Source organism: Streptococcus penaeicida (assembly GCF_002887775.1).
GTDB lineage: Bacteria > Bacillota > Bacilli > Lactobacillales > Streptococcaceae > Streptococcus > Streptococcus penaeicida.
The window spans coordinates 115,344-161,911 of sequence record NZ_LOCM01000024.1 but is presented as its reverse complement, the minus strand read 5'-3'; the positions used below and the strand labels follow the sequence as shown (position 1 = coordinate 161,911).

The 46,568-nt window shown below is 37.1% G+C and carries 45 protein-coding genes, 1 tRNA gene and 6 pseudogenes; 47 read left to right on the top strand and 5 right to left on the bottom strand.

What is annotated here, in order from left to right; translation table 11 throughout:
• Positions 1–29 precede the first annotated feature (29 nt).
• The 20 genes and pseudogenes from AT575_RS06950 (at position 30) to AT575_RS06855 (ending at position 15,383) form a co-directional block, all read left to right on the top strand.
• Positions 30–103, top strand: a tRNA-Arg gene (locus AT575_RS06950).
• 72 nt (positions 104–175) lie between these two features.
• The gene (locus AT575_RS06945) at positions 176–688 is read left to right on the top strand and encodes a sigma-70 RNA polymerase sigma factor region 4 domain-containing protein (RefSeq protein ID WP_245871504.1); all 513 of its coding nucleotides are present in this window, start codon (positions 176–178) and stop codon (positions 686–688) included.
• 81 nt (positions 689–769) lie between these two features.
• Positions 770–1,297: a YqeG family HAD IIIA-type phosphatase gene (locus AT575_RS06940; RefSeq protein WP_102777723.1), complete on the top strand. Its 528-nt coding sequence runs from the start codon at positions 770–772 to the stop codon at positions 1,295–1,297.
• Positions 1,297–2,415: a ribosome biogenesis GTPase YqeH gene (gene yqeH, locus AT575_RS06935; RefSeq protein WP_102777722.1), complete on the top strand. Its 1,119-nt coding sequence runs from the start codon at positions 1,297–1,299 to the stop codon at positions 2,413–2,415. The genes AT575_RS06940 and yqeH overlap by 1 nt, the downstream gene beginning before the upstream one ends.
• Positions 2,416–2,435: 20 nt before the next feature.
• Positions 2,436–2,744 (top strand): ribosome assembly RNA-binding protein YhbY, encoded by a 309-nt coding sequence (gene yhbY, locus AT575_RS06930; RefSeq protein WP_102777721.1) that lies wholly within the window; start codon positions 2,436–2,438, stop codon positions 2,742–2,744.
• Positions 2,745–2,812: 68 nt separating this feature from the next.
• Complete coding sequence (locus tag AT575_RS06925) at positions 2,813–3,445, top strand: nicotinate-nucleotide adenylyltransferase (protein ID WP_102777720.1); 633 nt, start codon at positions 2,813–2,815, stop codon at positions 3,443–3,445.
• Positions 3,442–4,035 (top strand): bis(5'-nucleosyl)-tetraphosphatase (symmetrical) YqeK, encoded by a 594-nt coding sequence (gene yqeK, locus AT575_RS06920; protein ID WP_102777719.1) that lies wholly within the window; start codon positions 3,442–3,444, stop codon positions 4,033–4,035. The genes AT575_RS06925 and yqeK overlap by 4 nt, the downstream gene beginning before the upstream one ends.
• Entirely contained in the window at positions 4,036–4,542 is a 507-nt protein-coding gene (locus AT575_RS06915) for a cysteine hydrolase family protein (protein WP_102777718.1), read from the top strand.
• Between the two features lie 17 nt (positions 4,543–4,559).
• Positions 4,560–4,913, top strand: a complete 354-nt coding sequence (gene rsfS, locus AT575_RS06910) for a ribosome silencing factor (protein ID WP_102777717.1) — start codon at positions 4,560–4,562, stop codon at positions 4,911–4,913.
• 57 nt (positions 4,914–4,970) lie between these two features.
• Positions 4,971–5,711: a class I SAM-dependent DNA methyltransferase gene (locus tag AT575_RS06905; RefSeq protein WP_102777716.1), complete on the top strand. Its 741-nt coding sequence runs from the start codon at positions 4,971–4,973 to the stop codon at positions 5,709–5,711.
• A gap of 22 nt (positions 5,712–5,733) precedes the next feature.
• Positions 5,734–6,360, top strand: coding sequence for a DJ-1/PfpI family protein (locus tag AT575_RS06900; protein WP_102777715.1), 627 nt, complete (start codon positions 5,734–5,736; stop codon positions 6,358–6,360).
• 13 nt (positions 6,361–6,373) lie between these two features.
• Entirely contained in the window at positions 6,374–7,534 is a 1,161-nt protein-coding gene (locus AT575_RS06895) for a nucleotidyltransferase (protein ID WP_102777714.1), read from the top strand.
• A 34-nt stretch (positions 7,535–7,568) separates the two neighbouring features.
• A complete protein-coding gene (locus tag AT575_RS06890) occupies positions 7,569–8,285 on the top strand; it encodes a MerR family transcriptional regulator (protein ID WP_102777713.1) in 717 nt (238 codons plus the stop codon).
• A 117-nt stretch (positions 8,286–8,402) separates the two neighbouring features.
• On the top strand, positions 8,403–9,239 hold the full coding sequence (locus tag AT575_RS06885) for an SDR family oxidoreductase (protein ID WP_102777712.1): 837 nt from the start codon (positions 8,403–8,405) through the stop codon (positions 9,237–9,239).
• A 141-nt stretch (positions 9,240–9,380) separates the two neighbouring features.
• Positions 9,381–10,096 (top strand): annotated as a pseudogene (locus AT575_RS06880) (YebC/PmpR family DNA-binding transcriptional regulator).
• A gap of 134 nt (positions 10,097–10,230) precedes the next feature.
• Positions 10,231–11,058, top strand: a complete 828-nt coding sequence (locus AT575_RS06875) for an amino acid ABC transporter substrate-binding protein (protein WP_102777710.1) — start codon at positions 10,231–10,233, stop codon at positions 11,056–11,058.
• Positions 11,059–11,321: 263 nt separating this feature from the next.
• On the top strand, positions 11,322–12,167 hold the full coding sequence (locus AT575_RS06870) for a MetQ/NlpA family ABC transporter substrate-binding protein (RefSeq protein ID WP_102777709.1): 846 nt from the start codon (positions 11,322–11,324) through the stop codon (positions 12,165–12,167).
• A 95-nt stretch (positions 12,168–12,262) separates the two neighbouring features.
• Positions 12,263–13,633, top strand: a complete 1,371-nt coding sequence (locus AT575_RS06865; protein ID WP_102777708.1) for a M20/M25/M40 family metallo-hydrolase — start codon at positions 12,263–12,265, stop codon at positions 13,631–13,633.
• Positions 13,626–14,690, top strand: a complete 1,065-nt coding sequence (locus AT575_RS06860) for a methionine ABC transporter ATP-binding protein (protein ID WP_102777707.1) — start codon at positions 13,626–13,628, stop codon at positions 14,688–14,690. Before AT575_RS06865 ends, AT575_RS06860 begins: the two co-directional genes overlap by 8 nt.
• The gene (locus AT575_RS06855; protein ID WP_102777706.1) at positions 14,691–15,383 is read left to right on the top strand and encodes a methionine ABC transporter permease; all 693 of its coding nucleotides are present in this window, start codon (positions 14,691–14,693) and stop codon (positions 15,381–15,383) included.
• A gap of 538 nt (positions 15,384–15,921) precedes the next feature.
• On the opposite strand, the gene ktrA is transcribed toward AT575_RS06855, so the two are convergent.
• The 3 genes from ktrA to rsmG form a co-directional block, all read right to left on the bottom strand.
• Positions 15,922–16,593 (bottom strand): potassium uptake transporter gating subunit KtrA, encoded by a 672-nt coding sequence (ktrA, locus tag AT575_RS06850; protein ID WP_102777705.1) that lies wholly within the window; start codon positions 16,591–16,593, stop codon positions 15,922–15,924.
• 10 nt (positions 16,594–16,603) lie between these two features.
• Positions 16,604–17,980 carry a potassium uptake transporter channel subunit KtrB gene (ktrB, locus tag AT575_RS06845; protein ID WP_102777704.1) on the bottom strand — a complete coding sequence of 459 codons (1,377 nt, stop codon included), beginning with the start codon at positions 17,978–17,980 and terminating at the stop codon, positions 16,604–16,606.
• An 84-nt stretch (positions 17,981–18,064) separates the two neighbouring features.
• Complete coding sequence (gene rsmG / locus AT575_RS06840) at positions 18,065–18,778, bottom strand: 16S rRNA (guanine(527)-N(7))-methyltransferase RsmG (protein ID WP_102777703.1); 714 nt, start codon at positions 18,776–18,778, stop codon at positions 18,065–18,067.
• Positions 18,779–18,923: 145 nt separating this feature from the next.
• On the opposite strand from rsmG, the gene AT575_RS06835 reads away from it, so the two are divergent.
• From AT575_RS06835 to greA, 15 genes and pseudogenes are all read left to right on the top strand, one after another.
• Positions 18,924–19,481, top strand: coding sequence for a LemA family protein (locus AT575_RS06835; RefSeq protein WP_102777702.1), 558 nt, complete (start codon positions 18,924–18,926; stop codon positions 19,479–19,481).
• 33 nt (positions 19,482–19,514) lie between these two features.
• A pseudogene (gene htpX, locus AT575_RS06830) lies at positions 19,515–20,410 on the top strand (zinc metalloprotease HtpX).
• Between the two features lie 199 nt (positions 20,411–20,609).
• On the top strand, positions 20,610–21,143 hold the full coding sequence (locus AT575_RS06825; protein WP_102777701.1) for a YceD family protein: 534 nt from the start codon (positions 20,610–20,612) through the stop codon (positions 21,141–21,143).
• A gap of 226 nt (positions 21,144–21,369) precedes the next feature.
• The gene (gene covR, locus AT575_RS06820) at positions 21,370–22,056 is read left to right on the top strand and encodes a two-component system response regulator CovR/CsrR (protein WP_102777700.1); all 687 of its coding nucleotides are present in this window, start codon (positions 21,370–21,372) and stop codon (positions 22,054–22,056) included.
• Between the two features lie 8 nt (positions 22,057–22,064).
• On the top strand, positions 22,065–23,543 hold the full coding sequence (locus tag AT575_RS06815; RefSeq protein WP_102777699.1) for a HAMP domain-containing sensor histidine kinase: 1,479 nt from the start codon (positions 22,065–22,067) through the stop codon (positions 23,541–23,543).
• A 192-nt stretch (positions 23,544–23,735) separates the two neighbouring features.
• Entirely contained in the window at positions 23,736–24,227 is a 492-nt protein-coding gene (gene nrdR / locus AT575_RS06810; RefSeq protein ID WP_071793628.1) for a transcriptional regulator NrdR, read from the top strand.
• Complete coding sequence (locus tag AT575_RS06805; RefSeq protein WP_102777698.1) at positions 24,214–25,401, top strand: replication initiation and membrane attachment family protein; 1,188 nt, start codon at positions 24,214–24,216, stop codon at positions 25,399–25,401. The genes nrdR and AT575_RS06805 overlap by 14 nt, the downstream gene beginning before the upstream one ends.
• The gene (gene dnaI / locus AT575_RS06800) at positions 25,402–26,304 is read left to right on the top strand and encodes a primosomal protein DnaI (RefSeq protein WP_102777697.1); all 903 of its coding nucleotides are present in this window, start codon (positions 25,402–25,404) and stop codon (positions 26,302–26,304) included. It begins immediately after the preceding gene.
• Between the two features lie 45 nt (positions 26,305–26,349).
• Positions 26,350–27,660 carry a ribosome biogenesis GTPase Der gene (gene der, locus AT575_RS06795; protein WP_071793625.1) on the top strand — a complete coding sequence of 437 codons (1,311 nt, stop codon included), beginning with the start codon at positions 26,350–26,352 and terminating at the stop codon, positions 27,658–27,660.
• Positions 27,661–27,905: 245 nt separating this feature from the next.
• Positions 27,906–31,000, top strand: a pseudogene (locus AT575_RS06790) (pilus expression-regulating Snf2 family helicase).
• A gap of 389 nt (positions 31,001–31,389) precedes the next feature.
• A pseudogene (gene zapJ / locus AT575_RS06785) lies at positions 31,390–32,030 on the top strand (divisome accessory protein ZapJ).
• Between the two features lie 46 nt (positions 32,031–32,076).
• A complete protein-coding gene (gene murC, locus AT575_RS06780) occupies positions 32,077–33,411 on the top strand; it encodes a UDP-N-acetylmuramate--L-alanine ligase (RefSeq protein ID WP_102777696.1) in 1,335 nt (444 codons plus the stop codon).
• Positions 33,412–33,453: 42 nt separating this feature from the next.
• Positions 33,454–33,936 (top strand): GNAT family N-acetyltransferase, encoded by a 483-nt coding sequence (locus AT575_RS06775; RefSeq protein WP_165778655.1) that lies wholly within the window; start codon positions 33,454–33,456, stop codon positions 33,934–33,936.
• Positions 33,937–34,056: 120 nt separating this feature from the next.
• Positions 34,057–35,889 (top strand): endolytic transglycosylase MltG, encoded by a 1,833-nt coding sequence (gene mltG, locus AT575_RS06770; RefSeq protein ID WP_245871503.1) that lies wholly within the window; start codon positions 34,057–34,059, stop codon positions 35,887–35,889.
• 71 nt (positions 35,890–35,960) lie between these two features.
• Positions 35,961–36,443 (top strand): transcription elongation factor GreA, encoded by a 483-nt coding sequence (gene greA, locus AT575_RS06765; RefSeq protein WP_003083977.1) that lies wholly within the window; start codon positions 35,961–35,963, stop codon positions 36,441–36,443.
• A gap of 133 nt (positions 36,444–36,576) precedes the next feature.
• Here the strand turns inward: greA and yidC are convergent, their stop codons facing one another.
• Together yidC and AT575_RS06755 are read right to left on the bottom strand one after the other, a co-directional pair.
• Entirely contained in the window at positions 36,577–37,506 is a 930-nt protein-coding gene (yidC, locus tag AT575_RS06760; protein WP_102777694.1) for a membrane protein insertase YidC, read from the bottom strand.
• A gap of 82 nt (positions 37,507–37,588) precedes the next feature.
• Positions 37,589–37,867, bottom strand: a complete 279-nt coding sequence (locus AT575_RS06755) for an acylphosphatase (RefSeq protein WP_102777693.1) — start codon at positions 37,865–37,867, stop codon at positions 37,589–37,591.
• 103 nt (positions 37,868–37,970) lie between these two features.
• Here AT575_RS06755 and AT575_RS06750 point away from each other — a divergent pair, with 103 nt between their 5' ends.
• From AT575_RS06750 to scpB, 12 genes and pseudogenes are all read left to right on the top strand, one after another.
• Positions 37,971–38,708 (top strand): TrmH family RNA methyltransferase, encoded by a 738-nt coding sequence (locus AT575_RS06750; RefSeq protein WP_102777692.1) that lies wholly within the window; start codon positions 37,971–37,973, stop codon positions 38,706–38,708.
• A 36-nt stretch (positions 38,709–38,744) separates the two neighbouring features.
• Entirely contained in the window at positions 38,745–39,245 is a 501-nt protein-coding gene (locus AT575_RS06745; RefSeq protein WP_102777691.1) for an HD domain-containing protein, read from the top strand.
• 20 nt (positions 39,246–39,265) lie between these two features.
• Positions 39,266–39,954: pseudogene (locus tag AT575_RS06740) on the top strand (Bax inhibitor-1/YccA family protein).
• A 106-nt stretch (positions 39,955–40,060) separates the two neighbouring features.
• Positions 40,061–41,298 (top strand): annotated as a pseudogene (locus tag AT575_RS06735) (diaminopimelate decarboxylase).
• Positions 41,299–41,391: 93 nt separating this feature from the next.
• Entirely contained in the window at positions 41,392–41,631 is a 240-nt protein-coding gene (locus AT575_RS06730; RefSeq protein ID WP_102777690.1) for a YneF family protein, read from the top strand.
• A gap of 173 nt (positions 41,632–41,804) precedes the next feature.
• Positions 41,805–42,599: a glutamate racemase gene (gene racE / locus AT575_RS06725; RefSeq protein ID WP_102777689.1), complete on the top strand. Its 795-nt coding sequence runs from the start codon at positions 41,805–41,807 to the stop codon at positions 42,597–42,599.
• The gene (locus AT575_RS06720; RefSeq protein ID WP_102777688.1) at positions 42,596–43,588 is read left to right on the top strand and encodes a nucleoside-triphosphate diphosphatase; all 993 of its coding nucleotides are present in this window, start codon (positions 42,596–42,598) and stop codon (positions 43,586–43,588) included. Before racE ends, AT575_RS06720 begins: the two co-directional genes overlap by 4 nt.
• Entirely contained in the window at positions 43,570–44,091 is a 522-nt protein-coding gene (locus AT575_RS06715) for a metallophosphoesterase (RefSeq protein ID WP_102777687.1), read from the top strand. The genes AT575_RS06720 and AT575_RS06715 overlap by 19 nt, the downstream gene beginning before the upstream one ends.
• Positions 44,088–44,555 (top strand): cyclic-di-AMP-binding protein CbpB, encoded by a 468-nt coding sequence (gene cbpB / locus AT575_RS06710; RefSeq protein ID WP_102777686.1) that lies wholly within the window; start codon positions 44,088–44,090, stop codon positions 44,553–44,555. Before AT575_RS06715 ends, cbpB begins: the two co-directional genes overlap by 4 nt.
• Positions 44,548–45,294: a site-specific tyrosine recombinase XerD gene (xerD, locus tag AT575_RS06705; protein ID WP_102777685.1), complete on the top strand. Its 747-nt coding sequence runs from the start codon at positions 44,548–44,550 to the stop codon at positions 45,292–45,294. Before cbpB ends, xerD begins: the two co-directional genes overlap by 8 nt.
• Positions 45,294–45,998 carry a segregation/condensation protein A gene (locus tag AT575_RS06700; RefSeq protein ID WP_102777684.1) on the top strand — a complete coding sequence of 235 codons (705 nt, stop codon included), beginning with the start codon at positions 45,294–45,296 and terminating at the stop codon, positions 45,996–45,998. The genes xerD and AT575_RS06700 overlap by 1 nt, the downstream gene beginning before the upstream one ends.
• A complete protein-coding gene (gene scpB / locus AT575_RS06695; RefSeq protein WP_102777683.1) occupies positions 45,998–46,549 on the top strand; it encodes an SMC-Scp complex subunit ScpB in 552 nt (183 codons plus the stop codon). The genes AT575_RS06700 and scpB overlap by 1 nt, the downstream gene beginning before the upstream one ends.
• Positions 46,550–46,568: the final 19 nt, after the last annotated feature.

Below are 46,568 nucleotides of genomic sequence, written 5' to 3'. Positions count from 1 at the left end.
GGTGTATACTGATTTTAGAAATATAAAGAGCACCCTTAGCTCAACTGGATAGAGTACCTGACTACGAATCAGGCGGTTAGAGGTTCGACTCCTCTAGGGTGCATCTTAATTCATAGAACATGACATCGATGTCATGTTCTTTTTTTCCGTCTTTTTTTACAATGGAGCTACTATTGTGAAAGAAGGTGGTCTTATTAATCCAATTACTCAAAGTGAATTAAATCAGGCCTTTAATCTAGTTAAACCAATTGTTTATAAGTTAAGGCGGACGTATTATATTCAATTATGGGAGTTAGATGATTGGTTACAAGAAGGACGATTAGTATTATATCGCTTATTAGAAATGTATCCTGATTTGATTCTCATCCAAAATAGCCTTAAATTGAAAATATTTTTTAAAACAAAATTTTCTTCCTACATTAAAGATAGAATAAGACATCAGGAATCTTACAAGTGCCGTTTTAATCGCTTACCTTACGAGGAGGTTTCTGATATTTCACACAGAATTCCAGATAATGGACTTGTTATTGATGACATTGTTTGTTACCGAGCTGTACTAGAAGAATTAAAAGTTCACTTAGATAAGGATGACTTAAATAAATTAGATAAAGTGATAAGTGGACAACAATTTTCAGGAAAAAAGGCATTTCTTAGACAGCTCAAACCCTATTTTATTGATTTTCAATAGTTCATAATTATCCTCTTTGTCTGCATTACTTTTGTTTGGCAATATGGTATAATAAAGGGTAATTAAGAATTTGGAGAAAAAATGAGCATTGACGATTATAGGCCCACTTTCATTGTGGAAGCCGTTTATGATTTAAGAGCAGATGATTTATTAAGAAGTGGTATTTCAGCAGTCCTAGTTGACTTAGATAATACCCTTATTGCCTGGAACAACCCTGATGGGACTCCTGAAGTAAGAGCCTGGTTGGATGAAATGACCATGGCAGACATCACTGTAGTCGTTGTTTCTAACAATAATTATAAGAGAGTTGAGAGAGCAGTATCGCGTTTCGGGGTAGATTTTGTTAGTAGAGCAATGAAGCCTTTTTCGCGTGGAATTGACATTGCAATGAAACGCTATGGTTTTTCAAATGATGAAGTGATTATGGTTGGTGATCAATTGATGACAGATATAAGAGCAAGTCATCGGGCCGGTATTCAATCTGTTTTAGTTAAACCACTTGTTTCGACGGATGCTTGGAATACAAAAGTAAATCGTTTTAGAGAAAAACGTGTATTGAAAAAATTAGAAAATAAATATGGTAAATTTGTTTACCAAAAAGGAATTTAATGGAAGAATTATTTTGTATCGGATGTGGAATCAAAATCCAAACTGAAAATAAAGAGGAAGCTGGTTTTACACCAAATGCAGCTTTAAAAAAAGGCCTAGAAACTGGTGAATTATATTGTCAACGTTGTTTCCGTTTACGACATTACAATGAAATTACAGATGTTCATTTGACCGACGATGATTTTTTGAAGCTCTTACACGAAGTTGGTGACAGTGATGCCTTAGTCGTAAATGTGGTAGATATTTTTGACTTTAATGGTTCTGTTATTCCAGGTTTATCACGCTTTGTTTCTGGAAATGATGTCCTATTAGTCGGAAATAAGAAAGATATCTTACCAAAATCAACAAAAGACAAGAAAGTTAGCCAATGGTTATTAGAAAGAGCTCATGAAGAAGGCTTAAGACCAGTTGACGTTGTTCTCACTAGTGCACAGAATAAGTATGCCATTAAGGACTTAATTGACTCTATTAATAAATTGAGAAAAGGTCGCGACGTTTACGTTGTTGGTGTTACTAATGTTGGGAAGTCAACGCTAATTAATGCCATTATCCAAGAAATCACTGGTGATAAAAATGTCATTACGACGTCACGCTTCCCAGGTACAACATTGGATAAAATTGAGATACCTCTCGACGATGGGACCTTTATTTTTGATACTCCAGGTATTATCCACCGTCATCAAATGGCACACTATCTTAAGGCTAAAGACCTTAAATACATTAGTCCCAAAAAAGAAATTAAACCTAAAACTTATCAGTTGAATCCAGAACAATCCTTATTCTTAGGTGGATTGGGTCGTTTTGATTTTATTTCAGGTGACCGTCAGGGTGTTACAGCTTATTTTGACAACAATCTTACTATTCACCGAACTAAACTGGAAGGCGCTAGCGATTTTTATAAAAAACATAAGGGAACACTATTGACCCCGCCTGACCAAGAAGATGCGGAAACTTTCCCTGATTTAGTTTCTTATGAGTTTAATATTGACAGTAAGATGGATTTGGTCTTTTCTGGTTTAGGCTGGATTAGAGTCAACGGAAGCAAAGAGAATGTTCTGAAGATTGCTGGCTGGGCTCCAAAAGGTGTTGCTGTGCTAGTAAGAAAAGCAATTATTTAGAAAAATAAAAGGAAAATATCATGTTAACAAGTAAACAAAGAGCTTTTTTGAAAGCTGAAGCTCATAGCCTAAAGCCAATTGTTCAAATTGGTAAAAATGGCCTAAATAATCAAATTAAGACAAGCATTCGTCAAGCACTTGATGCAAGAGAATTAATTAAAGTAACCTTATTGCAAAATACAGATGAAGATATTCATGATGTTGCTGAAACATTGGAAGATGAAATCGGTTGTGATACTGTATTAAAAATTGGACGTATTTTAATTCTTTATAAAGTATCTGCCAAAAAAGAAAACCGGAAGTTATCACCAAAAGTTAAAGAGATTTAAATTAGCTATAAAAAATGTTGTTTTAAAGGCTTTAGGTGATTAAGATAGATTAGTATGTTGGAGAAATAATGGCTTTAGAACTTGTAACCCCCTTTACAAAAGTTGAATTAGAAGTAGAAGAAAAAGATTCAAATCGAAAACAAGTTGGTATCTTGGGAGGAAATTTCAACCCTATTCATAATGCCCATCTAGTAGTTGCTGATCAAGTGCGTCAACAATTAGGTCTTGATCAAGTCCTTTTGATGCCAGAATTTAAGCCACCTCATGTTGATACAAAGGAAACCATTGACGAAAAGCATCGCTTGAAAATGGTGGAATTGGCAATAGAGAATGTCCAAGGCCTAGCAATCGAAACCATTGAATTAGAACGTAAAGGCATTTCTTATACTTATGACACCATGGCCTTGTTGCAAGAACAAAATCCTGAAGTTGATTACTATTTCATCATCGGTGCAGATATGGTCAACTATTTGCCGAAATGGCATCGTATTGATGAACTTGTCGAAATGGTACAGTTTGTAGGTGTTCAAAGACCTAAGTATAAGGCTGGAACCTCTTATCCAGTGATTTGGGTTGACGTCCCTCTAATGGACATTTCTTCTAGCATGATTCGTGACTTCATTAAAAAAGATCGAAAACCTAATTATTTAATGCCACAGTCAGTCTTAGATTATATTGAAAAAGAAGGACTTTATAAATGAGTTACCAAGATTATCTTCCCTATTCCCGTGAGGAGCTTTTGGGGAAAATAGCCGAGCAGATAAGCAAGAAACGCTTTAAGCACGTACTAGGTGTTGAAAAGGCAGCAGTGACATTAGCTGAAAAGAATCAGTATGATCCTGAGAAAGCAGGATTAGCTGCGCTTCTCCATGATTATGCCAAAGAATGCTCAGACCAAGTTTTTATTGACCTCATCACTAAATATGATTTGGACAAAGACTTATTAAATTGGAATAATAATGTTTGGCATGGTATGGTTGGAATATATAAAATTCAAGAAGATTTACAGGTTTCCGATCCAGATATCCTAAGAGCCATTTCTATTCATACCGTTGGTGCCAAAGAAATGTCTTTGCTTGACAAAATTCTCTATGTAGCCGATTATATAGAGGAGGGGAGAGATTTTCCTTTAGTTGCTCAAGCTAGACAGATTGCTAACGAAAATTTAGATAAGGCAGTAGCCTTTGAAACCGTTAATACTGTTGCTTACTTGGCTTCGAAAGGTCAAGCCATCTATCCTCAAACACTGGAAACTTACAATGCATTTTGCCATTATTTGAAAGAAGGTTAGATGAAAGAAGCACTAATTATTATTGATGTTCAAGAACAATTAATTGCTGAAAAAACCTATCAATATGAGACTTTTTTGAATCAAATAGGTCAAGTTATTGACTGGGCTAGACAATCAGAACGAGAGATTATTTTTGTCCGCCACCAGGATGATTTTCTAATACCAGATACTAAGGATTGGCAGATTGCTAAACCTATAGAACCTATGCAGGATGAGCTTGTTTTTGATAAAACCTTTAACTCTGCTTTTAAGGGGACTGATCTAGAGAATTACCTCAATAATAAAGGAATCAAGAATGTCATCCTAGTAGGAATGCAAACGGAATACTGTATCGATGCTACCGTAAAAGTTGCTTTTGAAAAGGGCTTTAAGGTCACAATTCCTAGTGTACTTCACACAACAACTGATAATTCATGGATGACTGCACAAGAGACCATTGCATTTTACCAAGCTATGTGGCATGGTCGCTATGGACAAGTCATTTCACTCCAAGAACTAATGAAATAAGGAAAGAACAATTTTATATGAAAAAAGAAGAACTGTTAAACATCGTTGTCAAAGCCGCTGATGAAAAACGGGCCGAAGATATTTTAGCACTTGATTTAGAAGGCTTAACAAGTCTAACTGATTACTTTGTCATCACTAGTGCAACCAATAGTCGTCAATTAGAAGCTATTGCGGAAAATATTCGTGAGAAAGTGAAAGAAGTTGGCGGTGATGCCAGTCATATTGAAGGCGATAGCACAACGGGGTGGGTTCTTTTAGACCTTAACGATGTTGTTGTTCACATCTTCTCTGAAGAACAACGTTACCACTATAATTTAGAGAAATTATGGCATGATGCACCTGTTGTGGATGTATCAAGTCAATTGGTTTAAGATAAAAAACAAACAGTCTGTTGTGGGCTGTTTTTTAAAAATTGAGGATAGATTAACATGACAACTTATGAGACCTTTGCATCCGTTTATGATGCCATAATGGACGATTCTTTATACGATCTCTGGACCGACTTCTCGCTCCGCCATTTACCAAAAGAAAATGAAAAAAAGAAATTATTAGAACTAGCCTGTGGTACGGGGATCCAATCCTTACGTTTTGCGGATGCTGGCTTTGAGGTGACTGGCCTTGATTTGAGTCAAGAAATGCTCAACATTGCTCAAAAACGGGCCCAGGAAGCCCAAAAGGATGTTAGTTTCTTGAAAGGTAATATGTTGGATTTGTCTCAAGCGGGCAAGTATGATTTTGTCACTTGCTACTCGGATTCCATTTGTTATATGCAGGACGAAGTCGAAGTTGGGGATGTGTTCAAGGAAGTTTATGATTGCTTGAATCCGGATGGCGTCTTTATTTTTGATGTCCATTCAACATACCAAACAGATGAGGTTTTTCCTGGCTATTCTTACCACGAGAATGCAGATGATTTTGCCATGGTCTGGGACAGCTATGAAGACGAGGCACCGCACTCAGTAGTCCACGAATTGACCTTCTTTCTGAAAGAATCAGATGGTTCATTCTCCAGACATGATGAAATTCATGAAGAGCGAACCTACGACATCTTAACCTATGATATCCTCTTAGAACAAGCAGGCTTCAAATCCTTCAGAGTCTATGCTGATTTTGAAGATAAAGAACCAAGTGACAAAAGTCAGCGCTGGTTCTTTGTGGCAAAGAAATAAAAAAATTAACTGAGGAGTTTTGATGAAGATTGCATTATTAATTTATCCAGAATTTTCCTTATATGAAATAACACCTTTAACTGCAAAATTGACACTTCAATACCAGCAAAAAGTTGATATTATTGCTAGTCAAAAAATACTCTATCAAAGTGAGGATGGTTTCCAAGTTATGCCTCATTATTCAACTGATGAGATTGACTTAACAACATATGAACTAATTCTTCTAACAGGTACAATGGATCCATTTTCTGCAGTAAATGATCTTAATTTAATCAAGAAGCTTTCAAAAATAAGTTTGGAAAATACAGTTGTAGCCTCTATTTCATCCTCTCCGTTACTACTTGCAAAAGCAGGGTTGCTAGATACTTATAAATTTACAGCTGGAATCTATCGTAACTATTTTAATAGTTTTACTTGGTTGAAAGAAAGTAACTATTTACCTAGACTTTGTACTATTGATAGAAATCTGATAACTGCAATAGGTAGTTCTAAGGCTGTTCCTTTATTTACTGATTCAGTCTTAGCTAAATTACATTTCATAAATGAATTTCCTGAACTACCAAGTGAGGAAGCTTCATTCACATTAGATCAAAGAGAATATGAGTCAATGATAGAAGAAGTATTAGACTTATATCCAAACATTCGTTAACCAAGGAGGTTTTATGGCTGTTACAGGCATTGTAGCTGAATTTAATCCTTTCCATTATGGCCATAAGTACCTGCTTGAGCAGGCAGAAGGCCTGAAAATTGTGGCCATGTCGGGCAATTTCGTCCAGCGTGGTGAACCGGCAATTGTTGATAAGTGGACTCGGGCCCAGATGGCACTTGAAAATGGTGCAGATATTGTGGTCGAGCTCCCTTTTCAAGTAGCTGTTCAGTCGGCTGATTATTTTGCTCAGGGGGCTGTCGATATACTTGCTAAAATGGGTGTAGATACTTTGGCTTTCGGCACAGAAGAAGAGCTGGATTATAGTGAGATTGCTCGGGTTTATGAGGAAAAAGCTGAGCAGATGACGGCTTTTCTTGAGACGCTAGATGATTCCCTCTCTTACCCTCAGAAAACCCAACTAATGTGGGAAAAGTTTACTGGGATTGATTTTTCAGGTAATACCCCAAATCACATACTGGCTTTGGCCTACGCAAAGGCTAGCGCGGGCAAGAATCTGCGACTACAGCCCATCAGAAGGCAGGGCGCCGCATATCATTCCCAAGAGAAAAATCAGCTTATGGCTTCCGCAACGGCCATCCGCAAACACATTTCAGACCCAGAATTTTTAGAGCAGGCAACCCCCAGCGCGGAGTTGATTCTAGTCTCACCGCACTTGTCTTGGGACAACTTTTACCCCCTTTTAAGGTATCAGCTACTAACTCATCCCGACTTGACCCAGATTCCGCAGGTTAACCAGGAAATGGCCAGTCGCATCAGCTCGGCAATTGCGAGCGCAGCGAGCTTGGAAGACCTAGTGGAGCAAGTGGCTACAAAACGCTACACTAAAGCCCGTGTTCGCCGGCTCTTGACCTATATCTTGGTTAATGCTCAAGAAGCACCTTTGTCGCAAGGGATTCATCTTTTAGGTTTTACGGAAAAGGGCCAAGCTCATTTAAAAGGGTTGAAAAAATCAGTCCATTTAATCAGTAAAATTGGTGCCGAACCTTGGGATAAACCAACACAGCAGGCTGATTTGGTCTATCGACTAGGCCATTCTGACCTGCCAGAACAAACTTCGGGCGAAGCCCCATTAGGATTTCAAAAAATGAACTTGGTTGATCCAAGTTTTTTTATTTTCTGCTTGACCCTCACCTTAGGTAATAGTTTATACTAGACTTATGCTAGCAATGATGAGAAAGGAGGACAGTATGAAGACTGTTAAAGAAGTTAGTCAATTAACAGGGATTACCATTCGAACCCTGCATCACTATGATAAAATTGGCTTATTAAAACCGTCAGTCATTAAGGAAAATGGCTATCGTTATTATGATGATGACAATTTACGAAGATTACAAGAAATTTTACTTTTCAGAGAATTAGAATTTCCTCTTAAGGCCATTGACCAAATCCTCAACCACAGGTCTTATGACCGTAAGCAGGCACTTAGGGACCACATAACATTACTGGAATTGAAAGAGGCAAAGCTAAAAGCATTATTAGCTTTTGCTAGAGATTTAGAAAAAGGAGCAGTTACAATGTCATTTGAAGCATTTAAAGAAAAAGAATATGAAACATATCAAGCCGAAGTAAAGGAGCGTTGGGGCACAACCCAGGCTTATGCAGAATTTGAAGCAAAAAAAGGGAAATTAGATTATCAGGAGGTCAGTCAAGAGATGTCAGCCATTTTCGCCCAATTTGGTGTCTTGAAAGATTTGGCTCCAGACCACGAAAAGGTGCAAGCTCAGGTTAAAACATTGCAAGATTATATCACAAATCATTTTTATACATGCACAAATGAGATACTAGCTGGCCTAGCTCAAATGTATGTGGCCGACAAACGCTTTAAGGAAAATATTGACCAAATGGGTGGCCCTGGAACAGCCGATTTTGCGTCAGATGCCATTGCTATTTATTGTCAAAAATAAAAGTTAGTCAAAAGCCATTTTTCAAAATTTTTTTCGAATACTAAAGTAAGGGCTAAAACTAAAATATAAATGCATTCTTGATTCCATGATATAATATTTTGGAATAAGGAGATTGCTATGACAAAAATTGCGATTACTGGAGTTACTGGAAAGCTTGGTGGCTATTTAGCTGGTCAATTGGCCAAGTTGGATATTGAAAGCCGTCATTTGGCTAGAAGACCAGAAAAGGCACAAACATATGCTAATGCTGAGCTTGTTCAGTCTTTCTATGATGAGTCAGATAAAACAATCAAGTCTCTGACTGGGATTGAGGTATTATTTATGATTTCGGCTCGTGAGAGTTTGTCACGACTTGATGAGCATAAAGCCCTCTTGCGTGCTGCTCAAAAAGCAGGTGTCAAGCATATTATTTACACTTCATTCATGAATGCAAGGCCTGATGCAATCTTTACCTTGGCCCGTGATCATGCTTGGACGGAGTCTTATATCAAAGAATTGGGCTTTACCTACACCTTTTTGAGGGATAATTTTTATCAGGATATGTTTTTGGAAATAGCTGAGCAGGCTAGCTTTTTAAGAGGTCCAGCAGGGCAAGGAAAAGTCTCTGCCGTACTCCGTTCAGATGTGGCAGCTGTTGCTTTAAGAATCCTCCAAGAACCCGCAAAATGGGAAAATCAGACCTTGAACTTAACGGGACCGCAAGCCCTATCATTAGAGAAAATGGCTACCTTATTGTCCCAGTATTTGGGTAAAGAAGTCACTTATTATGATGAAGGGCTAGAAGAAGCTTATGAGTGGCGTAAACAGTGGCCAGTTGAAGACTGGCAGTATGATGCCTGGGTCTCAACTTACACAGCCATTGCCAATGATGAATTGTCATTAGTCTCTAATGACATTGAAAAGGTTTTGGGGAGACCGGCAACTTCTTTGCAAGACTTCTTGAAAAATCGCTGATGAATTTTTTAGCCACTGGCTTCTTATTTTCCATTTTACCAATTGCCCTCAAAGTGCTATAATAATAGAGTTAATGAGACAGCTCTGCTATTTTCAAAAAAGAGAGCTTTAAAAAAATACACTTATAACGAGGAGAATCCAATGGGACGTAAATGGCCAATATTGTTGCCAAAAAAACTGCTAAAGACGGAGCTACTTCAAAAGTTTATGCTAAGTTTGGGGTAGAAATCTATGTTGCTGCTAAGCAAGGAGATCCAGATCCAGAATCAAACTCTGCGCTTAAATTCGTTATCGATCGTGCGAAACAAGCGCAAGTGCCAAAACACGTTATTGATAAAGCCATTGATAAAGCAAAAGGTAACACAGATGAGACCTTCGTTGAAGGTCGTTATGAAGGCTTCGGTCCTAATGGTTCAATGATTATTGTTGATACTTTGACATCAAATGTAAACAGAACGGCTGCTAATGTTCGTACTGCCTACGGTAAAAATGGTGGGAACATGGGTGCTTCAGGTTCAGTTGCTTATATGTTTGATAAAAAAGGGGTCATTGTTTTTGCTGGTGATGACGCAGATGCTATTTTCGAATTGCTCTTAGAAGCTGATGTCGAAGTGGATGATGTTGAAGCAGAAGAAGGAACAGTTACGGTTTATACCGCGCCAACTGATTTACATAAAGGGATTCAAGCCCTTCGTGATTCAGGCATTTCAGAATTCCAAGTGACCGAATTAGAAATGATTCCACAAAGTGAAGTGACACTTGAAGGTGAAGACTTAGAAAAATTTGAAAAATTAGTAGATGCACTAGAATCTGACGACGATGTGCAAAAAGTTTACCACAACGTTGCTGATTTCTAGGCAATACTATTGAAAGAGCCACAAGGCTCTTTTTATGATACCATTTGCTTATCACAGTGATTAAGAATGGGTATTAGTCGCCTTGGTTATTTGGTGGTAGAATAGGACAATAAGATTGAATAAGGAGTTTTAGAATGACAATTAAAAAAACAAGTGCTCTTCTTGCAGTGACTTTGGTGGCAGGTGGGCTTTTAGCAGCTTGTGGCAATGACAAAGCTGTTAGCAAGAATGATAAAGAAAGCATTACTTTTGCGACCGTTGGAACCACAGCTCCGTTCTCATACGAAAAAGATGGAAACTTGACAGGTTATGATGTAGAAGTGGCAAAAGCTGTTTTCAAAGGCTCTGATAAGTATAAAGTTAATTTTAAAAAGACAGAATGGTCTTCCATTTTCACTGGCTTAGATTCTAGCAAGTACCAAATGGCTGGAAATAATATTTCCTTTACTCAAGAGAGAGCTAATAAATACCTCTTCTCATACCCAAGTGGTACAACACCATCTGTTTTGGTAGTACCTAAAGACAGCGACATTAAATCATATGCTGATATTAAAAACCACTCAACTCAAGTGGTACAAGGGACAACTACAGCAGCCCAATTAGAAGATTTCAATAAGAAAAATGCTAATGCAAAAGTTGAACTTAAATACACTAACGAAAATATCACGCAAATGCTAAGCAATTTGAGTGAAGGCAAGGCAGACTTCAAAATCTTTGATGCCCCAACAGTCAATGCTATCATCAAAAATCAAGGATTGGATAATCTTAAAACCATTCCATTGGAAAGCAAAGAGCAACCTTTCATCTACTTTATTTTTGGTCAAGACCAAGAAGACTTACAAAAATTTGTTAACAAACGTCTGAAAGAATTGGAAAAAGACGGCACTTTGAGCAAGTTAGCTAAGGATCATTTGGGTGGCGACTACGCGCCAAAAGCTGAGCAGCTAAAGTTACCAAAATAAAAACTTTCAACCCCCTCACTCAACCCTCCTCCTAAAAATGCAAACAACTCTGGAAAAAACTCTAGAGTTGTTTTTTATTTTGAAAACAAGTCTTTCTTGGCCTAAGGCTTCAAAGAGAATGGCCAATGAATACAACAAATAAGATGGAAGAATTAGTTCAGATATAGTTTAAAACTATATATATAACTAATTTTTATCAATTTGAAAACTATAACGAGATAAGCTAGAATAATAACATAACAAATTGAAAAGAGGAATCTTAGATGACATATAAAAAAATACTTAGTTTGGTTGGTATAACCTTAGCTTCAACATTATTAGTTGCTTGTGGAAACGGTCAAAAGGATAACAAAACCTTAACCGTTGGTGTAATGACCAAAACAGAATCTGATGAAGCACGTTGGGATAAGGTTGAAGAAAAATTAAAGGAAGATGGAATAACACTCAAATATAAGGAATTTACAGATTACTCTCAACCTAATAAAGCAGTTGCCAACGGAGAAGTTGATGTCAATGCTTTTCAACATTATAATTTTTTAAATAACTGGAATAAAGAAAATAAAGAAGATTTAGTTGCCATTGCGGACACCTACATCAGTCCGATTCATTTGTTTTCTGGCACAAACCAAAAAGGAAAAGCCAAATACACTTCTGTAAAAGACCTACCTAAAGGGGCACAAATTGCAGTTCCAAATGATGCAACAAACGAGAGTCGAGCACTTTATGTTTTACAAGCAGCTGGCCTGATTAAACTGAATGTCTCTGGTGATAAACTAGCAACGATTGCCAATATTACAGAAAATAAAAAAGATCTTGATATCAAAGAATTAGATGCCAGTCAAACGGCTCGTTCCTTAACATCGGCGGACGCGGCTATTGTTAATAATAGTTTTGCAGTTCCAGCAAAAATTGATTTTAAAACATCACTTTACAAAGAAAAAATTGATAAAAATTCAAAACAATGGATTAATGTCATCGCAGGACAGAAAGATTGGAAGAAATCTGAAAAAGCTGAAACTATCAAAAAATTAGTCAAAGCTTACCACACGGACGACTTGAAAAAAGTCGTTGATAAAACTTCTAAAGGGATTGATGTTCCTGTTTGGTAAAAATTTTAGTGAAGAGGCTGGGAGCGTTGCCCTAGCCTTTCTCCTGTTATAAAGCTACATGGAATAAACTATCCAAACGAAAGGATTGCTGATTTATGACTCTTAAAAAAAATCACTATGATCAAAAGTTATGGCATGATTCAACCATTAATAACTATTTTGAGGAATTGAGAACCATTATTGGAATGAAATCAATTTTTGCTCAACAGGTCGGACTGGAAACTATGGCTGACCATTTAGCTCAGCTCTTTGAAAAAGCAGGGGCTGAAGTTATTGTGGACAAATCTTATCAAGCACCTTTTGTTTTAGCTCAATTTAAAAGCCCAAAGCCAAATGCTAAAACTTTAATTTTTTATAATCACTATGATACTGTACCAGCTGATAGTGACCAAGTGTGGACATCAGACCCCTTTACATTGACCATTAGAGATGGTATCATGTATGGTCGAGGAGTTGATGACGATAAGGGACACATTATAGCTAGACTAACGGCAGTAAGTCGTTACCTTCAAAGTCATGATGATTTACCCATAAACATTACCTTTATCATGGAAGGGGCAGAAGAATCAGCTTCTCTTGATTTGGATAAGTATTTGACCAAATACCAGGCAAAGTTAAGTCAAGCTGATCTCCTTATCTGGGAGCAAGGAATCCGAAATGAAAGAGGCCAATTAGAATTAACGGGTGGAAATAAGGGGATTCTGACCTTTGATATGTCTGTTAACAGTGCAGCAAGTGATTTGCATTCTAAGTTTGGAGGGGTGGTGGATTCTGCCACTTGGTACTTAATTGAAGCTATAAGCAGCCTGCGGGATTCGGAGGGTAACCTCTTGGTGCAAGCTGTTTTGGAGGATATTAAAGAACCTAGCCAGCGTGAAATTGACTTGGTTGGTCAATATGCCACCGAAGATGCGGAAGGGCTTAAAGCCTTGCATGGTTTGACTCTACCCTTACTTGAAGCAGACAGGGAAGCTTTTTTGCAAAGATATTATTTCAAACCAGCTGTAACTATTCAGGGTATGTCATCAGGCTATCTGGGATCAGGTGTTAAAACTATTATTCCTTCTCAAGCTTGGGCGAAAATGGAAGTTAGGTTGGTTCCAGGTTTAGACCCAAATAAAGTCTTTGAGGCTATTGGAGACCACTTAAGGGATAAAGGCTTTGAACAAGTGGAATTGACTTATACTTTAGGTGAGAAGAGTTATCGTAGTGACCTATCAGCTCCTGAAATAGGCAGATTAATTAAAATCATTGAGGATAATTACCCGGGAGGGGTATGTTTGTTACCGACTTCTGCTGGGACAGGCCCTATGCATACTGTTTTTGAAGCACTTGAGGTACCGATGGTATCACTGGGACTGGGAAATGCTAATAGTTCGGATCATTCTGGTGATGAGAATGTTCTGATTGCTGACTACTTAAATCACATCACATTAATTGAGGAGTTTATTAAAAGCTATGAGTAAAGCAATGATACAATTGGATCATATTGACATCACTTTTCAACAGGGAAAGCGACAGATTGAGGCTGTTAAGGACGTGACTGTCCATATCAATCAAGGCGATATTTATGGAATTGTCGGCTATTCTGGAGCTGGCAAATCGACACTAGTGCGCGTGATTAACTTACTTCAAGCACCCACAGCAGGTCAGATTCATGTTGATGGAAACTTGACTTACAAAGATGGGAAAGTTGTTCTCTCTAGCCAGGATTTGCGGAATATGAGGCGTCAGATTGGGATGATTTTCCAACATTTCAATCTTATGGCCCAAAAAACAGCCAAAGAAAACGTGGCCTTTGCATTGCGTCATTCCGGCTTAAGCAAGTCAGAAATTGAAGAAAAAGTAGCTCGTCTCCTCGACTTAGTTGGTTTAAGTGACCGAGCTGATAATTACCCATCCCAATTATCAGGTGGACAAAAACAGAGAGTGGCCATTGCGCGTGCTCTGGCAAACGACCCTAAAATTTTGATTTCCGATGAAGCAACATCAGCTCTAGATCCCAAAACTACTAAGCAGATTTTAGCCTTGTTACAAGATTTAAACCGAAAATTAGGTTTAACCATTGTCATGATTACCCATGAAATGCAAATTGTTAAAGATATTTGTAATCGTGTCGCAGTGATGCAAAACGGATCATTGATTGAAGAAGGTTCCGTGTTAGATATCTTTTCAGATCCTAAAGAGACCTTAACGCAAGAATTTATCCGTACAGCAACGGGCATAGATGAGGCTTTGGAAAAAATTAACCAACAAGAAATTGTTAAAGACTTGCCCAAAGGGGCTTTGTTAGTTCAATTGAAATATGCTGGTCATACCACTGACGAGCCAATATTAAATCAAATTTATAAAGATTATGAAGTAACTGCTAACATACTCTATGGTAATATTGAAATTCTAGATCAGGTTCCAGTTGGTGAAATGGTTCTGGTTCTTGAAGGGGACGAGACGAATCTAGTTTTGGCAGAAAAAGCACTAGCTAAAGCAGGTGTTGATTTAACTGTATTGAAGAGAGGAGCATAAATGTCTAGTTTGATTCAAACTTATTTACCAAATGTCTATCAATTAGGATGGTCTGGTGATGCAGGTTGGGGCTTGGCCATTTGGAATACCATCTATATGACCATTGTCCCTTTTATTGTTGGGGGCAGTATCGGTCTTTTCTTAGGCTTACTTTTGGTTTTGATGGGGCCAGGGGGGGTCATTGAAAACAAAGCTGTTTCTTGGGTTTTAGATAAAATCACTTCGATTTTCCGGGCTATCCCATTTATTATCTTAATTGCTATTTTAGCTAGTTTTACCTATTTGGTTATGGGGACTATCTTAGGAGCAAATGCTGCATTAGTTCCATTAACTTTTGCGACATTCCCTTTCTTTGCTCGTCAGGTACAAGTTGTTTTTTCAGAGCTTGACAAAGGGGTTATTGAAGCTGCTCAGGCATCAGGAGCAACCTTTTGGGATATCGTTCGTGTCTATTTAAGTGAAGGGTTGCCAGATTTAATTCGCGTTTCAACAGTAACTTTGATTTCTCTTATTGGCGAGACAGCAATGGCTGGTGCAATCGGAGCTGGTGGACTAGGAAACGTAGCTATTTCTTATGGTTACAATCGTTTCAATAATGATGTGACCTGGGTAGCTACTCTTATCATTTTATTACTGATTTTTGGTATTCAATTCACCGGTGATCGATTAACGCGCCGCTTTAGTCACAAATAAACTAAAAAGCTAGGACGAAGTCCTAGCTTTTAGAGTAAGGGTAAGGTATATAGTTTTCACTTTTTTGATGCTTTTCTATGGTGGTTTCGGACGGCAGCGACTCACTTCGTGATTCCATGCCTAAATCTGGAGCCTAAGGTCTCCAAATTTCCGAGTGGCTAAATATGAGAAATGCCACTTTCACCACTATAGAAAAGCATTTTTTTTGCTTGTAATACCACCATTTTTGTCTTTAGAATCCTTATTTAAGAGCTTTATGAAAAGAGTAATTCAAATAAAGTGCTTTAAATAAAGGAAATTTAACAATGGTTAATAACAAAAAACAAAAAATATCCATAATCAATATAGCATTTATGTACTTGATAGTCTTACCATAATGGATTATTATTTCTAGTCACTAAGATTATTGTCATTTCGTTCACTCATAACACAATTAATATCACCTACTCAGCAAAAGCTAGGACGAAGTCCTAGCTTTTTGAATATTCTCCTAAGAATGACTAAGAGGATTAGTTTTTCTGAGAATATTATTTTACTTTTATTTCAGATAGCCTAAGTAGTCGAATTTTTCAAAGGTATGGTCATTGGCGATGGCGACGATAATAGTGTCAGCTTCTAAGGGTTCCGTTGGGTTGAGATTTGGGTCTAAGTCACTTTCCTTAGCATGTCTGGTACCAATAATGTTGAGTTCGTATTTTTGGCGGACATCCAATTCTGTTAAGGACTTGCCAATCCAACTTTGAGGAATTTGAAAATTAATCATGGAAATGCCATGCTCTAGATAAATAATACTTTCAATATGGTGTTTTAAGATATTTGAGGCAACTTGTTTACCAGAATCACGTTCAGGCGTGATAACATTTGTGGCTCCAATTCCATATAAAACTTCCTCATGAATTTTATTTTTTGCCTTAGCAATAATAGCAGGCACCTTCATTTTTTTACAATGCATAATGGCTAGGACTGATGATTCCAAGTTATTACCTGTAGCTATAACTACTGTATCACACTGGTCAATTCCTACTGATAATAGAAAATCATTGTCAGTCATATCGCCAACGGCAGCCTTAGTGACAAGATTACCGATTTCATTAACATTGGCTTCGCTGGTATCAATTGCGATGACGTCTTGGTCAAATTGACTTAATTGTCTAGCTACTGTTCGTCCAAAAATTCCTAAGCCTAAGACACCGACAGTTTTACGTTTCATTTCTGTTCTCCTATCCTACTAAGATATCAGTTGTTGCATAGCGAATGGTTTTTTCTTTCCGTTGAATTAAACTCAATAAGAAAGTGATGGGGCCTACCCGACCGATAAACATTAAGAGCATGATGATAACTCGGCCTGCTGTTGATAATTTTGGTGTTAAATCCATGCTGACCCCAACAGTATCAATAGCGGATACAGCTTCAAATAAAAGGGCAACAGGGTCTAAATTAGGCTCGACGCCTAAGAGCAGAATATAACCAGTAATCAAGACCGAGAAGAAGAAAATAAGGACTGACATGGTCTGCTTAATTGTCTTGCTAGCGATGATTCGATTATGAAAAGTGACTTCAGACTGGCCAGAAAGTTCTGCTTTTAATAAGAGTAAAGTAATAGCCACTGTTGTGACTTTAATACCACCAGCTGTTCCTCCAGGTCCTCCACCGATAATCATCTGGCTCATGTATAAAAAGTTTGTTGGTGCTAGCGTATCTAGATAAGAAAGACTAGCAAAACCAGCAGTTCTCATGGTAACGGTCTGGAAGAAGCTAATCATTAGTTGTTGGAAAAAGGTATAGTTAGCAATAGTTTTAGGATTGTCTTTTTCTAAGTACCAAGTGATGAGGGTTCCTGCAAGTAAAATTATAGCAGTTGTTTGCAGGACCAACTTGGTCTGATTAGAGAGTTTGCGATAGAAAAGGCCGTGTCGTTTAGGTTTTTCGATGAAAAAGCGCTTAAGATTATCAACCAAATCATGCCAGACGGCAAAACCGATCCCTCCGAAAATGATTAAGAAAGCAACGATAAAATTTATTAAGGGATTTAAGACAAAATCTTGGAGACTTGAACTGTTAAAATTATCAAAACCTGCATTACAGAAGGCAGAAACAGCAAGAAACAGGCTATTGAAGAGCCCATGTTTGAGTCCAAATCGTGGAACAAAATCTATGGCAATAATCAAAAAAGCAATTCCCTCAATGATAAAAGTAATCTTATAAGCAAAGAAGAGAAAATCTTTGAGGTTTTTACTATCGCTTCGGTTGAGGGCAGATTGGAGCAGGGTATGGCCAGATAAATCCATTTTACGTTGTAAAGCATAAGTACTGAAGGCAATTAAGGAAACCAAACCTAAACCACCGATTTGCATTAAACAGATGGTCACTAATTGTCCTAAGCCATTGTAGGCTTCAGAGACTGGTATAACTGAAAGCCCAGTTACACAAACCATGGAAACAGTATTAAAAAGATGGTCCAGGTAATAGGTTTCTGGGCCATTTGGGTAATGCATAATGGGCAGTGACAAGAGTAAGCTGCCTATTATGATAACAGATGCAAAACTTAGGGACAATTTTTGGGTTACCGTCCAAGTTCTGATAGTTGGTAGTCTCATAATTCCTCCTTAAGGTATCATATCCATCATATCAAATTTTAAGAAAATAAGCTAAATCGCCACAGCGATTTAACTTTTTTGACATTATAAGGGATTTTTTGCAGGGGTTCCTGCTTTACGAGGGTATTTATTTGGGGTTTCTTTTTTCTTTTCGACAATGGTCATATAGCGTGAGTCACCATTTGGTAATTGGTAGTGGTGATTTTCAATGACTTGAGCAAATAATAAGCGAAGAGCTTTCTGAGCATCCTCTATCTCTTGGTCAGCAGCTTGAGCTTTTAAGGCGATTAATTGTCCTCCAACTTGCAAGAAAGGAATGGTTAATTCTGACAGGACTTGCATCCGTGCGACAGCGCGAGCTGTCACTAGGTCAAATTGAGAGCGGAAGCTCTTGTCTTGGCCAAAGTCCTCTGCTCGGCCATGATAAAAAGCAACCCCACTAAGATCAAGTTCTTCTGCTAAGTGGTTTAAAAAGGTGATGCGCTTATTTAGGGAATCAATAATGGTCACTTGTAGTTGGGGGAAGATGATTTTCATGGGAATTGACGGGAAACCAGCTCCGGCCCCAATATCAAGGAGTTGAACAGCTTCGTTTTTGATGTATCCTTGAAGAACAGGCGCGATAGAATCATAGAAGTGTTTTAGATAGACATCGTCTCTTTCTGTAATAGCTGTTAAGTTGATTTTTTGGTTCCATTCAACAAGAGTCTTGAAATAAGTTTCGAATTGGTCTTTTTGTTTTTGGTTAAGTGGGAATCCGGCTTCTTCTAAAGCCAGGTAGAATTCTTCTGGAGTCATGCTTTTCCTCAATATCTGATTTTTTACTATTTTAACATAAATAGAGAAAGAACTAAATGAAAAATAGCTGCTGGAAAAAGCTTGACAGTTGCTATTGCGCTGAAAATTGCTATAATTGAGTCAATAGATAAAAAGGAGAATTGCTATGTCACTTGCACTTATCATTATTGTTATTCTTGTCCTCTTAGCTATTTGGCTAATGGCTAGTTATAATAGCTTAGTCAAAAGCCGTATGCAAACTAAAGAAGCTTGGAGTCAAATTGACGTTCAATTAAAAAGACGTAATGACTTAATTCCAAACTTAATTGAAACGGTTAAAGGTTATGCTGCCTACGAAGAAAAAACTTTCGAAAAAATCACTGAATTGCGTTCACAAGTTGCTCATGCTTCAACACCAGCAGCAACCATGGAAGCGTCTAATGAATTGACTAAACAAGTTGCCAGCTTGATTGCTGTTGCAGAAAACTATCCTGATTTAAAAGCCAATACTAATTTCTTGAAATTACAGGATGAATTGACTAATACTGAAAATAAAATTTCTTATTCTCGTCAATTGTTTAATACAACAACATCAAATTATAATGTTAAATTAGAATCATTCCCTAGCAACATTGTTGGTAAATTATTTGGTTTCAAACCAAGTGAATTTTTACAAACACCAGAAGAAGAAAAAGCTGTTCCAAAAGTGGACTTTAATTTCTAATTTTTTCAATAGCGTTATAGAAAAGGGGAGAAAATGCTTTATCAACAAATTTCTCAAAATAAGCGTCGAACCATTGTTCTGATCCTTGCCTTTTTCATCTTACTTACCTTATTGGTGGTGCTGCGGGTTATATTCTAGTTGAATCTTATCAGTTAGGTATGGTTTTAGCCTTAATTATTGGTGGCATATATGCCCTAAGCATGATTTTCCAATCGACAGCAGTTGTCATGAGTATGAATAATGCTAGAGAAATTAGCGTCGAACAGGCCCCTGATTTTTTCCATATTGTTGAAGATATGGCAATGGTTGCACAGATACCCATGCCAAAGGTTTATATCATAGACGATCCTGCTCTCAATGCTTTTGCCACAGGGTCAAGCCCTAAAAATGCAGCGGTAGCAGCGACCTCAGGTCTTTTACAAGTCATGAATCGGGAAGAATTAGAAGGTGTTATCGGTCACGAAGTTAGTCATATTCGTAATTATGACATTCGAATTTCGACCATTGCCGTTGCTCTAGCAAGTGCCATAACGCTAATTTCGAGTATCGGTAGTCGCATGATGTGGTATAGTGGTGGTAGTCGTAGTCGAGATGATAATCGAGATAGTAGTGGTTTAGGGATAGTACTCTTAATTTTCTCACTACTGTCACTGGTATTAGCCCCTCTTGTAGCAACATTGGTACAACTTGCCATATCTCGTCAAAGAGAATATTTAGCTGATGCAAGTTCAGTCGAGCTAACGCGTAATCCAGAGGGAATGATAAAGGCCTTAGAAAAGTTACAAAATTCTCAGCCAATGACTCACAAAGTTGACGATGCAAGTGCAGCCTTATATATTAATGAGCCACGAAAAAAAGAAAACATCTCATCTTTATTTAGTACCCACCCACCAATTGCAGATCGGATTGAACGTCTGCGCCATATGTAAGAGTTTAAGAAATTCTTAAGCTCTTCTTTTTATAATAAGATAGTATTAAGTTTTCTGTTTATCTTATTAAATAAATTCAATGAAAAATCTGTCAATAATTTTAAAGAATGAAAAAGAAGAAGCGTAATTTTCACAAAAAATATTTGACAAATTCTTAAAATAATAGTAAAAATAAATTAGAGTTTTATTAGGAGAAAAAATGATTAACATTACAGAAATCAAAAAAAGACAAGAGGCGCTTTCATTTAATCAAATTCTTGACATTAAAGAACAGCTTCTTGAACGGGATCCATCAATTATAGATGTCAAAGATGTACAGGTGAAAGGTCATATCCAGTATGATCAAGGTCTTTATTTACTAAACTACCAGCTTACTTACACCTTAACATTACCATCGAGCCGCTCAATGCAAGCTGTTGAACTTAATGAAGAGCAAGCTATTGAAGAAATTTTTATTGAAAAAAATGACGTTCAAGTCAAGGCAGATTTAGTAGAAGATAATCTTGTTTTAGTCTTGGAAGAAGATGCTATTAGTTTGGAAGAAAGTGCTATTGACAATATTTTACTAGCAATTCCTTTACAGGTTCTGACGCCGGAAGAACAAGCATCAGATAACTTGCCTTCTGGAAACGATTGGGAAGTCCTAACAGAGGAGCAGTACCAAGCCTTGAAGGCTGAAACTAAGAAAGAAAATAACCCTTTTGCTAGTTTAGATGGACTGTTTAATGAATAAAACTGACTATTTAAGAAAATTGTAATTTTTGATTGAAAAATTTGCGACACTCTGATATACTCTATACAGTATCTGATTAGTTATGAAATAAGATGTATTACCAACCTGATGTTAATCAAGAATAGATGTCCTAGAGACTAATAGATAACAATATAAACTCTAATAAAAACGGAAATACTTTTGATAGCGGACTTAGCTTAAAATCAAAAGGAAAAGGAAAAAAATTATGTCAAAGAAAATTCTTATTGTTGAAGATGAAAAAAATCTTGCACGATTTGTTTCATTAGAACTTCAACATGAAGGTTATGAAGTAACTGTTGAAGTAAATGGTCGTGAAGGCTTGGAAACTGCGCTTGAAAAAGATTTTGATTTAATCCTACTTGACCTTATGCTTCCAGAAATGGATGGTTTCGAAGTAACTCGTCGTTTACAAACTGAGAAAACAACTTACATCATGATGATGACTGCTCGCGATTCAATTATGGATGTTGTTGCAGGTCTTGACCGTGGTGCTGATGATTATATCGTAAAACCATTTGCAATTGAAGAATTATTAGCTCGTATTCGGGCAATCTTCCGTCGTCAAGATATTGAAACTGAGAAAAAAGCGCCTAGTCAAGGCATTTACCGTGATTTAGTATTAAATCCACAAAACCGCTCAGTGAATCGTGGTGATGATGAAATCTCACTAACAAAACGTGAATATGATTTGTTAAACATTTTAATGACAAACATGAACCGTGTTATGACGCGCGAAGAATTACTTTCAAATGTTTGGAAATATGATGAAGCTGTTGAAACAAACGTTGTAGATGTTTATATTCGTTATCTTCGTGGCAAAATTGACATGCCTGGACGGGAATCATACATTCAAACTGTTCGTGGAATGGGTTATGTCATCCGCGAAAAATAAAATGACTTATGAAAAAACAGAAATTATTAAAATATAAAAGATCTTTACCAAAACGCCTGTCTAGTTTATTCTTTGTATTATTTTTCTGCATTTTTTCAGCCTTTACTTTGTTAGCTTATTATTCAACTGATTATTTTTTAATCAAAAAAGAAAATCAAGCTATCAACCATACAATTGATTTAGTTAGAGTTCGTCTGTCAGAGGTGAACTCTAATTTTACATTTCATAATCTACTGGATACCCTTTATCAAAATGATAAAGAACAAATTAGAGTTGATTCAAGTAAAGGGGATAATTTCATCCGGAGTAAACGCGATTTGACCAATATCCTTGATGTCAAACAGGATATCTATATCTATAATAATAAGGGTAAGATGATTTTCACAACAGATGAAACCAATTTTACTTATGAGTTATATGGACCGTTAAATAAGGTCTTTAAGGATGAAGTGGAAGGTCAATACCGAGGAATTTCGATTACAAAAAAAGTTTATGCCAATCACGGGCATAAATTTTTAGGATATGTTTCAATCTATCAGGATCTAGAAGACTACTATGTTATCAGAGCCCGTCTCCTTTTATGGTTGATTTTTGTTGAGTTCTTTGGAACCTGTCTAGCTTATGGCATTATCTATTTTTCAACCCGCAGATTTTTAGGGCCATTGAAGGATTTGCACGAAGTCATGCGCAATATTTCAGAGAATCCCAACAACTTGGCTCTGAGGTCGTCAATAACCTCCGGTGATGAAATTGAAGAACTGTCAGAAATCTTTGATACCATGCTAGATAAGGTTGAGAATTATACCAATCTCCAGTCGCGATTTATTAGTGATGTCAGCCATGAGCTCAGAACTCCTGTTGCTATCATAAAGGGTCATATTGGTCTCCTTCAAAGATGGGGGAAAAATGACCAAGAGATTCTTGAGGAAAGCCTTTCAGCGGCAGGTCATGAAGCTGATCGGATGGCTATTATGATAAATGATATGCTAGATATGATTCGTGTTCAAGGATCTTTTGAGGGTCACCAAAATGATCGCACTGTTTTGGAAAATTCTATAGAAACAGTTATTGGAAATTTCAGAGTCTTAAAAGAAGACTTTGTCTTTAATTGGACACCTCGTGCTAGCCAAACAAGTGCACGAATTTATAAGAATCACTTTGAGCAAGCTTTGATGATATTGATTGATAATGCTATCAAGTATTCTCGCAGGGAAAAAGAAATTACCATTGACTTAGAAACGACTAGTCAAAATGCTATTCTAAAAGTCAGCGATAAGGGTGAAGGTATTTCAGAAGAGGATATTAAACATATCTTTGAACGCTTTTATAGGACTGATAAATCACGAAATCGGACTAGTACTCAAGCTGGTTTAGGAATTGGGTTATCAATTTTAGAACAAATCGTTGAGGGCTATCATTTGGAGATGAGAGTCGAAAGTGTTTTAAATGAAGGTTCAACCTTTATTATTTCAATCCCAATTGATTAATAAAAATCGGAGCTATCCTTTAGATTTTATTTTTGTCATAGAGTGCTTTAAAAAGTCAGTTGAAAATTGCTGGCTTTTTTCTGATTTTTGGCAAATTGGTCCCCTAATTGAGGGGAGTCCTAGCTTTTGTTATCTTTGTTTTTATGGTAAAATAGAGTACTAGATTATTTCCGTAGAATTGGGGTGTTTTTCGTGCGTTGTCCAAAATGTAACTATAATAAATCAAGTGTTGTTGATAGTCGTCAAGCAGAAGATGGGAACACAATCAGACGTCGTAGAGAATGTGAGAAATGTCATACACGGTTTACAACTTTTGAGCGCTTAGAAGAACTCCCTTTATTGGTTATCAAAAAAGACGGTACGAGGGAGCAATTTTCACGAGATAAAATTCTCAATGGGGTTGTTCAGAGTGCTCAGAAAAGACCTGTTTCAAGTACTGATATTGAGAATTTGATTTCTCGGATTGAACAAAAGGTTCGTGCTGATTATGAAAACGAGGTCTCAAGTACGGCTATTGGTAACTTGGTCATGGAAGAACTGGCTGAACTAGATGAGATTACTTATGTTCGTTTTGCCAGCGTCTACAAGAGCTTTAAAGATGTTGACGAGATTGAAGAGCTCTTACAACAAATTACAACCCGTGTACGAGGAAAGAAAAGTAGCGTGACTAATGAAACCAAATGATACTTTTTATTACCTAAAACATAATAAAATAGCTTTCAATGCTAACAGTCTCATTAAAGTCTATCAACCTATTATCGGAAATGATGCCTTAGCACTTTACAATTATTTGATTCAATTTTCTGATGAAGGTCGTCGAGAACATAAATTTACTGAAATTCTCAATCATCTTCAATTTGGAATGAATCGTTTTGAAGAAGCCTTGGCACTTTTGACAGCTATGGATTTACTTGTTTTTTATAAAAAGCTAGATCATTATTTGCTAAAATTAAATGCCGCACTTGAGGTTGATGAATTTATCAGTAATCCTATCTTGCGCCGCCTACTTGAGCAAAAAATTGGTGAACTTGCTGTTTCGGAAATGGATATCAAAATTCCTAAAGATGCGCAGGATATTTCTAAGAAATTTTCTGATTTATTTGGTAAATTCCAATCACAAACGCCAAAAACCGTTAAGACGACAAAATCTAAGGTATCCTTTGATTTGGACAGCTTTAAACAATTGATGACTCGTGATGGGCTTCAGTTTGCTAATGAACAGGAAGATGTGGTTAAACTTTTTAGCATTTCTGAAGAGTATAAGATGACCTGGTTTGATACCTATCAACTAGCCAAAGCAACAGCTATCAACTACAAAATTTCACCCACACGGATCGTCACCCAGAAGAAACAAGAGTTGGCAGCACCGCAAGCGACTAGCGACTTTAGCCAAGCGGAATTAGCGGTTATCCGGGAGGCAAAAGCTGACAATGCGCAGCTATTCTTAGAAAAAATAAAAAAGGTGAGACGGGCAACTGTCACTAAGGATGAACGAAACTTACTTGTGACTTTAGCTGAAATGGGCTTTTTGGACGAAGTGATTAACATCATGGTGCTTTACACCTTCAACAAGACTAAATCGGCCAATCTTCAGAAAAATTATGTGATGAAAATGGCTAATGATTTTTCTTATCAGGGCGTGGCCAATGCTGAAGAGGCAACCATGAAAATGCGCTCCTTTGAAGAGCGAAAAGCACAGACGACGCGTCCAAAGGGCAAGCCTGCTAAGAGTAATGTTCCAGAGTGGAGCAATCCTGATTATCAAGAATCCACAAGTGCTGAGGAACAAGAGGAACTTGATCGCTTTAAAGAGCAAGCTTTGAAACGTTTAGAAAATTTAAGAAAAGGTGGTGATTAGATGGAAAAAATTGGAAAGACCATGGAAAGATTGGGGTCTGAGAATCGTGTTGATTCGAATCAATTGGTGCAAAAGATTTTAGCAGATCCGGAAATTGCTGCCTTTATCACCCAGGAAGGCATGACTGAAGAACAAATTAAGCTCAGTTTGTCTAAGTTTAATCAATTCTTACTGGAACGCCATAGATACCAAACAGGTGATGTCACTTATATTGCAAAGGGCTATGCCCCCATCTTAGTCATGAATGAAGGCTATGCCGATGTTTCCTACCAAGAAACAAAGGAATTAATTGAGGCTAAGAAAAAAGCTGCCATTTCGGAAAGAATTAATTTAGTTAATCTGCCAAAATCTTACCGAAATATTCAAATGTCGGACTTTGATATCAATAATGCCAGCCGGATGAAAGCTTTGTCAGAGATTTTAGATTTTGTTGAGCAATATCCTAATCCTGGTCAAAAAGGTCTCTATATTTATGGAGATATGGGGATTGGTAAATCTTATTTTATGGCTGCTATGGCGAGAGAGTTATCTGAACAAAAGAGAGTGTCAACAACCTTACTTCATTTTCCAACTTTCACCATTGATGTTAAAAATGCTATTTCTTCTGGATCTGTTAAGGAAGAGATTGATGCTGTCAAAAATGTGCCTGTTTTAATATTGGATGATATTGGGGCAGAGCAAGCTACTTCATGGGTTCGTGATGAAGTGTTACAAGTTATTCTCCAATACCGAATGTTAGAAGAATTACCGACTTTCTTTACTTCAAATTACAGCCTGGCTGATTTGGAAAGAAAATGGGCTACTATCAAGGGGAATGATGAAAGTTGGCAGGCTAAACGAGTTATGGAACGTGTGCGCTACTTGGCGCGTGAATTCCATCTCGAAGGGGCCAACCGCCGTTAATAATTAAATGAGTTTTGTCTAACGAGACAATAAAAAAGGAGAATCATGGCTTTACCTACAGTTGCCATTGTTGGACGCCCGAATGTGGGCAAGTCCACATTATTTAACCGAATTGCAGGAGAACGTATTTCCATCGTTGAAGATGTGGAAGGCGTCACACGTGATCGTATATACACAACCGGAGAATGGTTGAATCGAAAATTCTCATTGATTGATACTGGTGGTATCGATGATGTAGATGCTCCATTTATGGAACAAATTAAGCACCAAGCCCAGATTGCAATGGATGAAGCAGATGTTATTGTCTTTGTCGTTTCTGGTAAAGAAGGGGTAACGGATGCGGATGAGTATGTTGCTAAAATGCTCTATCGTACCCACAAACCAGTTATTTTAGCCATTAATAAAGTGGATAATCCAGAAATGCGTAATGATATTTACGATTTCTATTCACTAGGTCTTGGCGATCCTTTCCCACTATCCTCAGTCCATGGTATTGGTACCGGTGATGTTCTTGATGCTATTGTTGAGAATTTACCAGTAGAGGAAGCTGAAGAAAATGAAAACATTATCCGTTTCAGCTTGATTGGTCGACCAAACGTAGGGAAATCAAGTTTAATTAATGCTATCCTGGGTGAAGACCGCGTTATAGCAAGTCCAGTCGCTGGGACAACTCGTGATGCTATTGATACCAACTTTACAGATGCTGAAGGTCAAGAATTTACCATGATTGATACGGCAGGGATGCGTAAATCTGGTAAGGTCTATGAAAATACAGAAAAATATTCTGTTATGCGTGCCATGCGTGCCATTGACCGTTCAGATGTTGTTTTGATGGTCATCAATGCTGAGGAAGGTATTCGTGAGTATGACAAACGCATTGCTGGTTTTGCTCATGAAGCTGGTAAAGGGATGATTATTGTGGTTAATAAATGGGATACCATTTCTAAAGACAACCACACGGTTTCTAAATGGGAAGAGGAAATTCGTGATCAATTCCAATTCTTAAGTTACGCACCGATTATTTTTGTTTCTGCTGTGACGAGACAACGTTTAAGCAAATTACCTGAATTAATCAAGCGGATTAGTGACTCACAAAACCGTCGGATTCCTTCAGCTGTTCTTAACGATGTTATCATGGATGCTATTGCCATTAATCCAACACCAACAGATAAGGGCAAACGTCTTAAAATTTTCTACGCAACACAAGTTTCTGTTAAACCACCAACTTTTGTTATCTTCGTCAACGAAGAAGAGTTGATGCATTTCTCTTACTTACGTTTCTTAGAAAATCAAATCCGTTCAGCTTTCACGTTTGAAGGAACTCCAATCCATCTAATTGCCCGTAAGCGTAAATAATTGCTTTCTGATTTAAGGTGGTTCAGATTAGTAGTGAATGCTTCAGTGTAAAATCTGCTGCGTGGATGTGATTGAGCTGTAAAGGTCACTGAATAAATGAAATTAAATAATCAAAAAGGTTAGGAAAACTCTTAGCCTTTTTTGGCGTAGCCAATTCTTTAAATAGTGAAAAAGCGTAGGAAAAATGAGGAAATCTAGATGGCTTTTTGATATAATATAGGGATAATCTAAGAGGTGAGGAAGTTATGGCAAGATTAATTCCGGGTCGGATTCGTAATCAGGGAATTGACCTTTATGATCAAGGTTTAGTGTCCATCAGTCAAGAAGAAGACGGTCTTGTTGAGGCTGATGTCGATGGGTTTAAGCTAACGTATAGTATCGACGATAGCCTTGTTTCTTGTACGTGTGATTTTTTTCAAGCGAAAAAATATTGTCAGCATTTGGCAGCTTTAGAACATTTTTTGAAAAATAATGCTGAAGGCAAAGTTGTTGCTGAAAAATTAAACCATCAAACGGAATTTAAGGAAGAAAGGCAAAAATTAACGTCTTTTGGCAGTCTATTTTTGGACCACTTAAAAATGAATGAAGATGATACTATGCGCTATCGTCTTTCAGCATCTGGTAGTCGGAGTCCTTTTTCTTCCGATTTCTGGTGGTCTTTAAAGATTAACCGTTTGCCTGATGACCGTTCTTATGTTATTAGAGATATTAAAGGATTTTTATCCTTAATACAAAGTGAAGGCTTTTATCAGATTGGTAAGAATTACTATGAGCCTTTATCTTTAATCAAATTTGATCAGGCAAGTCAAGACTTGATTCAATTTCTATGGCGTCTAGCACCCAGTTGGGATAAGAGTGAGAACGCCCTTATTTTTCCAAATCATGCTCGTAACCTCTTTTTACCAAGTGGTTTATTTGAAGAAGGCATAGACCTTTTAACTAATCTTTATGACTTTAGTTTTGAAGGGCCAAGACAAACTTATAAACACCTCTACGTTAAGCCAATTGATGGGAGTGAAGGGCTCTTTCAATTTGCTGTGGAAGTGCATCGTAAATACATTAGCTTGCAAATCAAAGAAAAGAACATGCATTTCTTATTTGATAATGAGTATATTCTTTACCAAGATACTTTTTATCACTTAACCCTTAAACAAAGAAAACTGGTGTCAGCTATTCGAAATCTACCAATTGAAACAGATTTAAGTAAGCACATTGAGTTTCATTTAGATGACCAATCCAAGTTGGCTGCTAGTTTGCTTGATTTTCAAGAAATTGGTCAAGTTTTGGCGCCAAAGAGTTTTCAAATTAGAGATTTTGACCTTAAGGTCAATCTTGAGTTAGAAGCTCCCCAGCTAATAAAATCACAGTTGACCTTTGATTTTGGTCATCTTAAAGTCACTGACAAACAAGAATTAGATCACTTACCATTTACCAGTAATTATAAAAAAGAAGAAAAAATATACCGTGCTTTACGACATTTTGGCTTTGAGGGTCAGATGCAATCGTATAAGCAAATTTCTGGTCCACAGGATCTTTATCATTTCTTTACGGAAACCATACCTTATTTAGAAAAAATAGGTCAGGTTACCCTTTCAGAAGAGGTGGCAGAACTTCGCTTTTCAGAAGCACCAGAAATTGCTATAAATCGTAATGGCAGTCTCTTAGATATTTCTTTTGATTTTTCACAGGTTTTTGAATCGGATATTGATGATGCTTTAAAAGCTTTGTTTAATAACAACCCTTATTTTATTAATGATGCTGGGAAACTAGTCATTTTCGATGAAGATACGCAAAAAATTAGTCAATCACTGCAAGAGTTAAGGGCTAGACAGGTTGCTGATGGTCATTTACAAGTAGATGGTATTGCGGCAATCCAACTTTCACAAGCTTTTTCTCAGATGGACAATGTGCATTTTTCCCGTGAACTCGAGGAGCTTGTGGCAGATTTAAATGATCCTGACCGTTATATTCTTCCACAATTAGATATTAAGGCTCAAATTCGAGATTATCAGATTCAAGGGATAAAATGGCTATCTACTTTGGATAAATATGGTTTTGGCGGCATATTAGCCGATGACATGGGTTTGGGTAAGACCATCCAAACCATTGCTTTTCTAAGTAGCAAGCTAAAAGCAGATACAAAAATCTTAATCTTATCTCCTTCGAGTCTTCTTTATAACTGGTTTGATGAATTCCAAAAATTTGCTCCTGAGATTGATGTTGCTGTATCTTATGGGCTTAAGTCAGTTCGAGATATGGTCATTGAAGAGGACCATCAGGTGACTGTTACTTCCTATTCATCCTTCCGTCAAGACTTTGATCTCTATAAGTTAAAACATTATGATTATCTTATTTTGGATGAAGCACAGGTTATTAAAAATGCTCAAACCAAGATTGCTCAAAGCTTAAGAGCTTTCGATGTCAGCAATTGTTTCGCCTTATCTGGTACGCCTATTGAGAATAAACTGCTTGAAATCTGGTCGATTTTTCAAATTGTTTTGCCAGGCTTATTACCTTCTAAAAAAGACTTTTTGAAAATGGAAGCAGAAGAGGTTGCGCGATTTATTAAACCTTTTGTCATGCGCCGAAAAAAAGAGGACGTCTTGCCAGAATTGCCTGACTTGATTGAAATGACTTATCCAAATGAAATGTCGGATAGTCAGAAAGCTATTTATTTAGCACAATTACGCCAAATGCAAGACCGTATTCGTTCTTCTTCTGATTCGGACATTAACCGTCAAAAAATCGAAATCCTATCTGGGATTACTCGACTAAGACAGATTTGTGATACACCAAGTCTTTTCATGGATTACGAAGGTGAAAGTGGTAAATTAGAAAGCCTTCGAACCTTGCTTTTACAAATAAAAGAGAATGGTCATCGGGCCCTAATTTTCTCTCAATTTCGAGGGATGTTGGATATCGCTGAGCAGGATATTGCGTCACTAGGATTAACGTCATATAAGATTACCGGTTCAACCCCAGCTGATGAACGGCAGGAAATGACTCGGGCCTTTAACAATGGTTCCAAGGATGTTTTCTTGATTTCCTTGAAAGCCGGAGCGTCGGACTCAATCTAACTGGCGCTGATACGGTTGTCTTGATTGACCTTTGGTGGAATCCAGCTGTGGAAATGCAGGCTATTAGTCGGGCTCACCGGATTGGTCAGAAGGAGAATGTTGAGGTTTTTCGTTTGATCACACGTGGCACGATTGAGGAAAAAATCTTAGAATTGCAAGAAAATAAAAGGAATTTGGTAACAACAGTCTTAGATGGCAATGAAAGTCGTGCTAGCATGACTGTTGAAGAAATCAAAGAAATATTGGGTCTGGATAAGGATTAATTTATTGGGACTATTAGAATTTTGTTTTCGTTATTTTTGGTTGGGACACTGTGACGTCTTAATCTAGGCTACGATAGATGTTTATGCTACTAATAAAATGGAGAATTATCTGTTTATTTGTGAGATTTAATTTATAAGTAACATTAGATTTGATTATTAGTTTCTGGTGAAGACGTAAATTCTGCTAGCGCAGCTGATTTTGTTCTTATTTTATAGTAAAAACCTAATGTCTGAAGAAATCGTATCTTCAGGCATTTTTTTGAAAAAATGAGAAAATGGAAAAATTGTAAGGAAATTTGCTCTTTCAAGCCTTTATTTGGGGGAAAGTTTTGAAAAATATGGATAATTAGTTTATAATAGGGAATGCTATAGGAAGGAAGGAAATGTCAATGATTAAAGGTCAATTTCCACTAGTTGCGGACGGTGAACCCATTATTGAAGAAGGTCGTCATATGCATTTATATGAAAATGAGGACTTGATTAGTAATATTCATGGTTTCTATCAAGACAAAGATTACGATGATGTTACGCGTGATTTTGCTTTTGTCAACCCTGCAAAACCTGAGGTAGCACAGCCAAATCGTTTTCAAACTATCGATGAGGGACGCAATTATGCTGAGGAAGCTCGCAAACGTGCCCGTAAAGAGTTAAAAGAAAAACGACAAGCTCATCTGGCTAAAGAGATGGCCTACAACCAAGCTAATCATAGCAATCATTCTAGTAAGGCCAGTTCTTATAATGCACCGCTTGAAAAAACAGTACCTGAAAAGAAAATTTTGGCTTCCAAGATAGAGATAGTAAGTGGAGTCACCTGACAGAAAAATTAGAGCAAGATTCATACATTCTTGCGGAAATCCCCGTTCAGTACAAGGAACCTCAGTCTGCTAATCAGGGTCAGGCACCAGTTAAGAAAAACAATTACGACTTTTTAAAACGAAGTCAAATCTATAACAATCAAGAAACACGCTTACAGAGAGAAAAAACAATTGCTCAAGAATTAAATTTAACACGCTTAGATGATGTTTATTAAGCTGTTGGTATTATTGGTGTCTTGAGAAAATCTAAAAGGAGTTAAAATGTCGTCTAAATCTTATTATTTTATCGGAATTAAAGGGTCTGGCATGAGTGCCTTAGCACTTATGTTGCACCAAATGGGTCATAAAGTTCAAGGGAGTGATGTTGAAAAATATTACTTTACGCAACGTGGACTTGAAAAAGCTGGTATTGAAATCAAACCTTTCAGTAGAGACAATATTTCTGCAGAGATGGAAATTATTGCTGGTAATGCCTTCCGTAAAGATAACAATGAAGAGTTAGCTTATGCCATTGAAAATAATATTCCTTTTAAACGTTATCATGAGTTTTTAGGTGAATTTATGAAACAATTTACCAGTTTTGGTGTTGCTGGTGCCCATGGTAAAACATCAACGACAGGTCTTTTAGCTCATGTTTTAAAGAATATTACTGATACATCATACTTGATTGGTGATGGGACTGGTCGTGGTTCTGCCAATGCTCAATACTTTGTTTTTGAGTCTGATGAGTATGAACGTCATTTTATGCCATATCATCCTGAATATTCTATTATTACCAATATTGACTTTGACCATCCAGACTATTTTACTGGTATTGAAGACGTCTTTTCAGCTTTCAACGATTACGCTAAACAAGTTCAAAAAGCCTTATTTGTTTATGGTGAAGATGAAGAGTTGAAAAAAATCACTGCTAATGCTCCAATTTATTACTATGGTTTTGATGACAAGAATGACTTTGTTGCCTTCGATATTACGCGGACAACAAACGGCTCTGATTTCAAAGTCAAGCATGATGATCAAGTGATCGGTCAGTTCCACGTGCCTGCTTATGGTCGCCATAACATATTAAATGCAACAGCTGTTATTGCTAACTTGTATGTTGCAGGTATTGATATGGACTTGGTTGCAAAACATATGGTCACTTTTGGTGGGGTTAAACGTCGTTTCACTGAAAAAATTATCAATGAAACCATCATCATTGATGACTTTGCTCACCATCCAACTGAAATTGTTGCAACTATTGATGCTGCTCGTCAAAAATACCCAAGTCGTGAGATTGTGGCTATTTTCCAACCTCATACCTTTACACGGACAATCGCTTTGCTGGATGAGTTTGCTCAGGCCTTAAATGAAGCGGACAGTGTTTATTTAGCTCAAATTTATGGCTCAGCGCGTGAAGTTGATAAAGGTGAAGTTAAAGTTGAGGATTTAGCGGCAAAAATTATCAAACCTGCTAAAGTGGTTGCCGTTGAGAATGTCTCACCATTGTTAGATCATGATAATGCTGTTTATGTTTTCATGGGAGCTGGAGATATCCAACTTTATGAACGTTCTTTTGAAGAACTTTTAGCAAACCTAACGCATAATAACCAATAAAAAATCCTGCCTCTGGCAGGTTTTCTGTTAGAAAGGAACATCATGCTGATTAGACATGTCGAAGAGAAGGATTGGCCTTTTGTTCACGCTATTGAAGCAGCCAATTTTTCACCAGAAGAAGCAGCCTCTGCAGAGGTTATTTTAGCTAGAACGCAAGTGAATCCCGATACTTTTCTGGTCGCTGTGCTTGATGGCCAAATTGCTGGTTATATTGAAGGTCCGGTTGTTGTTGAACCTAAGTTAGAAGATCATCTATTTCACGGCAGTCAAAAGAATCCAGAAAGTGGCGGCTATATTGCTATTACCAGTCTTTCCATTTCTCCTAAGTTTCAAAAGCAAGGGATTGGGACGGCTTTACTTGCTGCTATGAAAGATTTGGCAGTTGCTCAAAAGCGTCAAGGTATTATTCTAACCTGTCATGATTATTTGATCTCATATTATGAATTAAATGGTTTTAAGAATTTGGGTCTTTCAGATTCTAATCATGGCGGTGGTATCTGGTACGATATGCTTTGGCAGCCCTAAGAAAGGCATTGAGCAAATACCTTTAAAAGTATTAAAAATGAGTAACAAATAAGGGAAATAATTGCTTTTATGCTGGTTTTGGGTTATAATTGCGATTGATTACGTTTAGGAGGACTTGCTTTGACCGATTTTAAAGATGATGGCCAAGAGTCTCAGAAGAAAATGAGCTTCAAGGAGCACATTTTAGCTGAACTTGAAAAAGCTAATCAAATTCGCAAAGAAAAAGAAGAAGAACTTCTTCAGCAAGACTTAAAAGCAGAAGAATTAAAACTGAAAGAGCGCGAAGCTGAAGAGGCAAGGCAAAAGACAGTCGCTCTCTATAATGATTATCAAGAAGAAATGGCTAAATCAGTCGAAAACAGTCAAGATTCTGTTCATGAAAGTGAACAAGAGACTGAAAATCAGTCTGAAATGGATGCTAACGAAAGCCTACTAGGATTTGAGGAAAGTAGTGTTTCTAGTGAGTCAGAAGTTCTGGAGACATCTGAGATTGATGGCTCTGAGGATTTTGATTCACAATCCTTTTCACATTCTGAATCTGTTATCCAATCAGATGACTCTCAAGAGTTAGAAAAAGATTCACTAGTAGGAAGTGATTTATCGGAAACAATTCCATTTACACCGATTACTATTTTAAATCCGGCTGACATTGGTGTTGCTTTAGAAGATAACCAAGAAGAAGAAACACGTGAATCAAGGCCTAGTCAACCTATACAGGAAGAACAAGCTCATTTTACTTCTGATATAGACATAAACCATGATGAAGCATCTGAGGCTTCACATACAGTTGGAGGTTTAGTGAAGAAAAGAAATAGTAAGCGGCAAGAGACTGATCGAGTGGCTAAGAAAATTTCAATGGTACTTATATCGTCCATTTTAGCAATTATCGTGATTATCGCATTAGCGACCTCGCTATTTGTCTATAATGCTGTTAATCCAGTCGATAAAAAAGATGACAAATATGTACAGGTTGAGATTCCAGCTGGATCAGGTAATAAATTGATTGGTCAAGTTCTCGAAGAAAATGGCTTAATTAAGAGCGGTACTGTCTTCAACTTCTATACAAAGTTCAAGAATTTTTCTAATTTCCAAAGTGGCTATTACAACCTTCAAAAGAGTATGTCACTTGATGAAATTGCCAGAGCATTGCAAAAGGGTGGTAATGATAAGCCAACTAAACCAGTCCTAGGAAAAATCCTAATACCTGAAGGCTATACGATTAAACAAATTAGTAAAGCTGTTACCGATAATAGTAATACCAAATCGACAAAAGATAAAACGCCATTTAAGTCACAAGACTTTTTAAACTTGATTCAGGATGAAACCTTCATTAAGGAAATGGTAAAAAAATACCCTCGCTTGTTGTCTAGTCTTCCTAAAAAAGAAGATGCTGTTTATCAATTAGAAGGCTACTTATTCCCTGCAACTTATGACTATTATAAAGATACAGACATTCGTTCTTTAGTTGATGAAATGTTAGCAACGACAGATGCTACTTTGTCTCCTTATTATGATAGTATTGAAGCTAGTGGAAAAACAGTGAATGAAGTCTTAACTTTAGCGTCACTTGTTGAAAAAGAAGGCTCTACAGATGAGGATCGTCGTGATATCGCAAGTGTCTTCTACAATCGTCTCCAAAATGGTATGGCCTTGCAATCAAATATTGCAATATTATATGCAATGAATAAACTTGGCGATAAAACAACGCTAGCTGAAGATGCCGCGATTGACACAACGATTAAGTCGCCTTATAATATTTATACGAATACTGGTTTAATGCCTGGTCCAGTAGATAGCCCAAGTCTATCTGCAATTGACGCAACAGTCAAACCTGCAAATACCGATTATTTATACTTTGTTGCCAATGTTAAGACAGGTGAGGTCTTCTACGCCAAAACCTACGAAGCACATTCAGCAAATGTTGAAAAATATGTAAACAACCAAATTCAGTAAAATACAAACATGATGCCTGTGGCATCATGTTTGTATTTCTGAATACTTTAATATATAGAAAAGAGAAAAAAATGGCTGAAAAAACTTATCCAATGACGGAAATTGAAAAAGAACAATTAGAAAAAGAATTAGAAGAGTTAAAATTAGTTCGACGTCCAGAAGTTGTTGAACGGATTAAAATTGCCCGTTCTTATGGTGACTTATCAGAGAACTCTGAATATGACGCTGCTAAAGATGAACAAGCTTTTGTTGAAGGGCAAATCTCTACGCTCGAAACAAAAATTCGTTTTGCAGAAATTATTGATTCAGATGCAGTTGCAAAAGACGAAGTTGCAATCGGTAAAACAGTTGTCGTTCAAGAAGTTGGTACAAATGATAAAGATACTTATCATATTGTGGGATCTGCTGGAGCAGATATCTTCTCAGGAAAAATTTCAAATGAAAGTCCAATTGCTCAAGCCTTAATCGGTAAGAAAAAAGGTGATAAGGCTCAAATCGTTTCACCTGCAACAACATATGAAGTTGAAATTGTTAGTGTTGAAAAAACAAAATAAGAAGGTTGCTGAATTCAGCGCTTTTTATTTTGCTTAAATAAATAAGTGAAAAACATTTTCATTAATATTCATCGCTACGGTGAAAATAAGAAAGCTAAAAGCCTTCACTTTCTAGCGTGAAGGCTTTTTAAGGTTATTTACGTCGTTTTTGTTTACCGGCATTTCGGTTTGACTTATTAGGACGAGTATTTTGAGGAATAGAATTACTTGCTTTTGCAGGGGTAACATCTTTTCGGTTTTGATTAGCTTTTCCGACTTTCGGAGGATTTTTTTCAAATTCTTCAGCAATTTGCTTACGAAGACGAGGTTTAATCAGGTAAGTTGTGATTAATTGTTGGATGATACTGAAGAAACCACCGACCAACCAATAGAGTCCAACACCTGCTGGTAAGCTCATTGTCATGAAAATCATCATGATTGGCATGGTGTACATCATTGTTTTCATCTGTTGTCTTTGTGCTTCATCAACAGCTTGCATTGATAACCATGATTGGAAGAAGTAAAGTACTGCGATAATTGCAGTTAGAACTAAGCTACGACTACCTAGGTCAATCCCCATAAATGTAGATGTTGAAATCCCTTTTGTATGAAGAGCTGCAAAATACATTGCGGAGAAGAAGGGCATTTGAATTAACAATGGCAGACATCCCATGCCACCAAGCATGTTGATGCCATTTTCTTTTTGGGCAGCCATTAATTCTGATTGGGCAGCAAATTTTTCTTCTTGTGTTGTCGCATTTTTCATGCGTTGATTGATTGGATCAAAAACAGGTTTCAAGTAAGCCATCTTCTCTGATTGGTAGCTTGCCTTTTGTGATTGATATAATCCTAATGGAAGAATGATGGTACGGACGATAATGGTAACGATGATGATTGCCAAACCAAAACCTAAGCCCATGTTATTTGCAAAGTACTCAATAAAGTGGGACATTGGCTTACCTAGCATATCCCAAATAATTCCTTTAGGATTTCCTTGTTTATCTCTGCTGACACAGCCTGTTAAAGTAAACAGAATAGATAATGCCATACCAGAAAAGAGTATGCGATTTAATTTAATTTTCAATGTGATTTTCCTTTAATTTTTAATATACCTATCTATTTTACTTTTTTTTTGGCAATTTAACAATACTTCCACAGGCTGATTTTTAATTGGTCATTTTAAAGTCATCATAGTCTTGAAAATTATCCATCTTGACATCGACATAAGTGACTTTAGCCCATTTGGAGGGTCCTTTACGAATTTCTTGAATAAATTTAGCCATCTTTTGAGAGTTATCAGATTGGGCCAGAATTTCAACTGTGCCATCGTCATTATTCCATACGCGACCACGAATATCACCTATCTGTAGTGCGAGAGCGTAGGTTGAATACCGAAAGCCAACACCCTGAACTTTACCAGAAACAATCATGCGAACTTTTTTCATCCTTAAGCCTCCTTCTTTCATATTATAACACAATATTTCTTTCCAAAAAGAAAAACCAAGTGCCTGAAATCAGGTCTTCAGGAAGGTATGATATAATAGAGCTATGAAAATAAGTTCTAAAGCAAATCCAACCATTAAAGAAGCTAAAAAGCTCTTGCAAAAAAAACATCGAAAAAACTCTTATCTCATTGAGGGCTGGCATCTTTACCAAGAAGCTAAAGCTGCACAACATCAAATCCTTAAAATTTTTGTTCTTGAGGAAATGAAAGACCAGATAAATGAACAAAACAATGTCTATTTGGTGACGCCAGAAGTCTTGAAAGAGTTAACAGAATCCCCAAGTCCCCAAGGTATAATTGTAGAAGTTGCTATGCGTAAAGAAGTGCTACCAAAACTTGCCAAAGGAAAATTTTTACTCCTTGAAGATGTTCAGGATCCTGGTAACTTAGGGACTATGATAAGGACTGCGGATGCTGCGCAATTCGATGGCGTTATCCTTTCTGAAAAGTCAGCTGATATCTATAATCAAAAAACACTAAGATCCATGCAAGGTAGCCATTTTCATTTACCTATCTGGCGAACTAATGTCTATGACTTTTGTCAAGAGATTAAGGCACAAGGCATGTCCATTTTAGCCACAACCCTATCCAATAAGTCTGTTGACTATAAAGAACTCCCTTCTTACTCAGATTTTGTACTCGTCATGGGGAACGAGGGTCAAGGGATTAGTGGTGAAATGGCCGAGCTGGCTAGTCAGCTGGTCCATATAAACATGCCTGGTCAAGCAGAAAGTCTAAACGTGGCTGTCGCTGCAGGAATTGTCATTTTCAGCTTGATTTAAGGGAATATGTTATAATACCTACACGAGGTGATAATTATGGATTATACTAATGACCGCGAATTTATGGAACACGTTGGACACCTAATTGACCATCCCCGCTTCCAAAAATTAGAATCAATTGTTCAACACCATCATTCTACCCGATTGGAACATTCAATCAATGTAGCCTATACCAGTTATAAGTTAGCAAAAAAATTTGGCTGGGATGCTAAAAGTACAGCTCGTGGAGGCTTACTTCACGATTTCTTTTACTATGATTGGCGTATTACCAAATTTAATAAAAGCCATGCATGGGTTCATCCGCGTATTGCATTACGAAATGCCAAAAAATTGACGGATATTAATCAACGGGAAGAAGATATCATTTTGAAACATATGTGGGGAGCCACAGTAGCTTTTCCCAAATATCGTGAAAGTTATATCGTAACCATGGTTGATAAGTATTGGGCAGTAAAGGAAGCTGCAACACCAATGCGTAATCGTTGGGCCAATCGTCGTTTTTTTAAACGGAAAACCTTAAATAGTCATAATCGATAAAGATAAGAGGAGAATTTACTATGAACGATCATTTAATTTATACCGAAACAGATTCGGGACTTAACCGATTCTTTGCCAAAATTTATGGCCTAGTTGGAATGGGCGTAGCTTTATCAGGCTTTGTCTCATTCCTAATGCTCTATCCTTTTAGAGATAACATGTTTGCTATTATTGCCAACCACCCTTTTATCTATTATGGAGCCATAATCCTAGAACTTGTCTTAGTCTTTGTAGCAAGTGCAGCAGCAAACCGTAACACGCCAATGGCCTTACCTTTGTTTTTATTCTATTCAGCTTTAAATGGCTTTACGCTTAGCTTTATTATTGCTGTTTATACGCAAACAACAGTTTTTCAAGCTTTTGTCTCATCGGCAGCTGTTTTCTTCGCCATGTCAATGATTGGTATCTTTGTCAAAAAAGATTTGTCTGGCTTCCGTAAAGCCTAATGGCAGCCCTCATTGGAATTATTATTGCCAGTGTGGTTAACATTTTCATGGGAAGTGGAGGCATGAACTTTATCATTTCTATTGTTTCAGTTTTCATTTTCTCTGGTTTAATTGCAGTTGACAATAATAGAATTAAAACAGTTTATCAAGCTACAAATGGTCAGGTTAATGATGGTTGGGCTATTTCAATGGCATTAAGCCTATACTTAGACTTTATTAACTTATTTATCAGCTTGCTTCGCATCTTTGGCCGCAACGATTAATAGTTACAAAACAACTAGTCTCTTTTAGAGGCTAGTTGTTATTCTATCTTAATGAGCAAACTTGTGGTATACTTACTCTAATATTTTGAAAATTCGGAGAATAGCTATGAAAGAACCATTTATCAGTTTAGAAGCTTTAGAGGATATTTGCCAAGATTACCCAACGCCATTTCATCTTTATGATGAAAAAGGAATCCGCGAAAAAGCGCGTGCACTTAATCAAGCCTTTGCCTGGAATCCGGGTTTCAAAGAATATTTCGCGGTTAAAGCTACTCCGACACCAGCTATATTAAAGATCTTACAAGAAGAAAATTGCGGGGTGGATTGTGCAACGGAAGTGGAATTAATGATGAGTAAGGAACTTGGGTTTAGCGACATCATGTTTTCATCAAACAATACCCCAGCGCGAGAATATCAATATGCACAGTCTATTGGAGCAACAATTAATTTAGATGCTTACGAACAAATTGCTTTCCTAGAAGAGGTCATCGACCTGCCTGACCGTCTTTCTTTAAGGTATAATCCCGGAGGTGTCTTCGCGTTAGGTACCGAAATCATGGATCATCCCCAAGACTCAAAGTTTGGCATGACAAAAGCTCAGCTTTATAGAGGACTATCAGAACTCAAAGAAAAAGGTGTTTCTTCCTTAGGCATTCACTCCTTTCTAGCCTCAAACACGGTTACCAATGATTACTACCCAGAATTAGCTAAAGAACTCTTTCAATTGGCAGTTGATATCAAAAATGACTTAGGGATTTCCTTAGATTTCATCAACTTATCTGGTGGGATTGGTGTCAATTATCGACCAGAAGAAGTTGCCAACGATATTGCAATTATTGGCCAAGGCGTCAAAGAAGTCTATGATGCTATCCTAGGAGAAAATGGCTTGGGTCATATTGCTCTATACACAGAGTTAGGACGCTTTATGTTAGCACCACATGGTCATTTAATAACCAAAGTCCTTCATCGTAAAGAAACCTACAAAAAATATGTGGGTGTTGATGCCTCAGCTGTTAACTTGCTGAGACCAGCCATGTATGGCTCTTATCACCACATTACAAATCTTTCAAATCCTGATGGAGGCATTGAAATAGTCGATGTTGTTGCTCTTTATGTGAAAACAACGATAAATTTGCCAAAGATCGTTCTCTCCCTCAAGTTCGACCAAATGACTTATTGGTTATTCATGATACAGGAGCTCATGGATTCTCAATGGGCTACCAATATAACGGTCGTCTGCGGTCGGCAGAAATCCTCTTACAGGAAAATGGACAGGCCAGACTGATTAGACGGGCCGAGGTAGCGGAGGACTATTTTGCCACAATCAGAGGATTTGATTTCTAAAATCCGTCTAGTCCAAAGAGCAAATGTCATTTGTATAAAAGCAATAATTTTGGTATAATGAGTGGAATAAAAAACTAGGAGAATTCAAAGAAAATGTCAACAACTTTATGGATTTTATTAATAATTGTCGCACTTGCAGGTGGTTTATTTGGTGGTATGTTTATTGCCCGCAAACAAATTGAAAAAGAATTGGGTGAACATCCACGTTTAACACCGGAAGCTATCCGTGAAATGATGAGCCAAATGGGCCAAAAACCTAGCGAAGCAAAAATCCAACAAACCTACCGTAATATCGTTAAACAATCTAAGGCTGCTGCAGCTAAAGGAAAATAATTGTCATTTGAGTTGTTCTACAATTACTTATGGCCTTGTGAACAGTCATTGCAATAAGACGCTTGTAAACTTTTTATTTTCGAGAGGTAGTGTCAACTGTTCAGAGTTGGAAAAAAAGCTCAGTTGGCGACTTGCGGCTGAGTTTTTTTCGTGTCAATTAGGAAGTAGTAAAAATGGATAATAGACCGATAGGTTTTTTGGATTCAGGGGTTGGTGGTTTAACAGTTGTCCGAGAGTTAAGACGGCAATTGCCCTACGAGCAAATTGTTTATGTAGGTGATTCTGCACGGGCTCCTTATGGTCCAAGACCAGCAGAGCAAATTAGAGAATATACATGGGAATTAGTTAATTTCTTACTGACTAAAAATGTTAAGATGATTGTCTTTGCTTGTAATACAGCGACAGCTGTTGCCTGGGAAGAAGTCAAAGAAGCCTTAGACATACCTGTTTTAGGCGTGATCCTCCCTGGTTCTAGCGCTGCTATTAAAGCAACAAGAAACGGTAAGGTAGGGGTTATTGGCACACCAATGACGGTTAGTTCAGATATTTACCGGCAAAAAATTCAACTTCTGGCGCCTCAAGTTGCTGTTCAAAGCTTGGCCTGTCCTAAATTTGTTCCAATTGTTGAATCAAATGAGACTGGTTCAAGTGTTGCCAAAAAAGTTGTCTATGAGACGTTGGCACCATTAGTTGGAAAAGTTGATACCTTAGTTTTAGGCTGTACCCATTATCCTTTATTACGCCCTATTATACAAAATGTAATGGGCCCAAAAGTGACTCTAATTGATAGTGGTGCTGAGTGCGTTCGTGATATCTCAGTCCTCCTAAATTACTTTCAAATTAATGCTAGTCGAACTGAGCGTGACTTAGACCATACTTATTACACAACAGCAGGGATTGATAGCTTTCAAATCATTGCTAATTCTTGGTTAAAAGAAGAAATACATGTGGAGCACATAAGCTTATGACAGAAAAAATTTACGAATACAGAGATAATGAGAATTGGTTTATTGGGAAATGGCAGGGCTATAACACCATCATCGCCTTAGATGATATAATTGGTGACCGCTTTAACTCATTAAATCTTAAGCTGGCGCCTCTGAACACAAATGATATTGAAGAAGACTGGGAAAATTATGGATACACAATCACAGTTATCAAAAAATCTTCAGATTTTGCTTTAGTTCAATTTGTCTTAGAGATGATTAATCAAGAAATAGGGCGACATCTTGAAGTTCTTGAACATCAAGGTGCCCTTCTCATTTGTGAAAACCAGCAGGTTTTAGAGGTGGTCATGCCTGAAGAAGGACTTCCCTTAAAAGCTTTCTTCAATATGGACACTCTTGCTATGGAGAAAAAAATCTTAATAGCAACACATAATAAAGGAAAGACAGAAGAATTCCGTAAAATGTTTGGTCAATTAGGCTACGAAGTTGAAGACTTAAATGACCATCCTGAATTACCAGAAGTCGCCGAAACTGGAGTAACCTTTGAAGAAAATGCTCGGTTGAAAGCAGAAACGATTTCAGAATTAACTGGAAAAATGGTTATCGCCGATGACTCAGGCCTGAAAGTTGATATTTTGGGTGGTATGCCCGGTGTTTGGTCAGCTCGTTTCTCTGGACCAGATGCGACTGATGAAGCAAATAATGCAAAATTATTGCATGAATTAGCCATGGTTTTTGAGCAAAAAGATCGTTCGGCTCAGTTTCATTCAACCTTAGTTGTAGCTGCACCAGGAAAGGAAAGTTTAGTAGTCGAAGCTGACTGGCCTGGCTACATTGCATTCCAACCTAAAGGGGAAAATGGCTTTGGCTATGATCCGCTCTTTATCGTTGGTGAAACCGGTAAACACTCTGCAGAGCTAAGCGCGGACGAAAAGAATAGCATTTCTCACCGTGGTTTAGCCTTTAAAAAGTTAGTGGAGGAATTTCCATCATGGCAAGCAAAACGATAATTGTAATGAGTGACTCTCACGGTGACCGTGACATTGTAGAATCTGTTAAAAATCACTATCTTGGTAAAGTGGATGCCATTTTTCACAATGGAGACTCTGAACTCAAAAGTTCGGATTCCCTCTGGCAAGGTATTTATGTTGTTGGCGGAAATTGTGATTATGATAAAGGCTATCCACAAGATAATATCATTCGACTAGATGACCTAACTATCGTTCAAACACATGGCCATCATTATCAAATCAATTTTACCTGGGATAAATTAGATTATTTTGCCCAAGAAGCTCAGGCTGATATCTGTCTCTATGGGCACCTTCATAGACCAGCAGCTTGGCAAATGGGAAAAACACTCTTTGTTAATCCTGGAAGTCTCTTACTACCAAGAGGTGAAGTAGATGAGAAACTTTATGTTAAAATGATGATTGATGATAATCAATTTTCAATCACTTTCTATAATCGGGAGCATCAACTATACCCATCTTTGTCTAAGGAATTTAAACGATGATCGCAAAAGAATTTGAAGATTTTATTTTACAACATTTAGTTAACTACTTAATTCCTGCAGACGATTTAGCGATTTTTATTGATACTCATAATTCTGATCATGTCATGCTTTTATTAGTAAATAATGGTTTTTCCCGCGTTCCTGTATTGACAAAGGACCGCCAGTATAGAGGAACGATTAGTATTTCTGATATTTTAAATTATCAAGTTAAGAATCAATTGACGGATTGGGAATTAAATCAGACAGACATCGGTGAAATGGTTAATACAAAAATTGAAGCCATTCCAATGACCTCAAGTCTTACACACATCATGCATAAGTTAGTTGATTATCCTTTTTTACCTGTAGTTAATGAGAAAAACTTATTTGTTGGTATCATCACTCGAAAATCAATTCTAAAAGCATTAAATAGTCTTCTCCATGATTTTACCGACGATTATAGCATTGAGAAAAAACATGATTGATTTAATTGAAACATTTCTAGCCACAAAAGAACTTTCAATAGCAAGCAAATCAGCCTACCGTTATGATTTGTTGCAATTTGTTGATATTGTTAACGAGAAAATGAGTTCAGAGAAAATGAGACGCTATCAATTAGAGGTTTCTGGACTAAGTGATGCTGCTAGAAGACGAAAGTTCTCAACAGTTAATCAATTTCTCTATTTTCTGTATCAAATATCATACTTAAATGTTTATTTTCATATTGACGAGATAATTAGACAAGATAAACCTAAACCTGAGCTTACTGATACAATTACGTCTGTAAATTTCTTGCAAGAAACGGGACAGAAAAGGGGTCAATTAATTGCCTTATTAATTCTTGAGTTAGGCTTACTTCCCAATGAAATTGCAAACTTAAAGGTTGAAAATTGCCTGTTAGACTTGCAGATGGTAAAAATTGAAACAAATAGACAACAAAGGGTTTTAGAAATTCCCAAAAAATTACTACCATTAATGGAAATTTTTGTTAATCAGAAGCAAGTTTATTTGTTTGATCATCAGGGGAAGCCATTTTCACGGCAATGGTTTTATAAGGAACTAAAAGCCTTCCTAAAAAGTCTAGACTTAGAAGAAGTGACAGCCCAAGATTTAAGAAGGCATTTCATTATGAAGGAAAAATCAAAAGGGAAATCAATTCTGGCGATTAGCCAGCAATTAGGATTGAAGAGTCCTGTAACACTAGAAAAGTATTTTAAAGACTAATGGATATAAAATTAAAAGATTTTGAAGGACCTCTGGATTTATTACTTCACTTGGTTTCAAAATATCAGATGGATATTTATCAGGTGCCAATTGTAGAAGTGATTGAGCAATACCTTGCCTATATTGAAACCTTACAAGCTATGAAACTTGAACTTGCAGGTGAATATATGGTCATGGCTAGTCAGCTCATGTTGATAAAAAGTCGTCGCCTCCTTCCCAAAATTGTTGAAGCTGAGCCGGATGAAGATGATCCTGAAATTGACCTCTTATCAAAAATTGAAGAATACAGTCGCTTTAAAGAACTTAGTAAAGCTTTAGGTAAACAACATGACCAGAGAGCACTTTACTACTCAAAACCAAAGTTAGAACTCATTTTTGAAGATACAGTTTTAAAAGAAGATAAAAATGTCACTGATCTCTTTTTAGCCTTCTCAAAAATCATGACTGTTAAGCAGGAAGAATTCAAGCAAAATCATACGGTTATTGAACGGGAAGATTTTCGAATTGAAGATATGATGCAACACTTGGAAGGGAAATTAACTTCTAAAAAAGAAGTCTTATTGACAGAAGTTTTTCAAGAATGTACTAGCTTAAATGAGGTTATTACCTTATTTTTAGCAACTTTAGAATTAATTAAGGTGCAAGTAGCAAGAGTTTATCAAAGTGAAAATTTTGCTGATATTATATTAACAAAGGAAATGTAATGACTTATTTACCACAAATTGAAGCGTTACTTTTTGTTGCTGGTGAGGAAGGTCTCAGTTTACGACAGCTGGCAAACCTAACCAACTTATCACCCACAGCCCTGCAACAACAAGTTGACAAATTAAAGGAAAAATATGAAAATGATCAGGATTCAGCACTTTGTTTGATTGAATCTTCTCAGACCTTTAAGTTGGTTACAAAGGATGCTTATGCCGAATTATTACGAACGTTTGCTAAAGCTCCTATTAACCAAAGTTTATCCAGAGCAAGTTTAGAAGTCCTTTCAATTATCGCTTATAAACAGCCTATTACTAGGCTTGAAATTGACGATATCAGAGGTGTCAACTCAAGTGGGGCACTTAGTAAATTAATTGCTTTTGAATTGGTTAAGGAAGCTGGCAAAAAAGAGGTTATCGGTCGTCCTAATTTATATGCAACCACTGATTATTTCCTAGACTACATGGGGATTAATCACTTAGATGAATTATTAGACGTGTCTAATCTCGAAATCGAAGATCAGGAAACAGCCTTGTTTCATAATAATGATTAAGATAGAACCTCTGGTATTC

Bases quoted from the DNA above. Each gene is read 5' to 3' on its own strand.
- AT575_RS06940 (WP_102777723.1), top strand. From the start codon at position 770: ATGAGCATTGACGATTATAGGCCCACTTTCATTGTGGAAGCCGTTTAT.
- yqeH (WP_102777722.1), top strand. From the start codon at position 1,297: ATGGAAGAATTATTTTGTATCGGATGTGGAATCAAAATCCAAACTGAA.
- yhbY (WP_102777721.1), top strand. From the start codon at position 2,436: ATGTTAACAAGTAAACAAAGAGCTTTTTTGAAAGCTGAAGCTCATAGC.
- AT575_RS06925 (WP_102777720.1), top strand. From the start codon at position 2,813: ATGGCTTTAGAACTTGTAACCCCCTTTACAAAAGTTGAATTAGAAGTA.
- yqeK (WP_102777719.1), top strand. From the start codon at position 3,442: ATGAGTTACCAAGATTATCTTCCCTATTCCCGTGAGGAGCTTTTGGGG.
- AT575_RS06915 (WP_102777718.1), top strand. From the start codon at position 4,036: ATGAAAGAAGCACTAATTATTATTGATGTTCAAGAACAATTAATTGCT.
- rsfS (WP_102777717.1), top strand. From the start codon at position 4,560: ATGAAAAAAGAAGAACTGTTAAACATCGTTGTCAAAGCCGCTGATGAA.
- AT575_RS06905 (WP_102777716.1), top strand. From the start codon at position 4,971: ATGACAACTTATGAGACCTTTGCATCCGTTTATGATGCCATAATGGAC.
- AT575_RS06900 (WP_102777715.1), top strand. From the start codon at position 5,734: ATGAAGATTGCATTATTAATTTATCCAGAATTTTCCTTATATGAAATA.
- AT575_RS06895 (WP_102777714.1), top strand. From the start codon at position 6,374: ATGGCTGTTACAGGCATTGTAGCTGAATTTAATCCTTTCCATTATGGC.
- AT575_RS06890 (WP_102777713.1), top strand. From the start codon at position 7,569: ATGAAGACTGTTAAAGAAGTTAGTCAATTAACAGGGATTACCATTCGA.
- AT575_RS06885 (WP_102777712.1), top strand. From the start codon at position 8,403: ATGACAAAAATTGCGATTACTGGAGTTACTGGAAAGCTTGGTGGCTAT.
- AT575_RS06875 (WP_102777710.1), top strand. From the start codon at position 10,231: ATGACAATTAAAAAAACAAGTGCTCTTCTTGCAGTGACTTTGGTGGCA.
- AT575_RS06870 (WP_102777709.1), top strand. From the start codon at position 11,322: ATGACATATAAAAAAATACTTAGTTTGGTTGGTATAACCTTAGCTTCA.
- AT575_RS06865 (WP_102777708.1), top strand. From the start codon at position 12,263: ATGACTCTTAAAAAAAATCACTATGATCAAAAGTTATGGCATGATTCA.
- AT575_RS06860 (WP_102777707.1), top strand. From the start codon at position 13,626: ATGAGTAAAGCAATGATACAATTGGATCATATTGACATCACTTTTCAA.
- AT575_RS06855 (WP_102777706.1), top strand. From the start codon at position 14,691: ATGTCTAGTTTGATTCAAACTTATTTACCAAATGTCTATCAATTAGGA.
- ktrA (WP_102777705.1), bottom strand. From the start codon at position 16,593: ATGAAACGTAAAACTGTCGGTGTCTTAGGCTTAGGAATTTTTGGACGA.
- ktrB (WP_102777704.1), bottom strand. From the start codon at position 17,980: ATGAGACTACCAACTATCAGAACTTGGACGGTAACCCAAAAATTGTCC.
- rsmG (WP_102777703.1), bottom strand. From the start codon at position 18,778: ATGACTCCAGAAGAATTCTACCTGGCTTTAGAAGAAGCCGGATTCCCA.
- AT575_RS06835 (WP_102777702.1), top strand. From the start codon at position 18,924: ATGTCACTTGCACTTATCATTATTGTTATTCTTGTCCTCTTAGCTATT.
- AT575_RS06825 (WP_102777701.1), top strand. From the start codon at position 20,610: ATGATTAACATTACAGAAATCAAAAAAAGACAAGAGGCGCTTTCATTT.
- covR (WP_102777700.1), top strand. From the start codon at position 21,370: ATGTCAAAGAAAATTCTTATTGTTGAAGATGAAAAAAATCTTGCACGA.
- AT575_RS06815 (WP_102777699.1), top strand. From the start codon at position 22,065: ATGAAAAAACAGAAATTATTAAAATATAAAAGATCTTTACCAAAACGC.
- AT575_RS06805 (WP_102777698.1), top strand. From the start codon at position 24,214: ATGAAACCAAATGATACTTTTTATTACCTAAAACATAATAAAATAGCT.
- dnaI (WP_102777697.1), top strand. From the start codon at position 25,402: ATGGAAAAAATTGGAAAGACCATGGAAAGATTGGGGTCTGAGAATCGT.
- der (WP_071793625.1), top strand. From the start codon at position 26,350: ATGGCTTTACCTACAGTTGCCATTGTTGGACGCCCGAATGTGGGCAAG.
- murC (WP_102777696.1), top strand. From the start codon at position 32,077: ATGTCGTCTAAATCTTATTATTTTATCGGAATTAAAGGGTCTGGCATG.
- AT575_RS06775 (WP_165778655.1), top strand. From the start codon at position 33,454: ATGCTGATTAGACATGTCGAAGAGAAGGATTGGCCTTTTGTTCACGCT.
- greA (WP_003083977.1), top strand. From the start codon at position 35,961: ATGGCTGAAAAAACTTATCCAATGACGGAAATTGAAAAAGAACAATTA.
- AT575_RS06755 (WP_102777693.1), bottom strand. From the start codon at position 37,867: ATGAAAAAAGTTCGCATGATTGTTTCTGGTAAAGTTCAGGGTGTTGGC.
- AT575_RS06750 (WP_102777692.1), top strand. From the start codon at position 37,971: ATGAAAATAAGTTCTAAAGCAAATCCAACCATTAAAGAAGCTAAAAAG.
- AT575_RS06745 (WP_102777691.1), top strand. From the start codon at position 38,745: ATGGATTATACTAATGACCGCGAATTTATGGAACACGTTGGACACCTA.
- AT575_RS06730 (WP_102777690.1), top strand. From the start codon at position 41,392: ATGTCAACAACTTTATGGATTTTATTAATAATTGTCGCACTTGCAGGT.
- racE (WP_102777689.1), top strand. From the start codon at position 41,805: ATGGATAATAGACCGATAGGTTTTTTGGATTCAGGGGTTGGTGGTTTA.
- AT575_RS06720 (WP_102777688.1), top strand. From the start codon at position 42,596: ATGACAGAAAAAATTTACGAATACAGAGATAATGAGAATTGGTTTATT.
- AT575_RS06715 (WP_102777687.1), top strand. From the start codon at position 43,570: ATGGCAAGCAAAACGATAATTGTAATGAGTGACTCTCACGGTGACCGT.
- cbpB (WP_102777686.1), top strand. From the start codon at position 44,088: ATGATCGCAAAAGAATTTGAAGATTTTATTTTACAACATTTAGTTAAC.
- xerD (WP_102777685.1), top strand. From the start codon at position 44,548: ATGATTGATTTAATTGAAACATTTCTAGCCACAAAAGAACTTTCAATA.
- AT575_RS06700 (WP_102777684.1), top strand. From the start codon at position 45,294: ATGGATATAAAATTAAAAGATTTTGAAGGACCTCTGGATTTATTACTT.
- scpB (WP_102777683.1), top strand. From the start codon at position 45,998: ATGACTTATTTACCACAAATTGAAGCGTTACTTTTTGTTGCTGGTGAG.